54 protein-coding genes and 1 tRNA gene (1 of these 55 only partly in view) are annotated in these 56,227 nt (G+C 63.1%); 28 read left to right on the top strand and 27 right to left on the bottom strand.

Annotated features, from left to right (window positions below; genetic code table 11):
- Positions 1–104 precede the first annotated feature (104 nt).
- Complete coding sequence (locus tag FJ430_RS09625) at positions 105–335, top strand: DUF680 domain-containing protein (RefSeq protein ID WP_140706832.1); 231 nt, start codon at positions 105–107, stop codon at positions 333–335.
- A 103-nt stretch (positions 336–438) separates the two neighbouring features.
- On the opposite strand, the gene FJ430_RS09620 is transcribed toward FJ430_RS09625, so the two are convergent.
- The 5 genes from FJ430_RS09620 to FJ430_RS09600 form a co-directional block, all read right to left on the bottom strand.
- Positions 439–663 (bottom strand): hypothetical protein, encoded by a 225-nt coding sequence (locus FJ430_RS09620; protein WP_140706830.1) that lies wholly within the window; start codon positions 661–663, stop codon positions 439–441.
- A gap of 185 nt (positions 664–848) precedes the next feature.
- A complete protein-coding gene (locus FJ430_RS09615; RefSeq protein WP_140706828.1) occupies positions 849–1,433 on the bottom strand; it encodes a sarcosine oxidase subunit gamma in 585 nt (194 codons plus the stop codon).
- Entirely contained in the window at positions 1,426–4,419 is a 2,994-nt protein-coding gene (locus tag FJ430_RS09610; RefSeq protein ID WP_140706826.1) for a sarcosine oxidase subunit alpha, read from the bottom strand. The genes FJ430_RS09615 and FJ430_RS09610 overlap by 8 nt, the downstream gene beginning before the upstream one ends.
- Positions 4,416–4,712 (bottom strand): sarcosine oxidase subunit delta, encoded by a 297-nt coding sequence (locus tag FJ430_RS09605; protein ID WP_140706824.1) that lies wholly within the window; start codon positions 4,710–4,712, stop codon positions 4,416–4,418. Before FJ430_RS09605 ends, FJ430_RS09610 begins: the two co-directional genes overlap by 4 nt.
- 72 nt (positions 4,713–4,784) lie before the next feature.
- A complete protein-coding gene (locus FJ430_RS09600; protein ID WP_140706822.1) occupies positions 4,785–6,038 on the bottom strand; it encodes a sarcosine oxidase subunit beta in 1,254 nt (417 codons plus the stop codon).
- A gap of 253 nt (positions 6,039–6,291) precedes the next feature.
- Here FJ430_RS09600 and FJ430_RS09595 point away from each other — a divergent pair, with 253 nt between their 5' ends.
- From FJ430_RS09595 to FJ430_RS09570, 6 genes are all read left to right on the top strand, one after another.
- Positions 6,292–7,050 (top strand): SDR family oxidoreductase, encoded by a 759-nt coding sequence (locus tag FJ430_RS09595; RefSeq protein WP_140706820.1) that lies wholly within the window; start codon positions 6,292–6,294, stop codon positions 7,048–7,050.
- 110 nt (positions 7,051–7,160) lie between these two features.
- The gene (locus tag FJ430_RS09590) at positions 7,161–7,547 is read left to right on the top strand and encodes an SET domain-containing protein (RefSeq protein ID WP_140642404.1); all 387 of its coding nucleotides are present in this window, start codon (positions 7,161–7,163) and stop codon (positions 7,545–7,547) included.
- A 179-nt stretch (positions 7,548–7,726) separates the two neighbouring features.
- Positions 7,727–7,993, top strand: coding sequence for a 30S ribosomal protein S21 (gene rpsU / locus FJ430_RS09585; RefSeq protein ID WP_027165252.1), 267 nt, complete (start codon positions 7,727–7,729; stop codon positions 7,991–7,993).
- A gap of 132 nt (positions 7,994–8,125) precedes the next feature.
- Entirely contained in the window at positions 8,126–8,977 is an 852-nt protein-coding gene (locus FJ430_RS09580) for a tetratricopeptide repeat protein (protein ID WP_140651413.1), read from the top strand.
- Between the two features lie 212 nt (positions 8,978–9,189).
- Entirely contained in the window at positions 9,190–9,666 is a 477-nt protein-coding gene (locus tag FJ430_RS09575) for a DUF992 domain-containing protein (protein WP_140706818.1), read from the top strand.
- A 228-nt stretch (positions 9,667–9,894) separates the two neighbouring features.
- Positions 9,895–11,361 carry an MFS transporter gene (locus FJ430_RS09570; protein WP_226892125.1) on the top strand — a complete coding sequence of 489 codons (1,467 nt, stop codon included), beginning with the start codon at positions 9,895–9,897 and terminating at the stop codon, positions 11,359–11,361.
- A 38-nt stretch (positions 11,362–11,399) separates the two neighbouring features.
- Here the strand turns inward: FJ430_RS09570 and coaBC are convergent, their stop codons facing one another.
- From coaBC to ubiE, 5 genes are all read right to left on the bottom strand, one after another.
- Positions 11,400–12,635 carry a bifunctional phosphopantothenoylcysteine decarboxylase/phosphopantothenate--cysteine ligase CoaBC gene (coaBC, locus tag FJ430_RS09565; RefSeq protein ID WP_140706816.1) on the bottom strand — a complete coding sequence of 412 codons (1,236 nt, stop codon included), beginning with the start codon at positions 12,633–12,635 and terminating at the stop codon, positions 11,400–11,402.
- Positions 12,632–13,054 (bottom strand): type II toxin-antitoxin system VapC family toxin, encoded by a 423-nt coding sequence (locus FJ430_RS09560; protein ID WP_140642418.1) that lies wholly within the window; start codon positions 13,052–13,054, stop codon positions 12,632–12,634. Before FJ430_RS09560 ends, coaBC begins: the two co-directional genes overlap by 4 nt.
- A gap of 2 nt (positions 13,055–13,056) precedes the next feature.
- Positions 13,057–13,314 (bottom strand): FitA-like ribbon-helix-helix domain-containing protein, encoded by a 258-nt coding sequence (locus FJ430_RS09555; protein WP_140642420.1) that lies wholly within the window; start codon positions 13,312–13,314, stop codon positions 13,057–13,059.
- An 84-nt stretch (positions 13,315–13,398) separates the two neighbouring features.
- Positions 13,399–14,973, bottom strand: coding sequence for a 2-polyprenylphenol 6-hydroxylase (gene ubiB, locus FJ430_RS09550; protein WP_140642422.1), 1,575 nt, complete (start codon positions 14,971–14,973; stop codon positions 13,399–13,401).
- A gap of 43 nt (positions 14,974–15,016) precedes the next feature.
- Complete coding sequence (gene ubiE / locus FJ430_RS09545) at positions 15,017–15,793, bottom strand: bifunctional demethylmenaquinone methyltransferase/2-methoxy-6-polyprenyl-1,4-benzoquinol methylase UbiE (protein WP_140706814.1); 777 nt, start codon at positions 15,791–15,793, stop codon at positions 15,017–15,019.
- Positions 15,794–15,961: 168 nt separating this feature from the next.
- On the opposite strand from ubiE, the gene FJ430_RS09540 reads away from it, so the two are divergent.
- The 3 genes from FJ430_RS09540 (at position 15,962) to FJ430_RS09530 (ending at position 18,396) form a co-directional block, all read left to right on the top strand.
- The gene (locus FJ430_RS09540; protein WP_140706812.1) at positions 15,962–16,936 is read left to right on the top strand and encodes an adenosine deaminase; all 975 of its coding nucleotides are present in this window, start codon (positions 15,962–15,964) and stop codon (positions 16,934–16,936) included.
- A 157-nt stretch (positions 16,937–17,093) separates the two neighbouring features.
- Positions 17,094–17,723: a uracil phosphoribosyltransferase gene (upp, locus tag FJ430_RS09535; RefSeq protein WP_027165262.1), complete on the top strand. Its 630-nt coding sequence runs from the start codon at positions 17,094–17,096 to the stop codon at positions 17,721–17,723.
- 106 nt (positions 17,724–17,829) lie between these two features.
- Entirely contained in the window at positions 17,830–18,396 is a 567-nt protein-coding gene (locus tag FJ430_RS09530) for a TIGR02281 family clan AA aspartic protease (RefSeq protein ID WP_140651399.1), read from the top strand.
- Positions 18,397–18,402: 6 nt separating this feature from the next.
- On the opposite strand, the gene deoA is transcribed toward FJ430_RS09530, so the two are convergent.
- From deoA to FJ430_RS09500, 6 genes are all read right to left on the bottom strand, one after another.
- Positions 18,403–19,719 (bottom strand): thymidine phosphorylase, encoded by a 1,317-nt coding sequence (gene deoA, locus FJ430_RS09525; RefSeq protein ID WP_140706810.1) that lies wholly within the window; start codon positions 19,717–19,719, stop codon positions 18,403–18,405.
- On the bottom strand, positions 19,719–20,522 hold the full coding sequence (locus FJ430_RS09520; protein ID WP_140651395.1) for a purine-nucleoside phosphorylase: 804 nt from the start codon (positions 20,520–20,522) through the stop codon (positions 19,719–19,721). Before FJ430_RS09520 ends, deoA begins: the two co-directional genes overlap by 1 nt.
- A gap of 13 nt (positions 20,523–20,535) precedes the next feature.
- Positions 20,536–20,928, bottom strand: coding sequence for a cytidine deaminase (gene cdd / locus FJ430_RS09515; protein ID WP_095766692.1), 393 nt, complete (start codon positions 20,926–20,928; stop codon positions 20,536–20,538).
- 61 nt (positions 20,929–20,989) lie between these two features.
- Positions 20,990–21,961, bottom strand: coding sequence for an ABC transporter permease (locus tag FJ430_RS09510; RefSeq protein ID WP_140706808.1), 972 nt, complete (start codon positions 21,959–21,961; stop codon positions 20,990–20,992).
- 1 nt (position 21,962) lies between these two features.
- Positions 21,963–23,102, bottom strand: coding sequence for an ABC transporter permease (locus FJ430_RS09505; RefSeq protein WP_140706806.1), 1,140 nt, complete (start codon positions 23,100–23,102; stop codon positions 21,963–21,965).
- On the bottom strand, positions 23,099–24,631 hold the full coding sequence (locus FJ430_RS09500; protein WP_140706804.1) for an ABC transporter ATP-binding protein: 1,533 nt from the start codon (positions 24,629–24,631) through the stop codon (positions 23,099–23,101). The genes FJ430_RS09505 and FJ430_RS09500 overlap by 4 nt, the downstream gene beginning before the upstream one ends.
- Positions 24,632–24,889: 258 nt before the next feature.
- Here FJ430_RS09500 and FJ430_RS09495 point away from each other — a divergent pair, with 258 nt between their 5' ends.
- Together FJ430_RS09495 and FJ430_RS09490 are read left to right on the top strand one after the other, a co-directional pair.
- A complete protein-coding gene (locus FJ430_RS09495) occupies positions 24,890–25,099 on the top strand; it encodes a SlyX family protein (RefSeq protein WP_140706802.1) in 210 nt (69 codons plus the stop codon).
- Between the two features lie 22 nt (positions 25,100–25,121).
- A complete protein-coding gene (locus tag FJ430_RS09490; RefSeq protein ID WP_140706800.1) occupies positions 25,122–25,529 on the top strand; it encodes a hypothetical protein in 408 nt (135 codons plus the stop codon).
- A gap of 68 nt (positions 25,530–25,597) precedes the next feature.
- Here the strand turns inward: FJ430_RS09490 and FJ430_RS09485 are convergent, their stop codons facing one another.
- The 4 genes from FJ430_RS09485 to FJ430_RS09470 all read right to left on the bottom strand — a co-directional run bounded on the left by FJ430_RS09485 (position 25,598) and on the right by FJ430_RS09470 (position 28,567).
- Positions 25,598–26,056 (bottom strand): GNAT family N-acetyltransferase, encoded by a 459-nt coding sequence (locus FJ430_RS09485; RefSeq protein WP_140706798.1) that lies wholly within the window; start codon positions 26,054–26,056, stop codon positions 25,598–25,600.
- A 156-nt stretch (positions 26,057–26,212) separates the two neighbouring features.
- Complete coding sequence (locus FJ430_RS09480) at positions 26,213–27,202, bottom strand: BMP family lipoprotein (RefSeq protein WP_140651388.1); 990 nt, start codon at positions 27,200–27,202, stop codon at positions 26,213–26,215.
- A gap of 258 nt (positions 27,203–27,460) precedes the next feature.
- Positions 27,461–27,787: a hypothetical protein gene (locus FJ430_RS09475; protein ID WP_140651386.1), complete on the bottom strand. Its 327-nt coding sequence runs from the start codon at positions 27,785–27,787 to the stop codon at positions 27,461–27,463.
- 84 nt (positions 27,788–27,871) lie between these two features.
- Positions 27,872–28,567: a DUF2569 family protein gene (locus FJ430_RS09470; protein ID WP_140706796.1), complete on the bottom strand. Its 696-nt coding sequence runs from the start codon at positions 28,565–28,567 to the stop codon at positions 27,872–27,874.
- A gap of 434 nt (positions 28,568–29,001) precedes the next feature.
- Here FJ430_RS09470 and FJ430_RS09465 point away from each other — a divergent pair.
- Positions 29,002–29,091, top strand: a tRNA-Ser gene (locus FJ430_RS09465).
- Positions 29,092–29,379: 288 nt separating this feature from the next.
- Here FJ430_RS09465 and FJ430_RS09460 read toward each other — a convergent pair.
- On the bottom strand, positions 29,380–30,003 hold the full coding sequence (locus FJ430_RS09460; protein WP_140706794.1) for a TetR/AcrR family transcriptional regulator: 624 nt from the start codon (positions 30,001–30,003) through the stop codon (positions 29,380–29,382).
- Positions 30,004–30,321: 318 nt separating this feature from the next.
- Here FJ430_RS09460 and FJ430_RS09455 point away from each other — a divergent pair, with 318 nt between their 5' ends.
- The 4 genes from FJ430_RS09455 to FJ430_RS09440 are packed head-to-tail and all read left to right on the top strand — an operon-like array spanning position 30,322 to position 36,330.
- A complete protein-coding gene (locus tag FJ430_RS09455; RefSeq protein ID WP_140706792.1) occupies positions 30,322–31,404 on the top strand; it encodes an efflux RND transporter periplasmic adaptor subunit in 1,083 nt (360 codons plus the stop codon).
- Positions 31,404–34,505: an efflux RND transporter permease subunit gene (locus FJ430_RS09450; RefSeq protein ID WP_319023002.1), complete on the top strand. Its 3,102-nt coding sequence runs from the start codon at positions 31,404–31,406 to the stop codon at positions 34,503–34,505. Before FJ430_RS09455 ends, FJ430_RS09450 begins: the two co-directional genes overlap by 1 nt.
- A 14-nt stretch (positions 34,506–34,519) precedes the next feature.
- Complete coding sequence (locus tag FJ430_RS09445) at positions 34,520–35,116, top strand: hypothetical protein (RefSeq protein WP_181175467.1); 597 nt, start codon at positions 34,520–34,522, stop codon at positions 35,114–35,116.
- A 29-nt stretch (positions 35,117–35,145) separates the two neighbouring features.
- On the top strand, positions 35,146–36,330 hold the full coding sequence (locus tag FJ430_RS09440) for a patatin-like phospholipase family protein (protein ID WP_140651340.1): 1,185 nt from the start codon (positions 35,146–35,148) through the stop codon (positions 36,328–36,330).
- Positions 36,331–36,740: 410 nt separating this feature from the next.
- On the opposite strand, the gene FJ430_RS09435 is transcribed toward FJ430_RS09440, so the two are convergent.
- The 4 genes from FJ430_RS09435 to FJ430_RS09420 form a co-directional block, all read right to left on the bottom strand.
- Entirely contained in the window at positions 36,741–38,294 is a 1,554-nt protein-coding gene (locus tag FJ430_RS09435; protein WP_181175466.1) for a response regulator, read from the bottom strand.
- A gap of 1 nt (position 38,295) precedes the next feature.
- Positions 38,296–38,643: an Hpt domain-containing protein gene (locus FJ430_RS09430; RefSeq protein ID WP_140642465.1), complete on the bottom strand. Its 348-nt coding sequence runs from the start codon at positions 38,641–38,643 to the stop codon at positions 38,296–38,298.
- Positions 38,644–38,867: 224 nt separating this feature from the next.
- Positions 38,868–42,764, bottom strand: coding sequence for a GAF domain-containing protein (locus tag FJ430_RS09425; protein WP_140706788.1), 3,897 nt, complete (start codon positions 42,762–42,764; stop codon positions 38,868–38,870).
- A 344-nt stretch (positions 42,765–43,108) separates the two neighbouring features.
- Positions 43,109–43,339, bottom strand: coding sequence for a KTSC domain-containing protein (locus tag FJ430_RS09420; RefSeq protein ID WP_140642469.1), 231 nt, complete (start codon positions 43,337–43,339; stop codon positions 43,109–43,111).
- A gap of 95 nt (positions 43,340–43,434) precedes the next feature.
- On the opposite strand from FJ430_RS09420, the gene FJ430_RS09415 reads away from it, so the two are divergent.
- From FJ430_RS09415 to FJ430_RS09405, 3 genes are all read left to right on the top strand, one after another.
- On the top strand, positions 43,435–44,046 hold the full coding sequence (locus FJ430_RS09415) for an alpha-ketoglutarate-dependent dioxygenase AlkB (RefSeq protein WP_140706786.1): 612 nt from the start codon (positions 43,435–43,437) through the stop codon (positions 44,044–44,046).
- 87 nt (positions 44,047–44,133) lie between these two features.
- Positions 44,134–44,523 (top strand): hypothetical protein, encoded by a 390-nt coding sequence (locus FJ430_RS09410; protein WP_226892123.1) that lies wholly within the window; start codon positions 44,134–44,136, stop codon positions 44,521–44,523.
- 63 nt (positions 44,524–44,586) lie between these two features.
- Positions 44,587–45,777: an NADH-quinone oxidoreductase subunit D gene (locus FJ430_RS09405; protein ID WP_140651331.1), complete on the top strand. Its 1,191-nt coding sequence runs from the start codon at positions 44,587–44,589 to the stop codon at positions 45,775–45,777.
- 191 nt (positions 45,778–45,968) lie between these two features.
- On the opposite strand, the gene FJ430_RS09400 is transcribed toward FJ430_RS09405, so the two are convergent.
- On the bottom strand, positions 45,969–46,403 hold the full coding sequence (locus FJ430_RS09400) for a hypothetical protein (protein WP_140642478.1): 435 nt from the start codon (positions 46,401–46,403) through the stop codon (positions 45,969–45,971).
- Between the two features lie 288 nt (positions 46,404–46,691).
- On the opposite strand from FJ430_RS09400, the gene FJ430_RS09395 reads away from it, so the two are divergent.
- Positions 46,692–46,871, top strand: a complete 180-nt coding sequence (locus FJ430_RS09395; RefSeq protein WP_140642480.1) for a hypothetical protein — start codon at positions 46,692–46,694, stop codon at positions 46,869–46,871.
- A gap of 157 nt (positions 46,872–47,028) precedes the next feature.
- Here FJ430_RS09395 and FJ430_RS09390 read toward each other — a convergent pair whose 3' ends face one another.
- A complete protein-coding gene (locus tag FJ430_RS09390) occupies positions 47,029–48,213 on the bottom strand; it encodes a Gfo/Idh/MocA family protein (RefSeq protein ID WP_140706784.1) in 1,185 nt (394 codons plus the stop codon).
- A 314-nt stretch (positions 48,214–48,527) separates the two neighbouring features.
- Here FJ430_RS09390 and FJ430_RS09385 point away from each other — a divergent pair, with 314 nt between their 5' ends.
- From FJ430_RS09385 to FJ430_RS09355, 7 genes are all read left to right on the top strand, one after another.
- Positions 48,528–49,427, top strand: a complete 900-nt coding sequence (locus FJ430_RS09385) for a MurR/RpiR family transcriptional regulator (protein WP_140706782.1) — start codon at positions 48,528–48,530, stop codon at positions 49,425–49,427.
- Positions 49,428–49,599: 172 nt separating this feature from the next.
- Positions 49,600–50,382, top strand: a complete 783-nt coding sequence (locus FJ430_RS09380; protein WP_140706780.1) for an SDR family oxidoreductase — start codon at positions 49,600–49,602, stop codon at positions 50,380–50,382.
- Complete coding sequence (locus tag FJ430_RS09375) at positions 50,379–51,914, top strand: mannitol dehydrogenase family protein (protein ID WP_413467838.1); 1,536 nt, start codon at positions 50,379–50,381, stop codon at positions 51,912–51,914. Before FJ430_RS09380 ends, FJ430_RS09375 begins: the two co-directional genes overlap by 4 nt.
- 19 nt (positions 51,915–51,933) lie before the next feature.
- Positions 51,934–52,845 carry a sugar phosphate isomerase/epimerase family protein gene (locus tag FJ430_RS09370; protein ID WP_140706776.1) on the top strand — a complete coding sequence of 304 codons (912 nt, stop codon included), beginning with the start codon at positions 51,934–51,936 and terminating at the stop codon, positions 52,843–52,845.
- Between the two features lie 54 nt (positions 52,846–52,899).
- Entirely contained in the window at positions 52,900–53,952 is a 1,053-nt protein-coding gene (locus FJ430_RS09365; protein WP_413467837.1) for an ABC transporter substrate-binding protein, read from the top strand.
- Positions 53,953–54,152: 200 nt separating this feature from the next.
- Positions 54,153–55,697: a sugar ABC transporter ATP-binding protein gene (locus FJ430_RS09360; RefSeq protein ID WP_140706772.1), complete on the top strand. Its 1,545-nt coding sequence runs from the start codon at positions 54,153–54,155 to the stop codon at positions 55,695–55,697.
- Positions 55,694–56,227, top strand: the 5' portion of a protein-coding gene (locus FJ430_RS09355) for an ABC transporter permease (protein WP_140706770.1). The gene runs 453 nt beyond the window's last position; the window shows 534 of its 987 coding nt (coding positions 1–534); its start codon is at positions 55,694–55,696; the stop codon falls past the right edge of the window. Before FJ430_RS09360 ends, FJ430_RS09355 begins: the two co-directional genes overlap by 4 nt.

Below are 56,227 nucleotides of genomic sequence, written 5' to 3'. Positions count from 1 at the left end.
AAAATTTGTCGTACACGTACAGATTCCTCCTTGAATTCCGACTCTATTAACCGTATTTGTACGCCGTATCGTACGTGTACGACGAGATTGACTGGAGACGGAAAATGAAGAAGACCCTCCTTGCGCTCGCCACCGTGCTGGCTTTCTCGGGTGCTGCTTTCGCTGGCGCGAGCCAGCCGGCCAAGCATGTCCCCGCGGCTTGCGCTCAGACCAACGCCAGCGTGAAACTCGACTGCACGTCGACCGGTTCGGTCGAAAAGGCGGACGCCAACAAGACGACGAAGAGCCCGCGGCTCGGCATCGATGTCAGCCCGTGGTTCGTGCCCGGCCTCTAAGTGCCGACCGGCTTTTAAGATCTCAACATCGAAACGGGCGGCATCCGGCCGCCCGTTTCGTATCCACCTGTATGGCGCCAACTGAAACGGTCGGCGACAGCACCTATTTCTTGCGCGGCTTGCTCTCGGGTACCGTCTTGGCCTTGCCGGTTTTGGCGGGAGCGCCGGGAATGGTGGTGCTGGTGATCGACACCGGATCGCTGGCTGGGAATGTGTCCTCGAGGCCTTCCTCGAGTTCCTCGTCCTCGACCTGGCGATGCTTCTCACGCTCGAGCGAGCGGACGGCCGAAGTCTTTTTGGGCGTTTTCGGCGCGGGTTTGGATGGCATCGGCTTCTCCCTCGCTAAGCAGTTCCAGGAAAAGTGCGCAGCGGTTTTCCGTCCGGAACTGCGGCAGAGCAAACATTTAGAGCGGCGGGCGTCATAAAACACCCAGCCGCTCTTGCCGCAAGAACGGACTGGATCGGCGATGGTTCCTGCCACGCCGCATCCCTTCGGATAGCGTGGCGCAAAGATCAGTTCGCCGCGTCGCTCGCCGCTTCCGACAGCAGAGTAAAGACATAGTCCGCGAAGGAACGCCAGCACTCCACACGGAACGCGTCGGCCGCGGTGCGCAACAACACGATCTCGGATTTGCCGAGAATGGTGCGCGAGGCAGCACCCACCGGGAAAGCCTCGAGCGACAGGTCTTGCGGACAGCCCGAATTGACCGTCATCGAGGCCGCTGGCCCGGTGACCGAGATTGCGACATTGCGGTGCGAGATGCCGACCGCCGAATGCAGCGCCGTCACCTTGGCGCAGTCGGCGAGCGGATCGTTGCCCGCCTCGTCGATGATCAGCCATTCGTCCGGCCCGAGCCACAGCGCCGTGCGTCCGTCCTTGGTCGCCGAGGTCTTCGGCTTGGCCGGCAGCGTCACGCCGAGCGCCTTGGAAAGTGCTGCGGCCGAAGCCTGCGGCGCGCGCAGCGAGATGCGTTCGGCCGGCGGCAGCATCTCCACTTTTACGCCCGGCGCCGAGACTGTGCGGCCGGCGAGTGCCGGCCGGCGCTCGGCGGAAGGCGCGGCAGCAGCGGCTTTTGTCTTGGCGGCGGCCTTAGCCATTGAGGCGTTCTCCCTTCTCGTCGACGAACACCATGCCGGTGACCTCCACCTCGATCGTGCCGTTCGGCATCGGCACGTAGAGCGTCTGCCCCATGCGGTCGCGACCGCCGGCGACCAGCGCCAGGGCGATCGAGCGGCCGCAATTCTCCGACCAATAGCTGGAGGTGACGTGGCCGATCATCTTCATCGGGATCGGCTGCTTCGGGTCGGCGACGATCTGCGCGCCCTCTTCCAGCACGACCTTCGGATCCTTGGTCTTCAAGCCCACGAGCTGCTTGCGGCCCTTGGCTACAAGGTCCGGCCGGGTCAGGCCGCGGATGCCGACGAAATCGGTCTTCTTCTTGCCGACCGCCCAGTCGAGCCCGGCATCGTTCGGCGTCACCGTGCCGTCGGTGTCCTGGCCGACGATGATGTAGCCCTTCTCGGCGCGCAGCACGTGCATCGCTTCCGTGCCATAAGCAGTCGCGCCATGCTTCTGGCCTTCAGCCCACAGCGCTTCCCAGACCGCCTCGCCGTAATCGGCAGGCACGTTCACTTCAAAACCGCGCTCGCCGGTGAAGGACATGCGGAACAGCCTCGTGGGCACGCCGCAGATCTTGCCCTCGCGCACCGACATATGCGGCATCGCCTCGTCCGACATGTCGATGCCTTCAACCAGCGGCGCGATGATGTCACGCGACTTCGGCCCTTGGACGGCTATGACCGCCCACTGTTCGGTGATCGAGGTCAGCCAGACATTGAGATGCGGGAACTCGGTCTGGAGGTAATCCTCCATGTGGTTCATCACGCGCGGCGCGCCGCCGGTCGTCGTCGTCACATGGAAGCGGTCCGGCGCCAGCCTGCCGACGACGCCGTCATCATAGATGAAGCCGTCCTCGCGCAGCATGATGCCGTAGCGGCAGCGGCCGGTTTCCAGCTTCTCCCACGGGTTGGTGTAGAGCAGTTCCATGAACTTCGCCGCATCCGGCCCGATCACCTCGATCTTGCCGAGTGTCGAGGCGTCGAACAGGCCGCCCACTTTTCGCACCGTCACGCATTCGCGATCGACGGCGGCGTGCATGTCCTCGCCTGCCTTGGGGAAATACCAGGCGCGCTTCCAGTGACCGACATCCTCGAACACAGCACCTTGCGAGGCAGCCCAGCCATGCGTTGCCGTGCGGCGGGTCGGGTCGAACAGCGCGCCCCGCGCATGACCGACGATCGAGCCGAACGTCACCGGCGTATAGGGCGCGCGGAACGTGGTGAGGCCGACCTGCGGGATCGGCTTGCCGAGTTCCTCGGCGGCGATCGCCAGACCATGCATGTTCGACGTCTTGCCCTGGTCGGTCGCCATGCCGTTGGTGGTGAAGCGCTTGACGTGCTCGATCGAGTGCATGCCTTCATGCACCGCTTGGCGGATGTCCTTGGCGGTGACGTCGTTCTGGAAATCGACGAAGGCCTTGACCGTTGTGCCCGGCCCGGCGCCGGGCCCGGCGCCCAGCATGCCGCGCGACCAGCTCTCGCCGGCATCGACCTTCGGCTTGGCGCTCTTCCTGGCGCTGCCGCCGGCGTCCTTCGCCGCCTTGGCGCCGGCCGCATAGGCCTCGTCGACCGTCGCGTCCAGCCCGTCCGTGCCGTTGCAGGCACCGGCCGAGACGCAGTCCTGCGCGTAGGTGCCGGGCACGAAGCGCTTGGTCTCGTCGTTGAAGGCGACCTTGCCGCGCGACTGCGAGAACAGATGCACCGACGGCGTCCAGCCGGCCGACATCAGGATCGCGTCGACCGGGATGGTCCGCTCGCCGCCGCCATTCTTCGGCTGCACCGTCATCGACGACACGCGCAGCTTGCCGCCGGCGCTGACAACGGCGCGGCCGAAATTGATCTCGATGCCGAGCGCCCTCGCCTCGTCGATCACCGCGCCGGCGGGATTGTCGCGCAGGTCGACGATGGCAGCGACATTGACGCCCGCCTTCTTGAGATCGATCGCGGCGGCATAGGCGGAATCGTTGGCCGTATAGACGCCGACATTCCTGCCGACCGCGACGCCATAGTGGTTGAGGTAGGTGCGCGCGGCCGCCGCCAGCATGACGCCCGGACGGTCGTTGTTGGCGAACACCATGTGGCGCTCGATGGCGCCGGTGGCGATGACGACGCGCTTGGCGCGGACCTGCCACAGGCGCTCGCGCGCCAGCTCGCGGCCCGGGCTCTTGAGATGGTCGCTGACCCGCTCGACCAGGCCGACGAAGTTCTGCGCGTAGTACCCAAAAGCAGTCGTGCGCGACAGCACGCGCACATTGTCCATCGCCTTGAGCTTCGCGATCACGCCTTGAGCCCAGGCAAAGCCGTTCTGGCCGTCGATCCTGGCGCCGCTCTCGAAGCGCAGGCTGCCGCCGAATTCGGCCTGCTCGTCGGCGAGGATCACCCGCACGCCCGTTTCGGCGGCGGCAAGGGCAGCTGCAATGCCGGCGGCGCCGCCTCCCAGCACCAGCACCTCGCAATGCGCGTAGCGGGCGGCATAATGGTCCGGATCCGGCTTCTCCGGCGAAACGCCGAGGCCTGCGGCAGCGCGGATCTTCGGCTCGTAGAGATCCTTCCACGCCCACTTCGGCCACATGAAGGTCTTGTAGTAGAAGCCGGCCGAAAACATCGGCGAGGCGATGTCGTTGACCGCGCCGACGTCGAAAGCGAGCGACGGCCAGCGGTTCTGCGAATTGGCCGTCAGCCCGTCATAGAGCTCCTGCACGGTGGCGCGCACATTGGGCGTCTTGCGCGCATCGTCGCGCACGATCTGCACCAACGCGTTGGGCTCTTCCGCGCCGGCCGACAGGAAGCCGCGCGGCCTGTGGTACTTGAACGAGCGCCCGACCAGATGCACGCCGTTGGCAAGCAGCGCCGAGGCCAGCGTATCGCCCTCGATGCCGGAATAGGCCTGGCCGTCGAAGCTGAACGATGCGGTCTTCGCCTGGCTCAGGCGACCGGCGCCGGAGATACGGAATGCGGCGCTCATTTCGCGGCTCCAGGCAGTTTCGCCGGCTTCGGTTCGCCGGCCTTGTAGGTCATGACGAACTTGTCGGTGACGGTGTCGCGGACGGCGTTGAAGAAGCGCGCGCAGCCATGGATGTGCCGCCAGCGCTCATAGATGATGCCCTTCGGATTGGCGCGGATGAAGAAGAATTTCTCGAAATCGTCGTCGCTCTCGCCGGCAATGTTGGCTGAGCGCACGACATGCGCCTCGCCGGCATTGCGGAACTCGAGTTCCGGGCGCTCTTCCTCGCAATAGGGGCAGCGGATGAGAAGCATCTGGGTGATCCTAAAACTTGCCGTGACCGGCGCGCGCGCCGGCCGAGTGAAAGCAAAGCGGCTGAGCCAACATCAGTGCGCCACCGCGGCCGCGGCGGCCTCGTCTATGAGGCGTCCCGTGCGGAAGCGCTCGAGCGTGAACGGCGCGTTGATCGGGTGCGGCTCGTCCTTGGCGATCGTATGCGCGAACACGTTGCCCGAGCCGGGCGTCGCCTTGAAGCCGCCGGTGCCCCAGCCGCAGTTGACGTAGAGGCCCTGGACCGGCGTCTTGGCCAGGATCGGCGAGCGGTCGGGCGTCACGTCGACGATGCCGCCCCAGGAGCGCAGCATCTTCATGCGGGTGAAGATCGGGAACATCTCGCAGATGGCGTCGAGCGTATGCTGCAATATGTGCAGGCCGCCGGTCTGCGAATAGGAGACATACTGGTCGGTGCCGGCGCCGATCACCAGCTCGCCCTTGTCCGACTGCGAGATATAGGCGTGCACGGTGTTCGACATCACCACGCAGGGCACGACCGGCTTGATCGGCTCCGACACCAGCGCCTGCAGCGGATAGCTTTCGAGCGGCATGCGCACGCCGGCCATGTTCATGATAACGGAGGAATGACCGGCCGCGACCACGCCGACCTTCTTGGCGCCGATGAAGCCGCGCGTCGTCTCCACCCCGCTGACCGCGCCATTGGCCGCGCGCTTGATGCCGGTGACCTCGCAGTTCTGGATGATGTGCACGCCGCGCGCCGAGGCGCCGCGCGCATAGCCCCAGGCGACCGCATCGTGGCGCGCCGTGCCGCCGCGCCGCTGCAGCGCGGCACCCATCACCGGATAGCGCGCGTCCTTGGAGATGTTGAGCGGCGGACAGAATTCCTTCGCCTGCTCCGGCGTCAGCCATTCATTGTCGATGCCGTTGAGGCGGTTGGCATGGATGTGGCGCTTGAACACCTGCACGTCGTGGACGTTGTGCGCCAGCATCATCACGCCACGCGCCGAATACATCACGTTGTAGTTGAGCTCCTGGCTCAGCCCATCCCACAACTTCAGCGCATGGTCGTAGATGCCGGCGCTTTCGTCATAGAGGTAGTTGGAGCGGATGATGGTGGTGTTGCGGCCGGTGTTGCCGCCGCCGAGCCAGCCCTTTTCCAGCACCGCGACGTTGGTGATGCCGTGCTCGCTCGCCAGATAATAGGCCGTCGCCAGGCCATGCCCGCCGGCGCCGACGATGATGACGTCGTATTCCTTCTTCGGCTCGGGCGACGTCCACTGCTCTTCCCAGCCCTTGTGACCGCGCATGGCCTCGCGGGCAATGGCGAATACCGAGTATTTCTTCACGTTTCAGGCCTCGCGCCAGTAGCTTTCGCGGATTTGCGGCCGGGCATCCCCGCCTCGGCGCGCGAGGTGTATCACTAGCGAAACCGCGCTGTCATCCTTGCGCTGTTTGCGACGGCACTTGCCGTTTTGCGTCCGTGCCGCGTAATGCCCGCGCTCCGATGGCAAGGCAGCTTTCGGGTGGCTGCATTCATACCGATTTGCGACCAAGCATCCAACCGCCGGCAAGCCAGGCACAAAGGAAGGATGCAAGGACATGTTCACCCTGACAAACAAGGTCGCCATCGTGACGGGCGCCAGCTCCGGTATCGGCCGCGCCACATCCAGGCTGTTCGCCGACCAGGGCGCGAGCCTCGTCGTCGCGGCGCGCCGCCAGGCCGAACTCGACGCGCTCGTCGGCGAGATCGAGGATGCCGGCGGCACAGCGGTTAAGCTTGCCGGCGATGTAAGGGACGAGGCCTACGCGAAGGCGCTCGTCGACCTCGCGGTCGAAAGGTTCGGCGGCCTCGACATCGCCTTCAACAATGCCGGCGCCGTCGGCGTGATGGGACCGGTGACCGACATGGCGCCGGCGATCTGGCAGGAGACGATCGACACCAACCTGACCAGCGCCTACCTCGCCGCGAAGCATCAGATTCCGGCTATGCTGGAGCGCGGCGGCGGTTCGCTGATCTTCACCTCGAGCTTCGTCGGCTACACCGCCGGCATGCCAGGCATGGCGGCCTACGCCGCCGCCAAGGCCGGACTGATCGGCCTGACGCAGGTGCTGGCCGCCGAATACGGTCCGAGGGGTCTGCGCGTCAACGCGCTGCTGCCCGGCGGCACCGACACGCCCGGTGCAACCACGACCACGCCCGAGGCGCGTGCTTTCGTCGAAGGCATTCACGCGCTCAAGCGCATGGCGCAACCAGAAGAGATTGCCCGCTCGGCGCTTTATCTCGCCTCGGATGCTTCGAGTTTCACCACCGGAACCGCGCTGTTTGCCGATGGCGGCGTGTCAATCAACCGGACGTGATCCGTTTGGCGGACGGCAGACATCCTCATCCGCTAAAATCTTGCGACTGCACCCTTGCATTCCGGTCTGTTTTGGCGATTTTCGTTCCCGTCGAAAAACGGACCGGAACGATGCTGCTGATCAGAACCTATGTCGCCCAGAGCGCCATCGAAGGCGTCGGCGTTTTCGCCGCCGAGCCGATCAGGAGAGGCGCCTCGATCTGGCGGCTCGATCCCGATTTCGACCGGTTGGTCCCGATGGAGAAATACGAGACCGCTCCCGCGCATCTCAAGGAACTGCTCGACCGTTACGCCTATCCGAGCCCGGACAAGCCGGGCTTCATGGTCTACGAGGTCGACAATGGCCGCTTCATGAACCATTCCGAGCGGCCGAACACGGATTTCTCGCAATATGGCGGCGCCACCGCCATTCGCGACATTGCCGCCGGCGAGGAAATCACCTGCGATTACGGCGAGTTTTTCGAGGATTTCGCCCGCCTGCATCTGGCGACCGCATAGTGCTCCGGCCGTCACGCCGGGACACGCGGGATTTTGATCGCGGTTTCCTGCAATCAGCGGTGGACAGTGCGGCATGATTCTGCTATCAGCCGCCCACAATTCGCGGTGCAACCCGCCGCGGAGGCATGGCGGCTATGGCTGTATGCCTATCGATATCAAACCCGAAGACAGGATTGCCCGTGCAGGTACTCGTCCGCGACAACAACGTTGATCAGGCGCTTCGCGCGCTGAAGAAGAAAATGCAGCGCGAAGGTATTTTCCGCGAAATGAAGATGCGCGGTCACTACGAGAAGCCGTCCGAGAAGCGTGCCCGCGAGAAGGCCGAGGCCGTGCGCCGCGCCCGCAAGCTGGCCCGCAAGCGCGCCCAGCGCGAAGGCCTGCTGCCGATGACCCCGCGCCCGGCTCCGGCTGGTGCTGCCGGCGCATCGCGCTCGCCGCGCTCATAACGCCTATTTTTCGTCCTTTTCGAAGGATACCGAGGGTGGCGCGATGCGGAATCGCCGCCACCTTTTTGTTTATGCATAGGAGCCGGTTCGGAGAGGGAACGGACTGACGGCGCTGCGGCAGTGAGGACAAAGATGAACGCAATTTCCGTGGAGCGCAAAACCGCTTTTCGCGGCTTCGCCCTGACGGCGGCCCTGCTTTCGGGTCTGACGCTTGCAGCATGCCAGACGACCCCGACGGGTGAGTTCAACTCGATCGACAAGGCGCAAGGGTCGAGCGAGAACATCTCCTCGCTTTCGGCGGTCATCCAGCGCAATCCGCAGGATCCCGAGGGCTATAACGTGCGTGGCTCGGCCTATGGCCGCGGCGGCCAGTACCAGGCTGCGCTCAAGGACTTCAACCAGGCGATCCAGCTCAACCCGAACTTCTACCAGGCCTATTCGAACCGCGCGCTGATCCAGCGCTTCCTCGGCAATCAGGAAGCCGCTTTAGCCGACTACAACCGCTCGATCCAGATCAACGCCAACTACGACGCCGCCTATATCGGCCGCGGCAATCTCTACCGCAAGGCAGGCCGCACCCAGGATGCCTTCAACGACTTCCAGAAGGCGATCCAGCTCGACACCACCGATGCCCGCGCCTACCACAATCGCGGCCTGATCTATCAGAGCCAGGGCCAGCACAAATTCGCCATCGAGGATTTCTCGACCGCCATCTCGCTGGCGCCCGACGCCGCCGAGCCGTACAACGGCCGCGGCCTCTCCTATCTGGCGACAGGCGACGAGGACAACGCCTTCTCCGACTTCAACATGGCCATCAAGCTCGACGGCAAGAACGCCGAGGCCTGGGCCAACCAGGCGCTGATCTACGAAAAGCGCGGCGACAAGGGAAGGGCAGCCAAGTCCTACCGCGAGGCCATCCACCTCGACCCGAACTATCAGCCGGCCAAGGACGGCCTGTCGCGCACCGGTGGCAACGCCAGCTGATCGGAAGCTGGCGCCGAAAATAAGTGTCTTGCACGACTTACGGGTCCGCCTGCGAGCGCAGTGTTGCGCCGCGGAGACGCCGATAGCGATCCGTTAACCGCCCAGTCCAACGCGTTAATCTTTGCCATGTTCGCGCCAAGTTTTCGGCGGAACGCTCCGTGCACCTCGATCGTTTAAGCCGGGGCCAAGATTTTCGCGAAAGGACCTTTCCAATGATCAAAACACTTGCCTGTGCCGCTGCCGCGCTTGCCGCCACGGTCCTCGCTTCTCCGGTCAGCGCCGGCACGCTCCGGCTCGGTACGCTCGATTGCACGATCGACGGCGGCGTCGGCTACGTCATCACGTCGAACAAGGGCGTCTCCTGCACCTTCCGCCCCTCCCATCATGGCCCGGCCGAGATTTATACCGGGATGATCTCCAAACTCGGCGTCGACGTCGGCAAGACGCATCAGGGCCAGCTCGTCTGGGCAGTGCTTGCCGCCACGCGTCATCACGACGCGGGCGACCTCGCCGGCAGCTATTACGGCGTCAACGCCGAGGCGAGCGTCGTGACCGGCGGCGGCGCCAACCTCCTGGTCGGCGGCCTCGACAGCGCCTTCATGCTGGAACCGCTCAGCGTCCAGGCCCAGACGGGCCTCAACCTGGCCGTCGCGGTGGCCTCGCTGGACCTCGTCCACTCCTATAAGTGAGCCCTCGGCTTTTCAAATTCATTGCGCCGCACTCGGCCCGGAACATCTGTTCCGGGCCGAGTGCTTTGGAAAGCCGGATCCCTTCGGCGCAAATGGTGGCTTGCCTCGAAATCCGCGAAAAAGCCTCTTGAGCTCAACTGCGCTTGAGGTTCTACAAGCCCTGCCGAACTGGATCTTGCCCCTCGTTCGCAACGCGGATGAGGTGCGCAAAACAAGCAGGAGATCGGCGTGACGGCAGCGAGCGGCAACAAGGTGGCCAGCAACAGGGTGGCCAGCAAGAGGGTGGATTGGCGGGCGCTGTGGGCGAGCGGCGATCTGGCGCGGTTCTGCTTCATCAATCTCGGCATCCTGCTTTACGCCACCAACGAGACGATGGTGGCGACGGTGATGCCGGCGATGGTCGGCGAACTCGACGGCGTGCAGCTCGTCGGCTGGTCGCTGGCGATCTACGAGCTTGGCGCCATCACCGCCGGCGCCGCGGCCGGACGGCTCGTCAGCTATGTCAGCCTGCGCAGCAACATGGCGGTCGCCGCCACCCTCTACGCGGCCGGCGCGCTGTTGAGCGCCGTCGCGCCCTCGATGACCCAGTTCCTCGCCGGGCGGCTGATCGAAGGCTTCGGCGGCGGCGCGCTGGTGTCGCTTGCCTTCGTCTCCGTCGAGCGGCTCTTTCCGCGCAGCATCTGGCCCCAGCTTTTCGGCGTGATGTCGGCGATCTGGGGCATCGCCGCCTTCAGCGGCCCGATGATCGGGGCGATCATGGTCGAGCTTCTGTCCTGGCGCTGGGCGGTCGGCATCTTCACGCTGGGCGGCATCGCGGTTGCGCTTGCCAGCCTCACCGTTCTCAACACCGCCGGCGCGTCGCGTCCGCAGGTTTCGGCCGATGCCGCGCCGCCCTTCCCCTATGGCGCGCTCGCCTGCCTTGCCGTCAGCGTGGTGCTGATCGCGACCGCCGGCGTCGACATAGCCCTGCTCCGCTCGTCGCTGCTGCTTTGTCTTGGCCTGATCGGCCTGGCGCTGTTCGTCAGGGTCGATGGGCTGAGACCCCGGTCGCGCCTGTTCCCGTCAGATCTGTTTTCATGGCGCGCGCCGCTCGGCACCGGCATGACCATGGTCGCCGCCTTTTCGGTGGCGACCTGTTCCTTTGGCATATACGGGCCGCTGCTTCTGACCACGCTGCACGACATACCTCTGCTCACCAGCGGCTACATCATCGCCGCCGAGTCGATCTCATGGTCGATACTGTCGATCCTCGTCGCCAATGCCCCGCCGGAACGCGAACGCTCGATCATCCTCGTCGGCGCGCTGATGATTGCATGCGGAATTGCCGGCTTCGCCTATACGATCCCTGCCGGCTCGATCCCGCTGATCCTGCTCTGCGCCCTTTTGCAGGGCGGCGGCTTCGGTATCGCCTGGCCGTTCCTGACCCGCATCATCGTGGCGTCGGCGGCGCCGGACGAGCAAACCATCGCCTCGGCCGCGGTGCCGACCATGCAGCGCATCGGCTATGCCGTCGGCGCCGCGCTTGCCGGCATCATCGCCAATGCCAGCGGCTTCTCCGAAGGGCTGAACCGGGAAGCGGCCGCTTCCGTCGCCAGTTGGCTGTACCTGGCCTTCGTGCCGCTCGGCGTGTTCGGCTGCCTGGCGGCGCTGAGGATCTTCTCCACAGCGAACCGGCCGCGACTTGCGGCGGGTTGACTGCGGCGACGGCAACGACCGAAACGCGGGCTTGCCGCTCAGACCACGACAGTTTGCTGCAGCCGCTCGGCAATCAGCGCGGCGAGCCGCGCCGCCATCTCGTCCTTGACCATTTCCGGCCATTCCTCGACACCGGTCCTGGAGACGATGCGCACCTTGTTGCGGTCGCCGCCCATCACGCCGGACGGCCCGATGCCGCTTTCATGCGAGACGTCATTGGCGACGATGAAGTCCGCGCCCTTTTTCTTGAGCTTGGCCTCGGCATTGGCGATCAGATCCTGCGTCTCGGCGGCGAAGCCGACGATGAGGCCCGGCCGCTGCGCGTGATGGCCGATGCCGGCCAGGATGTCCGGGTTCTCGACCATCTCCAGCGAAGGCGGCCCCTCGCCAGCCACCTTCTTGATCTTCTCGCCGGCGGCGTTGGCGGTGCGCCAGTCGGCGACCGCCGCGACGAACACGGCGGCATCCGCCGGCAGCAGGCGCTCGACCGCGTCCTTCATCTGGGCAGCTGTTTCGACATGGGTGGTCGCGACGCCGGCCGGATCGGCGATGGTGACCGGACCGGAAACCAGCCGCACATCGGCGCCGAGCTTCGCCAGCGCGGCCGCTATCGCGTGGCCCTGCTTGCCCGAGGAGCGATTGGCGATGTAGCGCACCGGGTCGATCGGCTCATGCGTCGGCCCGGAGGTGACGATGATCCTGCGGCCGGCAAGCGGCTTCGGCTTCTCGTCGAGCATGGCTTCGATCGCGGCGGCGATCTCCAGCGGTTCGGCCATGCGGCCCTCACCCGCTTCGTGGCTTTCCGCCATCTCGCCCTTGGCGGGACCGACAAAGGCGATGCCGTCCTTCAGCAAAGTCGCCCGGTTGCGGCGCGTGGCAGCATGCGCCCACATTTTCGGGTTCATCGCCGGCGCCATCAGCACCTTCTTGTCGGTGGCAAGAAGCACCGTCGAGGCAAGGTCGTTGGCATGGCCATTGGCGAGCTTCGCCATCAAATCGGCGGTGGCCGGCGCCACCACCAGCAAGTCGGCTTCGCGCGACAGCCTTATATGGCCGACATCGTGCTCGTCCTTGCGGTCGAACAGCTCGGTGAAGACATGATCGGCCGAAAGCGCGCCGACCGAAAGCGTGGTGACGAATTCCTGCGCGGCCGACGTCATCACCACCCGCACCGACGCGCCACGCTCGCGCAGCCGCCGGATGAGGTCGAGCGCCTTGTAGGCGGCGATGCCGCCGCCGATGATGAGCAGGATGCGCTTGCCGGAAAGAGTCATGCTCCCTCCCAAGGATTGACTATGTTAATGCCACAATCAACAAAGTCGGCCACATTCCTTGTCACCACAGCAAAACTCCGACAGAGAGCAACCGAGGCGATCTGCGCGTCAAATTCACGAATAGGATGCCCCAGAACCCGTCTCTTCGAAACAATCTCTGCGTACGCCTCAGCCTCACGATCTCCGAACGCAAGCACAGGGGTCTTGAGCTTCATCGTGAAAAACGCCCCGATCACGCTACCCAGAGCAGCCTTACGCTTCCCATCCGGCATATTTGCCAGGACTACGAGCAGTTCCGCTTTGGTCATCGCCGTGACGTAAGAGCGCCTCCCAAACGAACTTTCCATCCAAGCGGCTACTCCCGCATCTGGCTGCGGCTTGAAAGTTTCCGAAATAACGTTCGTATCCAGCACGAACATGGTCAATCGAATTTTGGCGGCTCGCGCGCGGGGCCACGCTCCGGCAGCTCAATATCGAAGCCGCCATGAGGCTCAACTAGCCGACGAATCGCTGCGTAAAGTGACTCGCCGTGCACATCATAACCCGACCCGTCCGACAAAACGCTCTTGGCGAGAACACTACGCGCTTCCTCCTCCATCGAGACTCCTCTTACTGCAGCTCGCTCACGAAGTTTTTGCTTCACGCTGTCATCGAGATTGCGGATCGTAAGTGTGCCCATATCTCTGCTCCTTACCCTGCAAGGTAGGACATAAAAGAGCTGCTTTCAATGACAGCAATGCTTGCATTGCTGTCATTGAAACGATCACAGCAATTTCCAGGCGATGTAGATCAGCGTCAGCGCGATCACCCATAGCGCCACGCGGCCGGAGCGGGTGTGGCGCGCTTCGGCCTTGCCGATGGCGCGGGCCGTCGCTTCGTCGAAGCGCAGGCCGTTCTCGGCCATCAGGTCGATCTCGCGCGACAGCCGGTCGGTACGGGCGGCAAGGTCCGGCGCCTGCCGTGCCAGCGTCAATAGCGCCTTGGCGCCGTCGCGCGCGTCGGTGAGCATGCCGCGCGGGCCGAGATTGCCCGCGATCCAGTCGCTGACCACAGGCTCGGAAGTCTTCCACATGTTGAAAGCCGGATCGAGCGTGCGGGCGACGCCTTCGACCACCACCATGGTCTTTTGCAAAAGCACCAATTCGGTCCGCGTCGCCATATCGAACAGCTCGGTGACTTCGAACAGCAGCGTCAGCAACTTCGCCATCGAAATGGTCTCGGCCGACTGGCCGTGGATCGGCTCACCGATGGCGCGGATCGCCTGCGCGAAGGCCGAGACATTGTGCTGACGCGGCACATAGCCCGCCTCGAAATGCACCTCCGCGACGCGCTGATAGTCGCGCACGATGAAGCCGTAGAGGATTTCGGCGAGGAAGCGCCGCTCCTTCTTGCCGAGCCGGCCTGCAATGCCGAGATCGACGGCGACGATGGTGCCATTGGCTTCGACGAACAGGTTGCCCGGATGCATATCGGCATGGAAGAAGCCGTCGCGCAACGTGTGCCTGAGGAACGACTGGACCAGATTGGCGGCGATCGCCTTGAGGTTATGACCGGCATTGGCAAGGCCGGCGATGTCGTTCATCTTGGTGCCGTCGATCCACTCCATGGTGAGCACGTCGCGGCCGGTGCGCTCCCAGTCAACCGCGGGCACGCGAAAGCCCGGATCGTCCTTGGTGTTCTCGCCGAGTTCCGAAAGCGCGGCCGCCTCGAGCCTCAGATCCATCTCGACCTTGGTGGTCTGCGCCAGCGTCTGGGTCACCTCGACCGGACGCAGCCGGCGCGACGAGGGGATGTATCTCTCCTGCAGATGGGCCGCGAGGAAATAGCTTTCGAGATCCTGGAAGAAGCGGCGGCGCACACCGGGCCGGATCACCTTCACCGCCACGCGCGACGTCGTTCCGTCACGAGCCACGTCGGCGCCATGCACCTGCGCGATCGAGGCGGCGGCAACGGGATCCCCGAAGCTGGCATAGAGATCGTCGATCCTGCGCCCGAGCGAGGCTTCGATCGCATGGACCGCTTCCGCTTTCGGGAAGGTGTGCATCTTGTCCTGCAAAAGCGCCAGGTCGAGCGCCATGTCGTTGCCGACGACATCGGGCCGCGTCGCCAGGAACTGGCCGAGCTTGACGTAGGAGGGTCCAAGCCGCACCACCGCTCGCGCCAGCCGGTCGCCGCGCTGATAACTCAGCGCCCGGCGGCGGGTAAAAAGCCGCGCCACGCGCCAGCCGAATTTCGGCATGCCGGACAGTTCTTCGCCAGGCAACGCCGCGACGACGCCCTCGCGGACCAGCACCCAGCCGGCCCTGGCGAGCCGAAAGGCGGCGGCGACGCTGCTCATAGCCCTGCCTGTGTCAAAGGGGCCTGCTGCAAGGGGCCGCGCCTCAAAGCTTCCAGCCGGAATGAAGGGCGGCGATGCCGCCCGAATAGTTGCGGAACGTGACGCGGTCGAAGCCGGCGCGGCTAATCATCGCCGCGAAATTCTGCTGGTTGGGGAATTTGCGGATGGATTCGACAAGGTAGGAATAGGGCTCGCCATCGCCGGTGACCGCCTTGCCGATCTTGGGGATCGCGTTGAACGACCAGGCCTCATAGGCCTTGTCGAGCAGCGGCATGTCGACCTCGGAGAACTCCAGGCAGAGCAACCGCCCGCCCCGCTTCAGCACGCGATAGGCTTCACCAAGGGCGGCTTCGATGCGCGGCACGTTGCGAATGCCGAACGCGATCGTATAGGCGTCGAAGGACTCATCGTTGAAAGGCAATTCCTCGGCATTGGCCTCGACAAAGTCGGTGTTTGCCGCAAGGCCCTGCTTCTTGGCGCGGTCGCGGCCGACGGCCAGCATCGAGCCATTGATGTCGAGCACCGTGGCATGGGCCTGTCGCTGACTGGCCTCGACGATGCGGAAGGCGATATCGCCGGTGCCCCCGGCGACGTCGAGCACCTTCCAGCCCACCTTTTTGGGAGGGTTCAGCCAGGCGACCATCGCGTCCTTCCACAACCGATGCAACCCAGCCGACATCAGATCGTTCATCAGATCGTATCGATTGGCCACCTTGTGGAAGACGTCGTTGACGAGGGGCTGCTTCTCGCCTTCCCCGACCCTCCTGAAACCATAGGAGGTTTCCATGCCGCCCGCGGCCGTGGTTCTCTCAACTGACATTATTTTGATCCGTCATAAAACCGGCGGGACCATAGCCGATCGATGGTGCCGACGCTATTGTCCAAGGCGCGGTTTTCGGCCGCGCCTTCAAAACCCGGCAGGGAAAGGTCACGCATGATTTTCCGGCCAGAATCTGCGCGAGAGCAGCATATCGGACGAGATGACCGCATGATCTTGAAGGCCGAACTGCATTGCCACATCGAAGGGGCGGCGCCGCCCGAGCTCGTCGTCAGCCAGGCCCGCAAATATGGCAAGGACCCTTCCCCCTATATCCAGGAAGGCTCCTTCATCTGGCACGATTTCACCTCGTTTCTGGCCGCCTACGATTTCGCTTCCGACCTGTTTCGCACCGAAGAGGATTATGCGCGCCTCGCCGACTATTACCTGACCAGCCTCGCCCGCGACGGCGCCATCTATTCCGAGGTTTTCACCTCGCCGGACCATGCCAAAAAGGCCGGGCTGTCGCCAAAAGCCTATACGGACGCGCTGGGCGAAGGCATGACCCGCGCCAAGGCCAAGACCGGCATCGAGGGCCGCATGATCGTCACCGGCGTGCGCCATGTCGGGGTCGAGGCGATCGAGCAGGCGGCGCGCTTCGCGGCGCGCTGCGGCCATCCGCTGGTGACCGGCTTCGGCGTCGCCGGCGACGAGCGCATCGGCGATGTCGAGGACTATGTGCGCGCCTTCGAGATCGCGCGCGAAGCGGGCCTCGGCATCACCATCCATGCGGGCGAACTGATGGGCTGGGAAAGTGTCAAGGCGGCCCTCGACCACATCCGCCCGTCACGCATCGGCCATGGCGTTCGCGCCATCGAAAACCCGGATCTCGTCCGCCGCATCGCCGCCGAGGGCGTGGTGCTGGAATGCTGCCCTGGCTCCAACATCGCGCTGAAGGTATTCGACAGCTTCGCCGACCATCCCTTTCCGGCGCTGCGCGCCGCCGGCTGCAAGGTGACGCTCAACTCCGACGACCCGCCCTATTTCTGGACCTCGCTGAAGCGCGAATACGATATCGCGGCCGAGCATTTCGCCATGAACGACAAGGCGCTCGCAGAGATCACCAGGACGGCCATCGAAGCGGCCTTCGTGGACAAGAAGACCAAGGTGATGCTGCTAGGCCGGTTGGACGTGAAGGTGCGGTGAGTGAGTAGGGAGTAGTCGGTAGTCAGTAGTTATGGATTTGGCCGAGCGCGCATAGATCGGTTGAAGGCCAGAGCTTTCCCCGAGGCGAGGACTCGCAAATCGGCTCACTATTCACTACTCACTACTGACTACTACCCCGAACCAGTCGGAGCACATCATGCAGGGCGTCACCGTCGTCGACCACCCCCTCGTCCAGCACAAGCTGACCATCATGCGCAAGAAGGAGACCTCGACGGCAGGTTTCCGGCGGCTGCTGCGCGAGATTTCACTTCTGCTCGGCTATGAGGTGACCCGCAATCTCGAACTGACCACGACCATGATCGAGACGCCGATCGAGGAGATGGAGGCGCCGACGCTGGAAGGCAAGAAGCTGGTCTTCGCCTCGGTGCTGCGCGCCGGCAACGGCCTGCTCGAGGGCCTGCTCGACCTGGTGCCGGCGGCACGCGTCGCGCATATCGGCCTCTACCGCGACCATGAGACACTGGAAGCGGTCGAGTATTTCTTCAAGGCGCCGAGCGATCTCGCCGACCGCCTGGTGATCGTCGTCGATCCGATGCTGGCGACCGCCAATTCCGCGATCGCCGCGATCGACAAGCTGAAGGGCCGCGGCGCCACCAACATCCGCTTCCTCTGCCTGCTTGCCGCCCCCGAAGGCATCGAGCGCTTCACCAAGGCGCATCCGGACGTGCCGATCTTCACCGCCTCGATAGACCGGCAGTTGAACGACAAGGGCTACATCATGCCCGGCCTCGGCGACGCCGGCGACCGCATGTACGGCACAAAATGAGCGCATCCGTTTACCACGCGTTTACACAACCGCGCGGTTCCGGCGCACGTTAAAGCGGAAAACACCATGTCGGCGCAAGGATGCGACCTCGATTTAAGGGGCATCCATGCTGCGCAAGCTTCTCATCCTTGGCATCTTTGCCGGAACCTCGGCTTCGATTCCGATCGTCTATCAGGCGAATCCGCATCTGGTGGACGGCTTGTTGAAATCGACCGTCGCCTCGCAGCCGGCTGCGCCGAAGGCAGAGCCGCAGGTCAATCTCGCTTCGGTCCCGGACAAGCCGGCGACGCCAATGCCGCTCGGCCGCCAGGTGCTGGTCAATGCCGACGGGCGCGGTCACTTCACGTCGCAGTTCAAACTCAACGGCCGCCAGATCGACGGCATGATCGACACCGGCGCGACGCTGGTCGCCATCAACACCTCGACCGCCCGCAGGATCGGCATCTCGCTCAACCCGTCCGACTTCAATCGACAGGTGAACACCGCCAACGGGGCGATCAAGGCCGCCGTGGTGACGGTCGAGCGCCTGCAGATCGGCAAGATCTCTGTCGACAACGTCCAGGCGATGGTGCTCGACGACAGGGCGCTGCAGACCAACCTGATCGGCATGAGCTTCCTGCAGCGCCTGCAGAAATACCAGGTCCAGGACGGCTCGCTGCTGCTCGTTCAGTAAGGCCGATCAGCGAGGCAATATCCGCCTGAGCACGGTCTTGTCGGCAGGCGGCTTGGAAGCCCCGATCGCATAGGCGGCACGCACGGCGGCCGCTGCTGCCCCGGCCTGGGCGTCGGTGCGGGCATGCACCAGCGCCAGTGCCTCACCCGCGCGCGCCTCGGCGCCGACCGGCAACAGCCTGGTCAGACCGACGGCACGATCGATCTTGTCGTCGGGACGGGAACGCCCGCCACCGAGCGTGACGACGGCAAGCCCGATATCGCGCGTGGCGATGCCGGTCACGAACCCATCCTGTTCCGCTTTCACGGCCAATTCGACCGGCGCTGTCGGCAGATACTTTTCCGGTTTCTCGATGAAATCGCCGGGACCGCCAAGCACCGCCACCATTCGCGCGAAGACGGCTGCCGCACGGCCTCCGGCAAGCGCCTCGGTGCCGCGCCTGATACCGTCCTGGTGAGACGAGACGAGCCCCGCCGACTGCAGCATCTCGGCCGCCAGCGCCAGCGTAACGTCCTCCAGCCGGCGGTCGCGATATCGGCCGGTGAGGAAATCGACGGCATTTCGCACCTCGACCGCGTTGCCGGCCGCCGAAGCCAGCGGCTCGTTCATGCCCGTCACCAGCGCGGATGCATTCATGCCGGCGCCATTGGCGACCTCGACCAAGCTGTTCGCCAGCGCGACCGCGTCGCGCGACTTTTCCATGAACGCGCCGTTGCCGACCTTGACGTCGAGCACCAGCGACCCCAAGCCCGCGGCAAGCTTCTTCGACAGGATCGAGGCGGTGATCAGCGGGACCGATTCGACGGTTCCCGTCACGTCGCGGATCGTGTAGAGCCTGCGGTCGGCGGGTGCCAAATCGGCGGTCTGGCCGATGATGGCGCAACCAGTCTCGAGCACCGTCTTGCGGAAAAGCGCCACGTCCGGCTGGCTGGCATAGCCAGGGATGGCATCCATCTTGTCCAGCGTACCGCCGGTGTGGCCGAGGCCACGGCCCGAGATCATCGGCACATAGGCGCCGCAGGCGGCGACGATCGGCGCCAGCATCAGCGAGACATTGTCCCCGACGCCGCCGGTCGAATGCTTGTCGGTGACCGGCCCCGGCAGGTCGGACCAGTCGAGCACGTCGCCGGAATCGCGCATGGCGAGCGTCAGCGCCACCGCCTCCTCGCGGTTCATGCCGTTGAGGAACACGGCCATGGCGAAAGCGCCGACCTGGCCCTCGGCGATGGTGCCGGCCGTCAGCCCTGCGACGAAGGCCGCGATCTCGTCGGCCGAGAGTCTGTGGCCGTCGCGCTTGCGGCGGATGATCTCCTGCGGCAGCATCAGTCGGGCAAGCCGTCCTGGAAGACGCGCCGCAGGATCGTCGCCAGCCGCGCGCCGCCGACCGGCGCCATGTCCTTGGTTTCCTGGTGCGAGAGCTCCGCCCCGGTCATGCCGGCCGCCAGGTTGGTGATCACCGAGCATGCAGCGACCTTGAGTCCGAGGAAGCGGGCGAGGATGACCTCCGGCACGGTCGACATGCCGACCGCCGTCGCGCCCATGACGCGCGCCATGCGGATCTCGGCCGGCGTCTCGAAGCAGGGTCCGGAAAACCACATATAGACGCCCTGGTGCAATGCCGTGCCGGTCGCCTTCGCCGCCTTCTCGATCGCGCCGCGCAAGCCGGCATCGTAGGCCTCGGTGAGACCGACGAAGCGGCGGTCGCTCGGCTCGCCGATCAACGGGTTGGAGCCGGAGAAATTGATGTGGTCGGTGATCAGCATCACCGAGCCCGGCCCCATTTCAGGATCGACGGAGCCGGCGGCATTGGTGAGGATCAAATGCGAGATGCCGATGCCGGCAAGCACCTCCAGCGCCGGCCGCATCGCCGCGGCATTGCCATGCTCGTAATAATGCGCGCGCCCGGACAGCATCAGCACCGGCGTGCCGGCGAAATGCCCGGCAACAACCTCGCCGGCATGGCCGGAAACACCGCTGCGCGGGAAGCCCGGCAGTTCGGCATAGGAGATGCGCCTGGCATCCTTGACCTGGTCGACCAGACCGCCAAGGCCCGAGCCCAGCACAAGCGCGGCCGCGGGCGCCAGCCCGTCCAGCTTCTCGACCAGATGATCCAGCGCTTCCTTCATTTCAACCCGCTCTTCATTTCAAGATGTCGCCCCTGAAGCCGTAAGGCAGCATGTCGCCCATGGTCACGGTCTCGGCCACGCCGGCGTTGTCGCACAGATAGAGCTTCGTGTCCGGCCGGCAGAATTCCGCCAGCCGTTGCCGGCAGCCGCCGCAGGGCGAGCATTTGGCCATGCGTTCGGCGATCACCGCGATCTCGACGATCCTGCCGCCGCCGCCCATTATGTAGTGGCCGAGCGCCGTCGTCTCGGCGCACCAGCCTTCCGGATAGGACGCCACCTCGATGTTGGCGCCGGTGAAGACGCGCCCGTCCTCGGTGCGCAACGCCGCACCCACCGGGAATTTCGAATAGGGCGCATAGGCCTTGGCCATCGCCGTCTTCGCCGCCTCGAACAGATCATGCGACATCCGGTTCTTCTCTCCCACGATCTTGTTCAAATGCCGGTCGCCGCTGGACGAAAATCCAGCCTCAGCGTTCCTTGACATAAGGCACGCCGCCGGCGCGCGGCGGGATCGCCTTGCCGATGAAGCCGGCGAGCAGGATGACGGTCAGCACATAGGGCAGCGCCTGCATGAGCTGCGCCGGAACCTTGCCGACAATAGGCAGCGGCGAGCCCTGCAGGCGGATCGATGCCGCGTCGAGAAAGCCGAACAGAAGGCAGGCGAACATGGCGTTGACCGGCTTCCATTTGGCGAAGATCAGCGCGGCAAGCGCGATATAGCCCTTGCCCGCGGTCATGTCTTTCACGAAACCGCCATTCTGCACCATGGAAAGATAGGCGCCCGCGACGCCGGTAAGCACGCCGGTGCAGATCAGCGCCCGATAGCGCAGCCACGCGACCGAGATGCCGGCGGTGTCGACGGCGGCCGGATTTTCGCCGACGGCGCGCATCCTCAGCCCGAAGCGGGTGCGAAACAGCACCCACCAGGTGAACGGCACCATGGCGAAGGCGAAGTAGACCAGGATCGAGTGGCCGGAGATCAGCTCGGCATAGATCGGGCCGATGATCGGCACGTCCTTGATCGCGTCGGCGCCGGGCCAGGTGATCGCTGCGAAGCGTTCGCCCGGCTGCAGTGCCGGCGTGCGCCCGCCCTGCTGGAACCAGGCCTGGCCGAGGATGATGGTCGATCCGGCGGCGATGAAGTTGATGGCCACGCCGGACACGATCTGGTTGCCGCGATGCGTGATCGAGGCGAAGCCGTGCACCAGGGCGAATGCAACCGAGATCAGCACCGCCATGCCGAGGCCGATCAGCGCCGAATGGAAGACGGCGGCAGCCGAAGCGCCGGCAAAGGCGCCGACCAGCATCTTGCCTTCGAGCCCGATGTCGAAGATGCCGGCCCGTTCCGAATAGAGGCCCGCCAGGCAGGCGAGCAGCAGCGGCACCGAAAGGCGGATGGTCGAATCCAGCACCTGGACGATGGCGTTGAAAATGTCCATCTCAGGCCCCCTTCCCGTTCACTGCCTGCATGCCGACCGATTTCGGACTGACCGAGGCGAACAGCGCCTGGATGTAGGGCCTGAACATGTGTTCCAGCGCGCCGGCGAAGAGAATCACCAAACCCTGGATGATGACGATCATGTCGCGGCTGATCGCCGGCATCTCGAAGGCAAGCTCGGCGCCGCCCTGGTAGAGCATGCCGAACAGGATCGCCGCCAAGACGATGCCGACCGGATGCAGCCTGCCCATCAGCGCGACCGCGATGCCGACATAGCCGGCGCCGGACACGAAATCGATTGCGACATTGTGCTGGTCGCCCATCACAGGGTTGAGCGCCATCATGCCGGCCAGCGCGCCCGAGATCATCATCGCGGTGATGATGATGCGGGTTTCCGAAATGCCGGCGTAGCGCGCCGCCTTCGGGCTGTGGCCATAGGTGCGCATCTCGTAGCCAAGCCTCGTGCGCCAGATCAAAAGCCAGACCAGGAAAGCCATGACCAGCGCCAGCAGGAAGCAGATGTTGAGAGGCGCGGAACGGATCTTGGCGCCGAACAATTCGATGATCCAGTTGAGCTTCGGCAGTTCGGCGCCGGCGAGGAAATTGCGCGTCTGCGGCGCCTGCGAGCCGGCCGGCTTCAGCGCGCCGACCAGCAGGTAGACCATCACCGAGGCGGCGATGAAGTTGAACATGATGGTGGTGATGACGATGTGCGAGCCGCGCTTGGCTTGCAGATAGGCCGGGATCAGCCCCCACAGCGCGCCGAACGCCGCCGCGGCCACGATCGCGATCGGGAAGATCACCCACCAGGGCAGTACGCTGTCGAGGCTCAGGCAAACAAGCGCGATGCCGAGGCCGCCTATATAGGCCTGCCCCTCGGTGCCGATGTTGAACAGGCTGCAATGCGCCGCCACCGCCACGGAAAGGCCGGTGAAGATGAAGGTCGTGGCGTAAAACAAAGTGAAGGCGATGCCCGTGCCCTTGCCGAAGGCGCCCTCGACCAGGATGGCCGCGGCGCGGAACGGGTTTTCGCCGACCAGCATGACGACGAAGCCGGCGACGATGAAGGCGACCGACAGGTTGATCAACGGAATCAATCCATAATCGGCCCAGGCCGGCAATTTGGCGTAAGGCGTGCTCATTCGGCGGCCTCCTGGTGCTCGACGCCGGCCATCAACAGGCCAAGCTCGCCTTCGGTCGCGTCCGGGCCGCGCTCGCCGACGACACGGCCAGCAAACATCACCACGATGCGGTCGGACAGCGAGCGGATCTCGTCGAGCTCGACCGAGACCACCAGCACCGCCTTGCCCTGGTCGCGCATGGCGATCAGCCGCTTGTGGATGAATTCGATGGCGCCGACATCGACGCCGCGCGTCGGCTGGCCGACGATCAGCACGCCGGGATCCTGCTCCATCTCCCGGGCCAGCACGATCTTCTGCTGGTTGCCGCCGGAGAAGTTCGCCGTCTTCAGCCGCGGATTGCCTGGACGGATGTCGTACTTTTCGATCTTGTCCTTGGCATCGGCCATGATGGCATCGATGTCGAGGAACGGCCCCTTCAAATAGCGCTCGTCGTCGTGATAGCCGAGGATCGAGTTCTCGTTTTCCTCGAAGGCGAGCACCAGTCCGACATGGTGACGGTCTTCCGGCACATGGGCGAGACCGCGGTCGCGTAGTTCGCCGGGATCGGCCTTGCCGGTGAGGTCGATCGGCTTGCCGTCGAGCATCACCTCGCCGGAGACCGCATGCCGGATGCCGGAGATCGCCTCGAGCAGCTCGGACTGGCCGTTGCCGGCAACGCCGGCGATGCCGACGATCTCGCCGCCGCGCACGTCGAAGGAGACATTGTCGACCATGGTGACGCCGCGCGAATCCTTGACCGTCAGGTTCTTGACCGAGAGTTTTACCGCGCCGGCTTCCGACTGGCCCTTCTCGACCCTGAGCAACACCCGCCGGCCGACCATCAGTTCGGCCAATTCGCCGACCGTGGTTTCCTTCGTCACCCGGGTCGCCACCATCGTGCCTTGGCGCATCACCGACACCGTGTCGGTGATCGCCATGATCTCGCGCAGCTTGTGCGTGATGAGCACGATGGTTTTGCCCTGCTCCTTCAATTGCTTGAGGATGCGGAAAAGGTGATCGGCCTCGGCCGGCGTCAACACGCCCGTCGGCTCGTCGAGGATCAGGATCTCGGCGCCGCGATAGAGCGCCTTGAGGATTTCGACGCGCTGCTGCAGGCCGACCGGCAGCTCTTCGATGACGGCGTCGGGATCGACCTCGAGGCCGTATTCGCGCTCCAGCCGGTCAAGCTCCGAGCGCGCCTTGGCGATGCTGCTCTTCAACAGCGCATCGTTTTCGGCGCCGAGGATGATGTTCTCCAGCACCGTGAAATTGTCGACCAGCATGAAATGCTGGTGCACCATGCCGATGCCGAGCGCGATTGCGTCGTTGGAGGTGCTGATCGACACCGGCTTGCCGCCGACGCGGATCTCGCCGCTATCGGCCTGGTAGAAGCCGTAAAGGATCGACATCAGCGTCGACTTGCCGGCGCCGTTCTCGCCGACAATGCCGTGGATCGTGCCGCGCGCGACTTCCAGGTTGATGTCGCGGTTGGCGCGCACCGCGCCAAAGCTCTTGTTGATGCCTATGAGCTCGATTGCGGCTTGCGCCATGCAGCCTGTTCCCACTGTTATTTTTTTATCGCTTGGTCAAAATGCCTAGCATGATGCCCCGCTTATGCCAATCGGCCGTTCACTCTCGACAAATCCCCGCGTCCTTGTCAATTTCGAACCTGAGCAGGTTCCGCAAAAGTGTCCCACGGTTTTGCGATCTGAACCTGCGAAAACCAACAGAGCTAAGCAGATATTCGTGGGGCATCCCACGAATATCTGCTTAGCCGGAGACTTCACATTCGCAAGGATCGGTTTTGCATGGCCGTGCCTGACGATCGGCTGACGACGTTGGAAATCCGCGCCGCCGAGCAGGAGAAGACCATCGAGGAGCTGTCCGGCCAGATCGCCGAACAGTGGAAGGTGATCGAGCGTATGGAGCGCAAGCTCGCAGCCCTGACCGACCGCTTCCTGGAATTGGAGGAGCAGTCCGCCTCCGATGTGCCGGTGACCAAGCCGCCGCATTGGTGAGGAGCCATGGGGAAAGACGGCCATGTCCAGTGAAAGCGACCGCGTCGCTCGAGCCGGCGATTATGTCTTTGGCTTGATGAACGACAGGGAACGCGCCCGCGCCGAACGCGACCTCGAGATCGATCCCGCCTTTCGCGACATGGTGCTGCGGCTGGCCGAACGCCTGCGCGCCTTCGATCCCACGGGACCTGAAGCGCGCGGCGATCGCTGGGAACTGGTCACGCAACGCCTTGCCGAACTGCCGCAAATGCAGACGCGGCTGGCTGGCGTTGGCGTCCCGGAGACGGAACCGCCGCCGCCGATGATCCACCGGCTCGAGCGCAAGCCCTACGGTGTCGGCCTGCATTCGCTTGGCGGCAGGCTGGGCTTCGTCATCGCGCTTGCCCTGGTGGCGGCCTTTGCGCTCGGCTATCTCGCCGGCACGCTATAAAGCAATTCCAGGAAAGTGCGGGCGGTTGCGCTCGGCGCCTTCGTCGTAGCCTTCCGTCCGGAATTGCGTCAAAGCAGAGACTTCGACATCAGAAGCATCGGCGCGCCGTCCTGCTCGAAGGTCTCGACCGCCGTCCATCCAAGCGCCTCGTAGAAGCCGCGCGCCTGCCAGGTATAAAGGTAGAGCGTGCCGATACCGGCAGACGCCGCATGAGCCTCGACGGTTCTGACCAGCGCCGTGCCGACGCCGCCGCCTCGATAGGCTTCCTCGACGATCAGTCCGGCCAGCCATGGCGTCAGATCGTGCGGCGAACTGATCTCGTCGCGGACGAGCAGGCAGCTCCCGATCGGCCGGCCGCGGTCGCGGGCGACAAAGGCCGCCTCGAGGCCGTCGCCGGCGATCAGCCCGCGCAGCCCGGCCATGTCCTCGTCGAGTGTCCGATCCGTACCCTCAAAGAAAGCCTCGAGCCGAAGCCGCGCCATTGGCTCGACGTCGCCTTCGGCCATGGCTTCGATTGCCAATCGCATCGTGCCGTCTCCAAAACAAAACCGCCGGGCATTGGCCCGGCGGTTCGAACCCCAGAGCAATTCCACGAAAAGTGCGTAGCGGTTTTCCGTCCGGAATTGCGTGAAAACAAAAGCTAGAGCGGTTCAATCACTGAACCGCTCCGGCTCAGCTGCCGATCAATAGGGGCAGGCGTTGTCGGCGGTGTAGTCGTGCACCTGGACCTTGCCAGCGATGATGTCGGCCTTGGCCTTTTCGACGGCCGCTTTCATCTCATCGGTCACCAGCGCCTTGTTGTTGTCGTCCATGGCGTAGTCGACGCCACCTTCCTTGAGGCCGAGATTCTCCAGACCACCCTTGAAGGTGCCGTTCTTGCCGTCCATGAAGGTGTTGTAGACGGCAACGTCGACGCGCTTCATCATCGAGGTCAGCACCTTGCCGGGCTGCAGGCCATTCTGGTTGGAATCGACGCCGATGCCGAGCTTGCCGGCATCCGCGGCCGCCTGCAGCACGCCGACGCCGGTGCCGCCGGCAGCGGCATAAACCACGTCGGCGCCCTGGTCGATCTGCGTCTTGGCGATCTCGCCGCCCTTGGCCGGGTCGTTCCAGGCGGCCGGCGTATCGCCGGTCATGTTCTGGATGACATCGGTCGCGCCGGCCGACTTGGCGCCGCCGACATAGCCGCATTCGAACTTGCGGATCAGCGGGATGTCCATGCCGCCGATGAAGCCCACCTTCTTCGACTTCGACGCCATCGCCGCCAGGATGCCGACGAGGTAGGAGCCTTCGTTCTCCTTGAACACCAGCGAGCGGACATTGGGAAGGTCGACGGCATCGTCGATGATGGCGAAATTCAGGTCGGGATAATCTTTCGCGACCGCTTTCAGCGCGTCCTCCCAGGCAAAGCCCGCCATGACGATCGGATTGCGGCCGTCCTCGGCGAAGCGGCGCAGCGCCTGTTCGCGCTGCGAGGCGTTGGAGACTTCGAATTCGACATAGGCGACGCCGGTTTCCTTCTTGAACTTCTCGGCGCCGTTATAGGCAGCCTCGTTGAAGGATTTGTCGAACTTGCCGCCCAGATCATAGAGGATGGCCGGCTGCACGTCCGCGGCGAAAGCCGGAAGAACCATTGCGGTTGCGGCCAGAAGGCCGAGAACGATACGTTTCATGTGATCCACACCCTGTCGGTTATTTTTCCGTTTTTGCACCGCCTGCTCGCCCGGTTCTCCGGCGGGCTGGCGAGGCCAGGCAGGAAGTGTTTGACCCTCCCGCTCGCGGTCAATCTGGCACGGCGCGAAACAAAATTCACGTGGAATTTTGACCTGTTGGAAAAAGCGGTTACCGGCGATCCGGCACGTCTTTTAAAAGCAATTCCACGAAAAAGTGTGTTGCGGCTTGGATGCGGAATCGCGTCAGAACAAAAATCTTCAAGGGCTTGGAGCGAATTCCGCGCCGCGGCGCTTGCGCCGGTAGCCGATGGCGTAGAGCAGGAAGGCAAGTACCGCGAACACCGCGAAACCGGGTTGCGCGAGCACCCAGGCGACCGCGCCGTCCCAGACCAGAGGGTTTGCCTTGGCGCGCACGAAAGTCTCGAAAGCCGCGCGGGTATCGGGCGAGACCGCGAGCCAGCTTGCGTTGAGCGGCGTCATCACCAGCGACGACGCTGCGACCGAGCGTGTCGTGTCGATCACCACCATGATGACGGAAATCGACAGCGCAACCATGGCTGCCAGCCGAAAGATGAAACGCAACATCGATGCTCTCCCCGGGAAAGCTCCCGTCTACCCCGCAATCGACATAGAGCGTGCGTGGTTCCCGCGCAATCGCGGCCCGTGAAATTAGCGAGCCCGCGCCGGCACGCGCCGGTTCACCCGCCAGACGGCGAAAATACCGCCGGCGATCGCGCCGACGATCAGGCCTCCCAGGCCGACAAAAGCCGCGAAAAATCCGCAGGCGCCCTCGAAGCAGCTCATATGCGTCAGGTCCGCGATCAGCGAGCCGGCGAAGAACCCGGCGCAGGCGCCGATCGCGCCGCCAAGGATGATGCCGAGCAGCGCGGCAAGGATCGAGACGAAGACCGGCGGCCGCTCGGTCTCCGGATTGGCGTAGATCGTGTCCGCGCCGGCCCCGTTGCGCAGGAGATAGATGCACAGCAGGCCGATGGCGATCTCAGCCACTGTGAAGCCCAACGCTTCGGCCGAGAAGGCGAAGCTGTAAAACACATAGGCCTGGCGCACGAGGAGCCAGATGATGATGGCGATTTGCCAGATCGTGTAATGGCGCGGGAAGCGGGCCGACCGGTTGAAGGCAAGGCCAAGCAGGTACAATCCCCACAGGATGGTGACGACGCCGCCGGTCAAGCCGCCATAGACCAGGAAGAACACGCTGTCGGGCAGGCTAAAGTCGCCGATCAGCCGCCAGGAGGAGACCAGCCCGTAGGCCGACAGCCCCATGACGATGGCGAGCCACGCCACCGGAATGAAGGACAGGCCGCCGTCCGGCCGCCCTGCGGGTTGCTGGTCGATCGATGCCATGTCGGAACGACGCCCCTCGCCCAAGCAATTCCAGGAAGGCCGCCCGCCGGCTTCGTCGGGATTGCAAAACCGAACCGGCAATTCCAGGAAAGCCCCCAACCGTTCACCGGGATTGCATGATTAACGGCAGTCGACAGCCGGGCGCAGGCGAAGTCAAGCGTTGCCGGAGGGGGCGATCGGCCTGTACACATCATTCGAACGCATCGCCCTTCCCCGCCTTTGCGCCATACACGGCAAAAGCCGCGGCAACGCCAATATGGCTTGGCATTCGCTTTCGGATCGACTAGATGAGCCCCGCGCCTGTTTGCCTAGACGGCTAGCGGTGCCGGGAAGGTTGCCCGCCGGTTGAAGGCACCAGATGTCCGTTGAGGACTTCCCACGGGAGCATCTCCCCAACCCGCGCGGCGAAACCGGCCGACGCGAGATGCTAAGACGGAGAGGTGGCCGAGTGGTTGAAGGCGCACGCCTGGAAAGTGTGTTTACGGGAAACCGTAACGCGGGTTCGAATCCCGCTCTCTCCGCCATAATTTTCCTAATAAACTTAACGATTTCAATAACTTAGATAATTTCTGAGAACACTCACACCGGAGCGTGTGCTTCCTTCAGGGAAAATCGAGCAAGGTCTGCAGGATTCGACGCTCAGCGTCGACGTGATCAGCGTCCTGTCTGGGGCCGCGGAACGGAACCTACGCTTTTCGGGAGATTGGATTAGAGAGCAGACATTGCACCCAGCGTGGTGACGATCGTTTGATCCAAACAGACGCGCCATAAAGCAAAGTCTTCGCGCGTGGCAAACATCGCGGACGGCAGTATCATGACCACTTTTTCCAGGCGTTCTGCTGGTCCGACCGCGATGCGCCGAGGGCCCGAAGTACCGACTCGACAGTCTGTTGTGTCAATTCGGGCCTGGTGCCACGATCAAGGATGCCCCGCGTCACCTGCAGCCATATGCCCATCACGATATCTACCGCCAGCTCTGCGTCCCGTATGCTCACACGATCCTGGACTATCGCCTGGGCGATATCAGCCTTGAGGTTCGTCCGAATGCCCCGCGCATACTCGGCGCGCGATTGAGAACTCTGAACGACCAGACGTGCCCAGTTCGGGTCCGAGATCGCCTTTTCCAAGAACTTCGTGAAAGCGAAGCATAAACGTTTGACTGGATCGTCCAGTGCGAGGCGCGCGTCCCTCAGCACCGCGTCGAAGCTCTCCCCGAGTTTCTCCCCAACGGCCGCAGCCAGTTCGTCGATGCTTTGGAAGTGGTAGTAGAACGTACCCTTCGCGACGCCGGCTGCCTCCACGACGGCATCGATTGTAATCGACTCGCGGGGCCGTTCGGCCATGAGCATCGTCCCGACGTCCAAGATCAGGGTACGCGTTCTTTCTCGCTTCTCCCGTCCGATTTCCGCCCTGCGCGCCAAATCAATCTTTGCCATCCATTCTGCCTTTTCTTTTTCGTTCGGTCCCAGCATATCAAAGGAGCGGACCGGCAGTTGCCGTTCGAATGCATTTCCCGTGACGTACCGGGAACTCGGCCTGTGGCGCTTTGCACAATAGGCCGCATCCTCGCTCCGATCCTGCGGCTAACTCGCCTCTCCACTCGCCATGCCTTTTTTGCATGGCACGATTGCGCGCCTCTCATATTGACTATATAGTCGATTTGACTTAATCGTTCAAGTCGAAATGCCACTCGGTTCGACCTGTGGCTTGGCCTTTAGTTCCCTGCAACCCCGATCTTTCGAGCGGAGGCTTCCATGCGCCTGTCGTCGCGTTACTTCCTTTTGACTGGTATCGCCGGCCTTTGTCTTGCCGGCTGTTCACAAAAGGAGGCCGAGGCGCCGGCAGCGCCACGAACGGCCCGGGTGGTGGTGGTAACGCCCCACAAGTTCATGCTGGTAACGCAAGGCGCCGGCCGTATCCAATCGCGCTATGTCAGCCAGGTTGGCTTCGAGGTCGGTGGCCGGCTCATCTCACGCGACGTCGACGCCGGCGCAACAGTCAAGAAGGGCCAGAAGCTCGCGGCACTGAGCGCGGTGGATTACCAGAACAAGGTGACCGCCACTGCGGCAGACCTCGACGCGGCCAAGGCCGCTCTCGCTCAGGCTGCCGCGCAGGAAGAGAGATTTCGGCTCCTGCTCGGCAAGGGCTTCGCTACGCATTCGCAGTATGATGAAGCGCTGAAGTCACTGCGGAGCGCGCAAGCGCAGGTTCAGGCGACTGAGGCCAATCTGCGTATCGCGCAGAACCAGCTCGCCTATACGGAGCTCCAAGCGCCCGACGATGGCATCGTGACCGCGACCGGGGCGGATCCCGGCCAAGTGGTGGCCGCCGGACAGATGGTGATTGAAATCTCGCGCAATGACGAGCGCGAAGCCGTCTTTGCCGTCGCGAGCGAGGACATCGTCAGGGCCAGCCTTGGCATGCCGGTGAACGTTGCGCTTCAGGCCCACCCCGAAATCGCGGTGACCGGCACGGTCCGCGAGATTTCGCCCGAGGCTGACAGCGCCACCGGCACCTATCAGGTGAAGGTTGCTATACCTGCTCCGCTGCCGCAAATGCGGCTGGGAGCAATCGTCGTCGGTCGGGTCGAAAGCGACCAGGGTCACATGGTTGCGACACTTCCCCCGAGCGCGCTGCTGCAGTCGGGAAGCCAGCCGCAGGTTTGGGTGGTTGGCAAAGACGACAAGGTGGAGCGGCGCAAGGTCCAACTGCTGGAGTTCGATGCAAATTCCGTCACCGTGAGCCAAGGACTGGCCGCGGGCGACAAGGTGGTGGTCGCTGGCGTGAACTCGCTCGCCGACGGCGAATTGGTCAAGCCCAGCGCGGAGGTCGAGTGATGGCCAGCTTCAACCTTTCCGAATGGGCCGTCCACAACCGTTCGATCGTCGTCTTCCTGATGCTCGTCTGCGTTGCGGCCGGCATTACCTCTTATGAGCGCCTCGGTCGTCAGGAAGACCCGGACTTCACCGTGCAGACCATGGTGGTCCAGGCAAACTGGCCGGGAGCAACCGCCCCCGACACGCTGCAGCAGGTGACGGACCGCATCGAAAAGAAGCTCGAGGAAACCCCGAACCTCGATTACCTCAAGAGCTACACCAAGCCAGGCCAGGCGACGATTTTCGTCTACCTTAAGGAGTCGACCAAGAAACGCGACCTCGACGGCATCTGGTATCAGGTCCGCAAGAAAGTGAACGACATAAGGCAGACGCTGCCGCAAGGCGTGGTCGGCCCCTTCTTCAACGACGAGTTTGGCGATGTCTTCGGCACAATCTACGGCATAACCTATGACGGTTTCAGCCCGCGCCAGGCACGCGACTTCGCCGAGACCGCACGGGCCGAATTCCTGCGTGCTCCCGATGTGGGCAAGGTCGACATCTACGGCGACCAGGATGAGAAGGTCTATCTGAATTTCTCGCCGCAGAAGCTTGCCAATCTGAAGCTCAGTCTCGACGACGTGCTGACGGCTATCGCCCGCCAGAATGCCGTGGTGCCTTCCGGCATCATCAACACGCCCAGCGAGAACGTGCTGGTCGACATGACCGGCTCGCTGTTGGCACCTGGCGACATAGCCAAGCTCAATTTCTCGGTGGAAGGGCGTTTCTACAAGCTTTCCGACATCGCCGAGGTGCAGCGCGGCTATAGCGATCCGCCCAGCAAGATGTTTCGCGTCAACGGCAAGCCGGCCATCGGGATTGGCATCAACATGCGCGACGGCGGCAACAACCTCGACTTCGGCAAGGGACTTCATGCGGTGGCGGAGCGGCTGAAACAGCGCTTCCCGGTCGGCATCGAACTCAATCTGGTATCGGACCAGCCTGAGGTCGTGCGTGAGGCGATCGGCGAATTCACCAAGGCGCTTCTCGAAGCGGTCGCAATCGTGCTCGTCGTGAGCTTCCTCAGCCTCGGTCTGCGCGCCGGCCTGGTGGTCGCGCTGTCCATCCCGCTTGTCCTTGCCATCGTCTTCGCATTCATGGAAGCGTCGGGCATCAGCCTGCAGCGCATTTCGCTTGGTGCGCTCATCATCGCGCTCGGCCTTCTGGTCGATGACGCTATGATCACGATCGAGATGATGATCTCCAAGATCGAAGAAGGCATGCCGAAGATCAAGGCAGCGACCTTTGCCTACACGTCCACCGCCTTCCCGATGCTGACCGGAACACTGATCACGCTGCTCGGCTTCCTGCCGATCGGGTTCGCGGACAACAATACCGGGCAATACACCTTCTCGCTGTTTGCCGTCATAGGCGTGGCGCTCATCGCTTCATGGTTTGTGGCGGTCATCTTCGCGCCAGTGCTCGGGCTGACCCTCTTGCCCGCACACATGAAAGCGCACGGGACGGCGGAGCCAGGGCCACTCATGCGGCTATTCCGGCGTCTGCTGGCGTTCACCATGCGGCACCGTTTTCTCACCATCGCCGCGTCCCTCATTGCTTTTGGCGCCTCACTTTACGGCATGGGCTTCGTCCAGCAACAGTTCTTCCCGGCCTCCAACCGGCCTGAGCTGCTGGTGACGATGACGCTGCCCAAGAATGCCTCGATCACCGTTACGGAGACGCAAACGGAACGGTTGGAGAAGGCACTTGCTGGCGACGCCGATATCGAGCGCTTCTCCTCTTATGTCGGTGGCGGCGCCATCCGGTTCTACCTGCCTCTGGATGTGCAGCTCGACAACGACTTCATGGCCGAGACAGTGGTCGTCGCCAAGGATCTTCGGGCGCGCGATCGTGTGCAGGCCAAACTGCAGGCGCTGTTCGCCGATAATTTTCCGGACGTGACCGTGCGCATTTCGCGCCTGGAACTGGGCCCGCCGGTCGGCTGGCCAGTGCAGTACCGGGTGAGCGCGCCTACTCCCGAGGATGCCAGGAAGTATGGCGAGCAGGTTGCCGATATCCTGCGGGCTTCCGCGCTCGTCCAGACCATCAACTTCGACTGGGGCGAGAAGAACAAGACGCTGCGCATCGTCGTCGACCAGGACCGCGTCCGGCAGGCGGGGCTCAGCTCCGAACAGCTCTCCCAGGCGCTCAACCGGGTGCTCAACGGCTCGACGGTCACGCAACTGCGCGATTCCATCTACCTGGTCGACGTGGTCGCACGCGCCCAGAACGACGAGCGTTCCACTATCGAGGCGCTGCGCCACCTTCAGATCACCACGCCGACCGGCGCATCCGTTCCGTTGCGCGAGCTCGCCGATTTCAAATACGAACTCGATGAAGGGTATGTCTGGAGGCGCCAACGCCTGCCCACGATCACAGTGCAGGCACAGCCGCGGCCGGGGCTGCAGCCGGCCTTCGTTCACCAGCACGTTGCCGCTGCGCTGGACACGCTTTCCAAGTCGATGCCGGCGGAAACATCGATCGAGACCGGCGGCACGGTGGAAAAGACCGCGCTCAGCAACGCCGCCCTGCTGGCCCAGTTCCCGCTGATGATCAACCTGATGCTTACAGTTTTGATGGTCCAGCTCGGGAGCTTCCGACAGGTGGCCATGGTCATCAGCGTGGCGCCTCTCGGGCTCATCGGAGTTGCCATCGCGCTGCTGACGACCAGCACGCCGATGGGCTTCATCGCCACGCTCGGCATCATTGCGCTCGCCGGCATGATCATCCGCAACTCAGTAATCCTGGTGCACCAGATCGAGCATGAGCGGGCCCAGGGGGTCGAACCATGGAAGGCGGTGATCGACGCGACCGTCCACCGGTTCCGGCCGATCATGCTCACCGCGGCCGCAGCAATCCTCGGCATGATCCCGATCATGCATGACGTCTTCTGGGGGCCGATGGCCTACGCCATCGTCGGCGGACTCGCCGTCGCAACCATGCTGACGCTGGTTTTCCTGCCGGCTCTTTATGTGGCGGTGAACCGGATCCGGGAAAGCGACGAGCCATCGGCAGCACCTGAGCCAAGCGTCGGTGCAATCCCGATCCTGGCCCTGTCGGACTGAGAAAGGAGACAGCCATGCTGGAAACACGCCCCACTCTCCTTGACCGCTTTCTGGCGACCGACGCCGCCATGTGCGCAGAACCCGACGGGACCACGCGCCAATATGTCGAGAAGATGTTGTCCGCGGCGCTGCAGGAGGCGCAGTCGGTCGCGCGTTCCTACGACACCAAGGCTCAGATCGTGGGCGTGGGCTACATCCTCGCCCTCAACCTGATCCTGCGATTTGGTGATCTGCTGCCGTCGCACGCTCCACTCGGACCGCTGTTCTACGTGGCGGTCTGGGGGATCGTCATCATGCCCATCGTGCAGTTCGGACAAGTGCTCTATCCGAGCCGAAAGCGAGCGGACAAGGAACTCAACCGCAAAATAGCCGGTGCCTGCGCTATCCCGCCCGTCTACCATGTGGACCCCAAATTTTTCGCCGATGTGCGCGAACTGGTTCACTTGGCCCTGCAATCCGATTGGACCTCGGTGGTATCGGCTGAATTGCTGAAAACCTCACGCGTGAGAGAGATCAAACAGGCGCGCTTCCATCGTGCCCTGCTGATGACCGTCGTCTCCTTCGCCGTCCTTGGAGGCGAACAGCTTTTCCGTAGCTTCGCCTTAGCTTGAAAAGAAACCGAGTCAGGAGCTTGAAAGCTATGCTGAGGATCACCCTGCTTGGCCTGTGCGCAATTCAGCTTACAGGCTGCATCGCTGCCTATCCACGCGATGGCGTGCCGACGGAACGCATGGCTGCGGCCCAAGTGAGTGGCTATCCCAGCGACATACGCGTCTGGGGCGATTCCGACGAAAGTTTTCCGCCCGATCGTCTCATCGCATTCCGCGACGAGAGAATTCAGGCGGCAAAGGCCGATCCGTCGATCAAGCTGCGGGAACTCGACGCGCTTACGATTTCAGGCGGTGGCAGCAGCGGCGCCTTCGGCGCCGGAATTCTCGCCGGCTGGACCAAGGCTGGGACCAGGCCAAGGTTCGACATCGTCACCGGAATCAGCACCGGATCGTTGATCGCGCCCTTCGCATTCCTTGGCCCGACCTATGACGATCGCTTGAAGCATGCCTTCACTACAATCAAGGACGCCAACATCTATACCGAGCACAGCTTCCTCGGCGTGCTGTCGAGTGCATCGTTCACCAGCAACGCCCCCCTTGCCAAAATGCTGGACGAAGAAGTCACCGAGGAAATGCTCGATCAGATCGCCCGAGAAACCGGCAAGGGACGGCGCCTCTTCATCGGAACGACCAACCTTGATGCGGATCGGCCGGTGATTTGGGATATGGGCGCGATCGCGGCGAGCCATCGGCCGGACCGGCTGAAGCTCTTCAAGCAGGTTATCCTGGCCTCCACCGCCATTCCCGGCATTTTCCCTCCGGTCGAGCTGAAAGTGACCGCTGGGGGCAAGTCTTACCACGAAATGCACGTTGATGGCGGCACCACCAATCAGGTGTTTCTCATGCCTGCTGGCTTGAGCCTGCGCGAGCTCGATCACGCGTTCCATGCACGGGTCAAGGCTCGCATCTATATCATCCGCAACGGCAGGACGACGCCGGAACCTTCTGTGGTGAAGGCCACGCTGCCAGATATCGCGGAAAAGGCAGTCTCCTCCCTTATCAAGACGCAAGGGATCGGCGATCTCTACCGGCTCTACGCCATCTCCAAGCGCGACGGCATCGCCTACAACTTCATAGACGTTCCGGTAGACTTCACCGACGAGCCAAAAACTCCGTTCGAGAACAAATACATGCGGGCGCTGTTCGAGAAAGGCTACAAAATGGGCCGCAAAGGCGTGCCTTGGAAAAACATGCCGCCCGGATTTTCGAGATGAGCTGGTCGAGCCGTTGACCCGTCGGTCGGTCCGGAAAGTCGGCCTGAATCTCTACCACGAGCTATTTCTTCGTCCTCTATCTGTCCAAGTGGCGGACGCTCCACAAGCATAATGCATCCGGAGGATCCCCAACCGACAGTGGAAGTCGTGCGAGGGCCGACGGCAGCTTGTGGGGACCGGCATGCGGGGCGTTGAATGGTGGACACGAGGCGCAAAGCTGACCTTCCCTACGCAGATGCCTCCCAGAACCATCGCCCCGTCCGTGCAACAAACTACGTAACAAAGCAAACAAAAAGCTCAATATTTTCAACGGTATAGGTCTTAAATCGAAAGACGCTCTCTCCGCCACGGAGGCAATCTGGCCATTGTTGGCAGGACAAATCCGACGCGCCCGAATATTCCAAGTCTGTTCATTCCGTCGGTAACGGCATCAGGTCGGGCCGCAGGACAAATTCCTCCAACCCGTCGTCGAGTAATGGCGGTTCCTCCTCAGCCTCCTGCTTCGGCTCGACCATCAGAAGACCAACGACGATCAGCGCCAGGGAGACCCAGGTGAGCGCCGGTATGGCTTCACCCAACAACAGCATGCTCCAGCCTATGCCGGCTGTGGTGACCGCGTAGGCGTTCTGGCTTGCGAATACGGCGCCTGTGCTGGAGATCAGCGCGATGAAAAGCAGCATTGCCAGATTGCCGGCAACCGCCATTAGAACGACGATCACGCCAAGCTTTCCGGTCAATAGATCAAACGGGATAAAGTCCCGATAGAAGGCCGCCAGCGGCATCAGCATCAAAACCGAAGCAACAAGGGTGATGCCGAACAGAGCGACGTTATCGATAGCAGCAGGCTTGCGCTCCGAGAGGTAGATATCCTCGGTCGCGTAAGTGATCGGGATGACGAGTGCAATGGCAAGCCACAACCAGCTGGTAGCCATTTCCGCCGGCTCTCCATAGAGGAGTATGATGAAGATGCCGACGAGACCCAATCCAAGTCCCAAAAACCGCTTCAGGTTAGGCGCTTCCGTCCGCATCAAGGCAGCGAACAGGAATACGGCGAATCCCTCCAGGACGATGACAATGGAGACGATGAAGGCGGGAAGCTTGCTTGCCAACCAATAGACCAGCACCTGATTGATCACCGAGCTGATGAACGCAAGGATGAGGATGAACTTCCAATCCGAGCGCGTAAGATCAGCCAGGCGCGGCATTGTCCCGCGCTTGATGCTTATCCCGACGCAGAATACTGCCCCAATGACGTCAATAAGGATCGCCAGCCCTATCGGATGAGCTTCAACGAGTGAAGCCATCTTCGAGAGTGGCACGACAAGGCCCCACAGTCCTCCGCAGGCCAACAGCAGCAATGCGCCACGGAATGTGCGGATATTCTGCCGCATCTTGCGTTCGCGCTCATAGACCTTCTGGGCCATCGTAGCGAAAACCGTGGCGAGCTTGCCTAGGCCATCCGGGCGGCCTGCCACATCGCGGATGCCGAGCTTTGAAGGGTTGAACCTCCCGCTTTCCAAGGTCGCGGCCGCCTTCGTCAGCTTGGCCACCTGCCGCAAGTATTCTTTCTCGATGTCGCGCAGTCTCTTCTTCTCGATGCAGGTGGAAACCCGTGCCTTGAGAAGCGCGAGTTCAAAATCCTTGGGCAGGAAATCCTCGGCGCCCAATTCGATCGCCTTGACGACGCTGCTCATCTCATCGTCGAGCGCGGAAATCACGATGATCGGCACATCCCGCGTTCTGGACGACGCCTTGAGACTCTTCAGCACCTCGAAGCCGTCCATCACCGGCATCATGATATCGAGAAGGATGAGGTCGAAATTATCGGTGGCGAGCAAATCGAGCGCCGCCCGGCCGCCCTCCACCGCCTCGGCTTCGTGTCCGAGAGCCTCGACCGATTTCTTGAGCTTGATCCTTGTGGTCCGGGAGTCGTCAACAATGAGGATCCTACCAGGGCTGCTCACGCTATTCTCCCAGCTTGAAGATTTTTCGGAGCTCCGTGACGGCGGCGTCGAAGGCGCGCTGCGCGTTGTCGATTTCCGCCAAATCCGCCGGCTCCCCACTTGCGCACCGCGCCTCCACCTGGGCGCAGATTTGGCTGAGTTCGGCCGCCCCCATATCCCGCGCGTTGGATTTCAGGGAATGGGCAGCCCGCCGAGTGACTGCCAGGTCGGAAGCCCGAGCCGACGACCACATGTCCAGCATGATGGATGGCCCCTCTTCGAGAAAGGACTCCACGAGCTCTACAAGGTCAGCCTCTTCGCCACCGACAAGCTCGCGCAGCTTGTCCAGTGCCCCTTTGTCGATCGCCACGACATCCCCGATGTGCGTTTCTTCCGACTATAACCAGTGACCGCGAGTTTCTTCCGGTACTGGTGAAGTAAGACCGAAATCGAACCCCCTGATTGGATTTGTGAGAGTTCCATCGCGCTCAAAGGCAGACTATCGCAGACATGCTAAATTAGCGATAGCACATAGTTCTCGATCAATACCGCCACGGCGTCGGTGGCGATTGCGCCAAGGTGCACCCTTCTTATTTAGACCCTTGGTACGCCAGGTTCCTCGAAATCTCGCGCTGCGACGGCAGGCCTGTGCCCGCCTGCCAGCACCGCCTTGTTCAGCGAAGCGATAAGGTCTTCGACGCGCAGCGGCTTGCTGAGATAGTCATCCATCCCTGCATCCAGATACCTCTCGCGATCTCCGGCCATCGCGTTGGCGGTCAGGGCAATGATGAACGGCTGACGCGCATATTGGGGGCCGGGCGCGCGGATCAATCTTGTCGCTTCGAGACCGTCCATATCAGGCATTTCGATATCCATCAGGATAACGTCATGGCTGCCCTGGGTATAAGCGGCGACCGCCGACTGCCCGTCGACCGCCAGTTGCGGCTTGTAACCCAGACGCTCGAGCACCTTGGAGCCAAGCTTCCGGTTGGTGGCATTGTCATCGACCAGGAGGATGTGAAGCGGAAACTTCTGCGCCATCGTACTATCGAGAGCCGTCCCCTTCGGCTGATCTGATCGGATGGAGCGTGTCGGAGTTCCGACGAAGATCGACAGCAACGTATTGAGCAATGGCGATGGCTTGATCGGCTTGGAGAGCGTGGCCGCGAACTTAATGCCTTCCATCTCCTTCTTCTTGTCTTCAGGCATGGGCACCATTGAACTGAGCAGCACCAACGGAACGCTGCCGTTGCCTTCGAGCGCGCGTATTTGCCTGGCCAGTTCGATCCCATCCATGCCGGGCATGTTCATGTCGAGAACGATGACATCGAAGACCTCGCCTCCCGCAAGCCTTCGAAGCGCGTCGGCGGGATGTTCGATTGCTGATGCAGCCATGTTCCAGGACTGCGCCTGCAGCGACGTGATGCGCCGGTTTGTTGCGTTGTCGTCGACGAACAGCAGCCGTTTACCGGCCAACTCGTCCTTTGACGGCGCTGCCTGAGCCGTTTTTCGACTCGAGGCAACCGGAGCGCGGATGGTAAAGGAGAATGTCGTGCCTTTTCCTACGGCGCTCTCCACCCAAACCTCACCGCCCATCAATTCCACCAGGCGCCTGCTGATCGCCAGACCGAGGCCGGTTCCGCCATAGCGTCTGGTCGTGGAGGCATCGACCTGGCTAAATGACCTGAACAGGCGATCCATCCGGTCCTTGGCTATGCCAATGCCGGTGTCGCGCACCGCGAACTGGAGCGTACAAATTTTCCGCTCGCCTTCGCCCTGTGGACTTGTGTCCGCGGCTGCGGACGGCACCTCCATCACGGAAAGCACGACCTCTCCTCGCTCGGTGAATTTGACGGCGTTGTTGAGCAGATTGATCAGAACCTGGCGTAGACGGTTGCCGTCGGCGACAATCGTTTCCGGCGTGCCGGGCTCGACCACGTAGCCGAGATCCAGTCCCTTCTCTGCCGTCCTCGGCGCGATCAGGTCTATCGCGCTTTCGAGACATTCGCGCAGTTCGAACTGCCGAGGATCAAGGTCGAGCTTACCCGCCTCGACCTTTGAGAAGTCGAGTATGTCGTTGATGATGGTCAGCAGCGCTTCCGCACTATTGTTTATCGTCTCGCCGATTTCCCGCTGCTCATCGTCAAGTTTGGTGGCCAGCATCAGGTTGGCCATGCCGATAACGCCGTTCATCGGCGTGCGGATTTCATGGCTCATGGTGGCGAGGAACGTGCTTTTGGCTTCGTTGGCAGCCTCCGCCGCTTCCTTGGCCTCCGTCAAGGCCAGCGAAAGCTCCTTGAGCTCGGTGAACAGTTGTGCGTTGTGAAGCGCCGCACCCGCATTGGCGGCGATGGTTGAAAGCAGCCGCAGCGAATTTTCGCTGAACATGCCCTCCCGTGTCGTGCTCTGCACGCTGATCACGCCGACATTGCCCTGCGCCGTCTTGATTGGAACGCCAAGGTAAGACAGCGCATCCTTGCCAACTGGAGTTGCTCCGATTTCCGCGCCGCGTTCCGCGACATCCTGATTGATGAGCAACGGCTCGCCGGTTTCTATGATCTTGCTTGTAAGGCCTTCCCCGAGCCGGAGCGTAGTGAAGGCCTCGCCGAACTGATACGGGAAATGGATGAGCTTGGTCTTTGGATCGAGCAGCGCGACATAGACGATGTCGGCGCTGAAAATCTCCTGCATCTGATCGCCTATCAGTTGGATCGTATTGCCGAGTTCAGCTTCACCTATGAGGGCTTGGCTAACCTTGCTGATCGCGCCCAGTTCAGCGGCGCGATGCTCGGTTTCCTTGAGAAGCCTCTGTGTCTCGTCGAACAAGCGGGCATTGGCGATCGCGACTCCCATACTGGAGGCTATCGTCTGCAACAGGCGCACGTGGTTTTCGTCGAAGGCATCTGACTCGTAGCTTTGCACACTGACCACTCCGAGCGTTCTCTCGCCTGAATTGATAGGCACGCCAATGTATGAAGAGGTCCTGTCGTCTTCGTCTGGAAAATAGGCACCGCGCCTTTTTCCTTCCTCCATGGAGTTGAAAACCAACGGCTTTCCAGTGGAGATAATTTCCGATGTAAGTCCTATCCCCAAAGGGAACGGCTCGATGGTCTTGTAGCCCCTGTAGTAAGCGTAAGGAACTCGAACTAAACCGGATTGACTATCATGCAACAGAATCTCGCTGACCTCTGTGCCGAACGCCTCCCTCACTTTATCGCCCACCAGTCGGATGACGGTGTCAACATTCAGCGACTTCGTCATCGCTTCGCCGACGCTGTTGAGAATGGCCAATTCCTTTGCGCGGTCTTGCGCCATTTTCAGGAGCCGCTGCGTCTCGTCAAAGAGATACGCGTTGGCAATGGCAATGCCCATGCTGGACGACAGCCCTTGCAGCAGGCGCACGTGATCTTCGTTAAAGACATTCTTTTGGTAGCTCTGCACGCTGACCACACCGAGCGTTCTGTCTCCGGCAATGATCGGCACGCCCAGGTATGATTCGGTTCTATCCTCCTCCTTCGGCATCAGGGCACCCAGAGCAATGTGCTCGTCAATATTTCCCAGCAGCAGCGGCTTGCCTGACAATATGACCTTCGAAGTCAGGCCTTCACCTATAACAAACGGTTCAGGATCCTGGTAATCGCCATAGAAGGCGTAGGGGATCCTGATTAGATCCGACATCTCATCGCGCAACAGGATTTCGGTTACTTCAGTGCCGAATATCTCGCGAACCTTGTCGCCGACAATACGGGTCACTGTCTTCACATTCAGCGTTTTCGCCATCGCTTCGCCGACGCTATTGAGAATGGCGAGTTCCTTTGCGCGGTCCTCTGATATTTTCAGCAGCCGCTGGGTTTCGTCGAAAAGGCGTGCGTTAGCAATCGCCACGCCCATGCTGGAGGATAATCCCTGTAACAGGCGCATATGATCTTCGTTGAAGGCGTTTTTTCTGTAGCTCTGCACGCTAACCACGCCCAGCGTCCTATTCCCGGCAATAATAGGCACACCGAGATAGGTTTCAGTCTCGTCCTCTTCCTTGGGCATCAGGGCGCCCAACCCGATGGCTTCGTCGGCGGTCCCCAGCAATAGTGGCTTACCCGACAATATAACTCTCGAGGTAAGTCCTTCGCCCATCGCAAAAGGTTCAGGATACTGGTAATTGCCGTCGAATGCATAGGAGACGTTGATCAAATTGGACGTCTCGTCGTGCAGCAGGATTTCCGTCAAATCCGCGCCGAACATCTCGCGAACCTTGTCGCCAACAATACGGGTCACTGTTTCGACATTCAGCGTCTTGGCGGTCGCTTCGCCGACGCTGTTGAGGATGGCCAATTCCTTGGTGCGTTCCTCGGTGAATTGAATCAATCGCTTGTTTTCAACGGAAAGACGGTCAAGCTCGATCGTCGCGACTGCGTTGATATGTTCCAGTTCGGCAATACGCCGGTCGGCGGATGCCAGGCGACCGGCAAGGTCGCTTTCGACTGAGCCCTGCATATTGGCTTCTCCCAAAGGGACCTTCCGCCAGGTTCAGCGGAATGCTTTCCCACCCGCATATTAGCAAGTAGTGTTACATGCCAGACGACTGATTGACAGTACCGTCGAGGGGTGGCTTTGGGACAAGCTAGACTCTGCGGCCCGGACCCTGACTGCTTCCGGCCAGTGGCAAGATTGCTCCAGCGGCCGAGATGCGGCGCAGAGCTGCCGTTCCGAGGCTAGCCCTCCAACCCAATCCCGGAAGCACTTAAATCTCGGAGCCACTTAGGAGTGCTGGCAGGCGGGTGGATTCGGTCGGCCCCTAATCGAGAGACGCTCTCTCCGCCATTTAACTTGATTGATTTCTATATTTTTTCGGAGCAAGCCGAGCCTTCATGCTCGACCAGGTGATATCTGAAACGATCGCGCACGAATTCGTTGAAGAACTGTCCTTTTGAGAAAGCCGCCTTGAAAGCCGTGTAGACCTCGGGTCCTACGTCCTCATAGTCATAGCGCTTGCCGGTCGGGACGAACCATACCGAAAGGACCCGCTTCGACGGATCGTAGTGGATATTCCGGATCGCGGTGGAAGGCACGTGCAGGCTCCTGCTTCCAACTCTTAATTCGTCGTGCGCCGCGCGGTTCCGCCGCGCCGGCTTGCACAGGGGCTCCGACTGCCTATCTGAGCCGCATGACTTCATTGAAAAGCCGAGCCGACGACGACGATTTCCAGGGCGATCTCTTCGGTGCGCCCGCAAGCCTGTCGCCCGCGCCCGAAGGCTTCTCCTACCAGCCAGGCCTGATTACCCGCGACGAAGAACACGAGCTGGTCCGTCGTATCCAGGGCCTGCCTTTCAAGCCGTTCGATTTTCACGGCCATCTTGCCAACAGGCAGGTCGTCGGCTTCGGCCTGCGCTACGACTATGAGCGCCGCCAGGTGCTCGAAGCGCCGCCGATTCCGGACTTCCTGCTGCCGCTTCGCGCCAAGGTTGCCGCCTTCGCGGCGGTCCCGGCCACCGAATTCGCGCAGGTGCTGATCAACGAGTATCGCCCGGGTGCCGGCATAGGCTGGCACCGGGACAAGCCGCATTTCGAACTGGTCGCCGGCGTTTCGCTGCTCGCGCCCTGCAGCTTCCGGCTGCGCCGCAAGAACGGCGCGGCATGGGATCGTGAAACGATCGAGGTTGAGCCCAGGTCTGTCTATCTCATTGCCGGCCCGTCGCGAAACGAATGGGAGCACAGCATCCCGCCTGTTGAGCAACACCGCTATTCCGTCACCTTCCGGACAATGCGCGCTTCGTAAGTTGCCGCGCCGGCGAATGTCCGGAACCATCGTCCGGCCCCGGGGTTGTGTCGTCAGGTTTCCCGATGGAAAGGAAAGACGATGCGCATGTTGACGATAGTCCTGACCCTGTCGGCAATGGCATTGGCGCTGCCCGCTTCCGCTCAACGCGCCGATCCGCAGCCGCCGCAAGTCCTGCCTCCGGCCCAGCAGCCCGCCCCCGACCAGGCCCAGCCTGGCGAGGACAATGCCGGCCAGAACGTCACCAACATTGTCGTGGTCGCATTCGAGGATTTGCCTTCGGAAGTGAAAGCTCAGGCCGAGGCCATCGTCGCTAGGACGACGGCCAAGGAACTGGCCAAGCTGCAGAGCTCGGTCGACGCCTCGCCCGAGGCGACGTCGGTTCTGCATGCCAACGGACTGAATTCCTCGCAAGTCGTCGCCGCCAACATCGACGGTGACGGCACGCTGACCCTGATCATCCAGACGACGGCATGACCCGGCTGGACGGCGGCTGACGGGCCGCGATCCGCCTTCGATACTCACTCTTGCGAGGTCGTCATGACCGAAGCCGCGGTCCGTAACTTCACGCTCAATTTCGGGCCGCAGCACCCGTCGGCGCATGGCGTGCTCAGGCTGGTGTTGGAACTGGACGGCGAAATCGTCGACCGTGCCGATCCGCATATCGGTCTGCTCCACCGCGGCACCGAAAAGCTGATCGAATACAAGAACTATCTGCAGGCTCTGCCTTATTTCGATCGGCTCGACTATGTCGCGCCGATGAACCAGGAGCATGCCTTCTGCCTTGCCGCCGAAAAGCTGCTCGAACTGTCCGTCCCCCGGCGCGGCCAACTGATCCGCGTGCTGTTTTGCGAGATCGGGCGGCTCTTGTCGCATCTTCTCAACGTCACCACGCAGGCCATGGATATCGGCGCGCTGACGCCGCCGCTATGGGGTTTCGCCGAACGCGAGAAGCTGATGGTGTTCTATGAACGCGCCTCCGGCGCCCGTATGCACGCGAACTATTTCCGCGTCGGCGGCGTCCACCAGGATCTGCCGGGGCAGCTCTTGGATGACATCTGGGATTTCTGCGATCCGTTCCTGCAGGCCTGCGACAATCTCGAGGGCCTGCTCACCGACAACCGCATCTTCAAGCAGCGCAATGTCGATGTCGGCGCGATCTCGCTCGACGACGCCTGGGGCCTGGGCTTCTCCGGCGTCATGGTGCGCGGCTCGGGCGCCGCCTGGGACCTGCGCAAGGCGCAGCCCTATGAATGCTATTCCGAAATGGATTTCGACATCCCCATCGGTAAGCACGGCGACTGCTACGATCGCTATCTGGTACGCATGGAAGAGATGCGCCAGTCGGTGCGGATCATGCGGCAGTGCCTGGAAAAGCTGCGTTCATCGGATGGCCAAGGTCCTGTCGCCGTGCCGAACCAGAAGATCACGCCGCCGCCGCGCGCCACCATGAAGCGCTCGATGGAAGCGACCATCCATCATTTCAAGCTTTATACCGAAGGCCACCGCGTGCCGCCCGGAGAGGTCTATGCCGCGGTCGAGGCGCCGAAAGGCGAGTTCGGCGTCTATCTGGTTTCGGACGGCAGCAACGTTCCCTATCGCTGTAAGATACGCGCACCGTCCTTCGCCCATCTCCAGGCCATGGATTTCCTGTCGCGCGGGCACATGGTGGCCGATGTCGCGGCGATCATCGGCTCGCTCGACATCGTGTTCGGCGAGATCGATCGCTGAACAAACAAAAGGGAGCGCGGAGAGCCCGCCACGTCTCCGTCGTTCCCATGGAGGTCTTGAACGGTCGCGATCGTGGGCATCGCGGCCAGCGCTAGAGCAATTCCAGAGACAGTGCCCGCGTTTTTCCGTCCGGAATAGCGTCGGACAAAGCGGTGGAGCGGAAAGCCGTTTCCATGAAACGGTGAACCGCTCTAACGCATGAACACCGCTCTCAGCCAGGCGAGAATGCCCGCACCCGGCGAGATCGCCGCCCGCACGCGCGATGCCGCCCAGCGGGCCGGCATGTTGGCGCCGACATGGCAATGGCAGACGACCTCATGCAGCTGCCAGTCGCTCATCTCGAAAAAGCGCTTGGCTTCGCCGTAAGTGTCGTCGCGCAAGCCTTGCGCGCGAAAGATCGGGTCCTCGAAAGCGATGGTGATCGCCGATCCGTCTGTGCGCATTCTTTCACGCACGTCGGGTGCGGCGTATTCGGTGCCTGCCAGCGCCGTGAGGCGGCGGCTCGGACTATCCTCCAGAAGTTGCGCCCAACGTTCAAGGCGCTGGCCGCGATTGGCGATGAGAGCCGGTGCTTCGGCATGAACGTCGGCAACGGCATTGATCTGGTCAAGGGTTTGGTGCTTCACGGCCGTCTCCTGTGTCGGCAGATGGCCCCCGTCCACAACGGGATTTAAGGCGCCGACCGACGCCGGCAAGAGCCGAAACAGCCACGTAGAATCATTTGATCGTCATCTGCCGCCATCGCGCGGCCCGATCGTGTTGGAACCATCCGCAGGCGCGACCGTTCTGCCAGCCTGTGCCGCCGATTACTCCCGACGAAGCGTCCGAGTGCGGCGATCACATCCATCATTTCAGGTCGGGCAGGACATCCCGCTTGTTGGGATCGCAGAAGAGCACCGGCGGAAGGAAACGCGATGGCCATTCTCCCCAATCCGGACCCGGCTCCCACGCCGGTGCCCACGCCGCCCATCCCTGAACCGAAGCCGGTGCGCGAGCCGGATCCGGATCGGCTGCCTGACGAGGAGCCGATCCCCAATCCCGACGAGAACGACACGCCGCCGAAGCATTCCACGCCGAGGCGGCGCCGGCCTTGAATGGCTCATGGGCGGTGCTTCCAGCGCCGCCCATGGCGATCACTCATTCCCCACGCATGGTCGGCAGGTGCTTCTTCTGCGTTCGATCATGCGTTCGCGGTAGACGCCGTAGATGACGTCGGTGTCGTGCAGCGTCACGGGCTCGGCGAAGGGGTAATCACCCGAACCGCGCCGCCGTCCACGCCCCTTCCGCCGCGTTCGACGCCACCGCCGCGGCGACGAACTTCACGCCGCGCGCGCCGTCGACGACATCGGGCACCTGCGCCGCCCGTTCAGTATCGACCGTTCCACCCGAGCGGTGCGCGCGAATAATGTCGGCGGCGTCGCGGTAGAAATTGGCGAAGGCCTCGATATAGCCTTCCGGATGCGCCGCCGGCATGCGCGAGACGCGCCGGGCTTCCGCCGTCGAGCCATGGCCGCCACGCACCAGCGTGCGCGTTTCCTCGCCATAGGGGGAGAAGCGCAACTCCTCCGGCCGCGATCCAGACCATTCGAGCCCGGCCTTCTCGCCATAGATGCGCGCCGACAGGTCGTTGTAGTGGCCGGGCGAGGTCTGGCTGGCGAGGATCGTGCCGCGCGCCCCGCCCGTCCAGCGCAGCAGCACATGCGCGTTGTCGTCGAGCCGCCGTCCCGGCACGGCGGTGAACAGGTCTGCGGAAACCGCCTCGGCCTCGAAACCGGAAATGAAGCTCGCCAGGCTGAAGGCATGCACGCCGATATCGGCGAGCACCGCCGACTGGCCGGCGCGCGCCGGATCGGTGCGCCATTCCGCCTGCTTCTGGCCCTCGGCATCGATCGGCTTGGTCAGCCAGTCCTGGATATAGGCGCCGTGCACCGACACGATGCGGCCGAGCTCGCCCGCCGCCACCATCTCGCGCGCCTGGCGCACCATGGCGTAACCGGTGTTGTTGAGCGTGACGACGAAGCGGCGCTTCCTGGCTTTGGTCAGCGCAACCAGCGCTTCGGCCTCGGCAAGCGTCGTCGACAGCGGCTTGTCGCAGATCACGTCGATGCCGGCTTCGAGGAAGGCGGTGGCGACCGGCGCGTGCAGATGGTTGGGCGTGACGATGACCACCGCCTCGATGCCGTCCGGTCGCGCCGCTTCGGCCTTCGCCATGGCGCGGTAATCGGCATAGCTGCGCTCAGGCGCGATGCCGATCTCCGCCGCGGAGGCCGCGGCATTCTCCGGATCGGAGGACAAAGCGCCCGCGACCAGTGCGATCTGGTCGTCGAGGCGCATGGCCAGCCGGTGCACGGCGCCGATGAAGGCGTTGCGGCCGCCTCCGACCATGCCGACCCGGAGACGTTGACGCGACGTACCGTCGGCGGTTGCATAGACCATGATTGCGATTATTCTCCCAAGTTCGATGTGCCGGTCGTCGCCGATGTTCGTCGTAACCGACCGCCGTTGTTTTCGAATGATATTTCTATTTTTTGTTTTGTAAAACGATTGTGCCGCGTTAGCTTTTGATCCAGGTCCAGCTAGAACATGATCCCGAAAAGTGGGAACCGGTTTTCGGAAAAGATCATGCTTCAACAACGAGCTGGATCAGGACGACGGTTCAACGAAACGTCGTTCTGATCCAGCGGACCGCATCCGGAGGGCAGGGATCGGATGACGCATCCGATGGTTGGGGTCACGATGAGGCATATCCTATGAGCGGCCGCGGCAAGGCGGCCGACGAACAGTCTGCACACAGTCTGGAGACGGCGGCGAGAAAGCGGAGCCGGTCGCTGGCGGCACTTGGCTACACCAAGCCGCAAACCTATGAAGAGCTGCGGGCGGTGCTTTCGTCGGGCACCGTGCATTTTCCGAAGCGGCTTCGCCAGGTCGCGATCTTCCTATGGCAGCATCCGAGCGACGTGGCTCTGGGCACGATCGCGCAAGTGGCGGACCAGGCCGGCGTGCAGCCCTCGACCCTGGTGCGCTTCGCGCAGATCTTCGGCTATTCCGGCTTTTCCGATTTCCAGGTCCTGTTCAAGGACCGCATGAAAGGCTCCTGGCCGGACACGCAAGGCAGCCCGGACAAGGCCGAGGAGCCGAATGCAAACCTGCATTTCCTCAATGGCATGGTCGGTGCCTGCCAGGCCTCGCTCGGCCGCATCGGCAATAATTTCGATATCGCCGCTTTCGAGACGATGGTCGATCATCTGGCGGCGGCGGAGCTGATCTATGTGATCGGCAGCAAGCGCGCCTTCCCGGTCACCACCTATCTGTCGCTGACGCTCTCGCAGCAGGGCGTGCGCAACGTGCTGGTCGACAATGTCGGCTCGACGGCGCTCGACCAGGTCGGCTGCATCACGCCGCGCGACGCGGTGCTGGCCGTCTCCTTCAGCCCTTACAATTCGATCACGCCCGACCTCGTCGCCGTCGCGCATGAGCGCAAGGCGCGCATCGTCGCCATCACCGACAGCACCTTTTCGCCGCTGGTAAAACTCTCCGACACCTGGCTGGAAGTGGTCGAGCAGGATTTCGGCGGCTTCCGTTCGCTCGCCGCCTCGCTCGCGGTCGGCATGGCCTTGGTCCACGGCGTCGTCGCGCAACGGACAGGTTGACAAGGGCAATTCCAGGAAAAGCGTGAGCGGTTTTCCGTCCGGAATTGCGAAAGACAAGGAGATAGAGCGGTTCACCGGTTCCATGAAAACGGCGAACCGCTCTAGCACGATTGACTAAAGAGAACCATCGTTCCATATTTGAAAAAATGGAAACTTTGTTCCGGGAGGAGGAATGGAGGTTCGTCTCGACGGCAAGGTGGTGCTGGTCACCGGCGCGACGCAAGGCATCGGCCGGGCGATCGCCGAGATCGCCGCGCGCTCCGGCGCCGCCGGACTGCTGATCACTGGTCGTGACCAGGAACGTGGCGACGCTGCCGCGGCAGAGCTCTCGGCCATGGGCACCGCTACCGCCTTCGCTTCCGCCGACCTCGGTGATCCGCAAACCCCGGCGCGGCTGGCGCAGGCCTGCATCGAACGCTTCGGCCGCATCGACGGCCTGGTCAATGCCGCCGGGCTGACCGATCGCGCCTCTTTCGTCGACGCCACGCTCGACGATTGGTCATCGCTGTTTGCCGTCAACGCCCGCGCGCCCTTCTTTCTGATGCAGGCGGCGATCGCCGACATGAAGAAACGCGGACAGGGCGGCTCGATCGTCAACATCCTGTCGATCAACGCGCATTGCGGCTCGCCGGAGCTTGCCGTCTATTCCGCCACCAAGGGCGCGCTGGCGACGCTGACCAAGAACGCCGCCAACGCCCACCGCTTCGACCGCATCCGCGTCAACGGCATCAATGTCGGCTGGACCGACACGCCGGCCGAGCGCGTCATGCAAGCCGAGACGCTCGGCCAGGGGCCGGGCTGGCTAGACGTGGCCAATGCGACGCAGCCCTTCGGCCGGCTGTTCGCCGTGACCGACATAGCCAACCTTGCCGTCTTCCTGCTTTCCGATGCTGCCGGCCCGATGACCGGCGCGCTGATCGACCAGGAACAATGGGTGATCGGAGCCAACCGGTGAGCGTGTCGTCGCCCGATAACCTCGGCCCTGCCCTACTCGGCCGCTTGCCGTCGGAGGTCCGCAAGCCGGCTTACAATCGCGCCGCTCTGAAGCCTGGAATCGCCCATATCGGTGTCGGCGCCTTCCACCGCTGCCATCAGGCCGAATACACCGATGACCTGCTGGCGAAGGATTTCGACCGCTGGGGACTGGTCGGCATCAATATCCGATCTCCCCTGCTGGCCGACACGCTGGGGCGCCAGGACGGCCTCTACACGCGGCTGATCCGTCAGAACGACGAGGTCGAAGCGCGCATCATCGGCAGCATAGTTAGCGTCGTCGACAGCCAGGAAAGTGCGGTGCCGGCGCTGGACGTGCTCGCCTCGCCCGACATCGAGATGGTCACCATGACCGTGACCGAGAAAGGCTATTGCCACATTCCGTCGAGTGGCGCGCTCGACGCCGACCATCCCGATATCGTCCACGATCTCGCCAATCCCGAGACGCCGGGCAGCGTGCCAGGCATCCTGGCAAGGGCGCTGGAGCTGCGCATGGCCACGCATGGCCGGCCGGTGACGCTGCTGTCCTGCGACAACATCCCCACCAACGGCATTATCCTCGGCAATGTCGTGCGCGCATTCGCCGAGCGGCGCGGCAGGAGGCTGGCGGACTGGATCGAGGCCAATGTCGCCTTCCCCTCGGCCATGGTCGATCGCATCGCGCCGGCGACGACCGAAGCCGATATCGACACCGTCGAGAAGCGCTTCGGCTACCGCGACGGCGCCGTGGTGGTGGGCGAGCGCTTCCGCCAGTGGGTGATCGAGAACCGCTTCGCCGGCCGCGTCCCGCGTTGGGACCGCGTCGGCGCGACCTTCGTCGACGATGTCACACCGTTCGAGCATCTTAAGATGCGCGTCCTGAACGGCGCCCAGACGACGCTCAGCTATCTCGGCGTTTTGGGCGGCTTCGAGCACACGTTCGAGACCATCGCCGACCCGCTTCTGGCAGGCTTTGTCCGCCGCATGCTGACCGAGGAAACGCTGCCGACGCTGATGCCCGTGCCCGGCATAGCGCCCACTGCCTATGTTGAGCAGAGCCTTTCGCGCCTCGCCAACACCGCGATCCGCCATCGCAACCACCAGATCGCCACCGACGGCTCGCAGAAGATCGTGCAGCGCCTGCTCAACCCGATCCGCGACCGCCTGGCGAAGGGCGAGAGCATTGCGCTCCTCTCGGTGCCGGTCGCCGGCTGGATGGCCTATCTGATCAAGGCGTCCGCGCGTTTCGGCCGCGCCTGGCAGGTTTCCGACCCCTTTGCCGAGAAAATTGCGGCGATCGCTGACACCATCGGTGCGGACAGCAGCGCGCTTGTCGATTCGATCCTTGCCATCGACGCTATCTTCGACCCGTCCTTGGCCGCCAACGCCACATTCCGGGCGCATGTCGTCGCCGGGCTCGACGGCTTGCTTTCAGGCGATCCGATGGGCTTTGTCGGACAAGTCTGCGCTGGGCCAACCGATGCGCGGTTGAAGCAGCCGGCGCGATCTGCATAGTTAGCAACTGGGAGGGAACATGAAGCTTGGACTGCTGACAGCACCGTTTCCGGATACGCCACTCGGCGAAGTTGCCGACTGGGCGCGCTCTGTCGGCTTCGAGGCGCTGGAAATCGCCTGCTGGCCGAAGACGTCCGGCGCCAGCCGCCGCTACGCTGGCACCAGCCATATCGACGTGGACGTCTCGGCCGCGCAGGCCAAGGACATAGCCGCCGAGCTTGCCGGCAAGGGCCTGGCCATCTCGGGCCTCGGCTTCTACCCCAATCCGCTCCATCCCGACCGGGCGCATCGCGAAGCGGTGATCAATCATCTGAAGAAAGTGATCGTGCTGGCGAGCCGCATGGGGGTCCCGCTCGTCAACACCTTCTGCGGCGGCGACGCTTCGAAGACTATCGATGCCAACTGGGAGGATGCGCAGAAGGTCTGGCCGGCGATCATCGCCCATGCCCGCGAGCATGGCGTGAAGCTCGCCTTCGAGAACTGCCCGATGATCTTCAGCTACGACGAATGGCCGGGCGGGCACAACATCGCCTACTCGCCCTATGTCTGGCGCCGCATCCTCGAAGCCTGGGGCGGCGACGTCGGCATGAACTTCGACCCCTCGCATCTCGTCTGGCAGATGATCGACAAGGAGCGCTTCATCCGCGAGTTCGGCAAGAGCATGCTGCATGTGCACGCCAAGGATCTGATGATTGATCATGATGGTTTGTACGAGCGCGGAATCCTTTCGGCTGGCATAGGCTGGCAGGTGCCGCGCATGCCGGGGCTTGGGGACATCGACTGGAACAGGATTTTTTCGGGCCTCTACCGGGCCGGTTATGACGGGCCGGTCATCATCGAGCATGAGGACCGGCGCTTCGAGGGGACGGATGAAAAGGTCAAGCGCGGCTTCCTGCTTGCCCGCGATGTGCTGCGCCCCTTCATCAAATGACGAAAAGCTCGGCTCCGACCGCGTCGGAGCCTTGGAACTGAACTGAAAAGATCAATGTGGAGGAGTACTGAAATGAAAAGACATCTGACCGTGGCCTCGCTCCTTGCCGGCGCCGCCTTGCTTGCCTCGGTGGGCGTTTCGGCCGCCCAAGGCAAGTATACGATCGGCATTTCCAACACCGTGCAGGGCAATGGCTGGCGCGAGGAAATGATCTGCGCGATGAAGGCGCAGGCGCTCGCATCCGGCGAAGTGACGAAGCTCAACATCGCCCACCGCAACACCGACGCCGCCGGCCAACTCGAGGACATCCGCAACCTGATCAGCGCCAAGGTCGACGCCATCGTCGTCAACCCGGCCGATCCGGCTGGCATCAAAGCCGGCCTCGAGGAAGCCACCAAGGCCGGCATCGTCGTCGTCGCCGTCGACCAGGCGGTGACCGAGCCGTCCGCCTACATCATCTCCAACAACCAGGAACAATATGCCTATCTCGGCGCCAAGTGGCTGTTCCAGCAGATGGGCGGCAAGGGCGAGGTGTTCTACATGCGCGGCGCCGCCGGCGCTTCGGCCGACTCAGATCGCGACAAAGGCTTCAAGAAGGCGCTCGCCGAATTCCCCGACGTGAAAGTCGCGCAGGAAGTCTTCACCGGCTGGCAGCAGGACCAGGCCAAGCAGCAGATCCTGTCCTTCCTCGCCACCGGCACCCCGATCAACGGCATCTGGACCTCTGGCATCGACAACGTGATTGTCGACGCGCTGGTCGAACAACAGGCGCCGATGGTGCCTGTGGTCGGTGCCGACAATGCGGGCTTCGTCGGCCAGCTCAGCTCGGTCAAGGGCCTGGTCGGTGCTGCGGTCACCAATCCCGGCTCGATCGGCGGCGCCGGCGTGACGCTCGCCTTGCAGATCCTCGACGGCAAGAAGCCGGCACAGCAGACCGTGCTGGTCGAGCCGCAGCTCTGGGAAAACGCCACCGACGAAGGCAAGGCCAAGCTGAAGAGCGTCGTCGATCCCTCGCTCAGCCCCGAATGGCCGGTCTCGATCTCGATCCCGGACTGGACGACCTACACCAAGGAGCAGATCGTAGCCTGCAAGGGCCCGGGCGAATAAGCGCCTGATCCGGACGCAAGCGCGAGGACGCTGGACCAAGGTCTGGCGTCCTTGCCATTTGATTTGGCACGCATAATTTGAGCCTTCGAGCAATTCCAGGAAAAGTGTGAGCGGTTTTCCGTCCGGAATTGCGTAAAACAAAAGGATAGAGCGGTTCGCCGTTTCCATGAAACGGTGAAACGCTCTGGATCGAGAAAGCTTTGACCACCAACCCCCTCCTCGACGCCACAGGCGTAGCGAAGAACTACGGTGCGGTTGCCGCGCTGCGCAACGCCTCGCTTTCCGTATTGCCGGGCGAGGTGCATGCGTTGATGGGCGCCAACGGCGCCGGCAAGTCGACCCTGGTGAAGATCCTGACCGGCGCGATCAAGGCGGACGCCGGGCGCATCCTGATCCGCGGCCAGCAGCTCGATGTCCGCTCGCCCGCCGACGCCCGCCGCGCCGGACTGCTGCCGGTCTACCAGGAACCGGCGCTGATCCCCGATCTCGATGTCTTGTCCAATCTGCGGCTGACCGGCACGCCGGTCGAGCCGTTCCGCGCCTGGGTGCGCGAGCTCGGCATTCCCGACCTCGATATCCGCGAGACGGCGCGTCATATCCCCTTGGCCATCCTGCGCGTGCTCGACCTGGCGCGCGCGCTTGCCGTCGAACCCGACGTGCTTCTGCTCGACGAGATGACCGCGGCTCTGCCCGCGAACCTTGCCGAGAAGGTGCTGGAAGTCGTGCGGCGCCAGGGCGACGCCGGCCGCTCCGTCATCTTCATCTCGCACCGTTTCGTCGAGATCTCCGCGCTCTGCGACCGCGCCACCGTGCTGCGCGACGGCTCCACGGTCGGTGTCGTCGACATCGAGCCGGGCGTCGAGGAAAGAATAGTCGAGATGATGCTCGGCACCCGCATCGAGAAGACACGCGTCACCGCGCGCGCGCCAAATGATGTGGCGGTTGCCGGCGGCCGCCGCCCGCGATTGTCGGTCCGCAACCTGCAGCTCGGCACCAAGCTCAACGACGTCTCCTTCGATCTCGCCAATGGCGAGGTCGCCGGCGTGTTTGCGCTCGAGGGCCAGGGCCAGGACGAGCTCTTCGCAGCGCTTGCCGGCTCGATCCGTCCGACCGGCGGCACCATCGACGTCGACGGCGCGCCGGTGAAATTCTCGCATCCGAGCGACGCCATCCAGGCCGGCATCGCCTATGTGCCGGGCGACCGCGCCGAGGCCTTGGCCATGCAGCGCTCGGTGCGCGAGAACATCGCGCTGCCCTTCAGCGCGGCGTTGCGCAAATGGGGCCCGATCCGCATGCGCCGCGAGCAGGTGGTGGTTTCCAGCGCCATCGCCAGATTGCAGATCGACACCCGCGCCCAGGGCGAGGTGCAGCGCCTTTCCGGCGGCAACCAGCAGAAGGTGACCATCGCCCGCTGGATCGCAGCCAACGCCCGCACCATCCTTTGCTTCGACCCTACCCGCGGCATCGATGTCGGCACCAAGCAGGAAATCTACAAGCTGCTGCGCGAGCTCGCCGGCCAGGGCAAGTCGGTGCTGTTCTACACATCCGAAATGGAAGAGGTGCAGCGTGTCTGCGACCGCGTCATCGTCATCTTCGGCGGCCGCGTCGTCGACACTTTCCCGGTCGAGCAAGCCGATGAAGCGGCATTGATGCGCGCAGCCTACGGCCTGCCGCGCGGCGCCAAGGCGGATGTCGGCATCCTTGCCGAGGTCAAACCCGGTTCCAGTGCGGAGGCCGCGTCATGAGCCGCTTTCTCCGCAACCAGGGTTGGGTCGCGGGGCTGTTCGCCCTGCTGATCTTTCTCTTCGTCGTCACCAAACTGATCCAGCCGGGCTATGGCAGCGGCGACTTCGGTTCGCTGGCGCGCGCGGTTCTGCCTTACGCCTTTGCCGTCGCGGCCCAGACCGTCGTCGTCATCGCCGGCGGCATCGACCTGTCGGTCGCCGCCATGATGGCGCTGACCAGCGTCACCGCCGCCTCGATGATGAACGGCGCCAGCGAGGAATATGCCTTGTTCGTCGTGCCCTTCGTGCTGGCCATGGGGCTGGTGCTCGGCGCGCTGAACGGCCTCCTCATCGTCGTCACCCGGGTGCCCGACATCGTCGTCACCCTGGCCATGCTGTTCGTGCTCCAGGGCGCGGCGCTGCTTGTGCTGGGCGCCCCCGGCGGCGCCGCCGCCGAATGGCTGAAGGCAAGCGTCATCGGCACCGTGCCGGTCCCCGGCCTGCCGGATTGGGCGGACGCCTGGGTGCCGAAGGCGCTGGTGCTGCTCGTC

The sequence above is a fragment of the Mesorhizobium sp. B2-8-5 genome, from assembly GCF_006440675.2.
In the GTDB taxonomy this organism is placed as follows: domain Bacteria; phylum Pseudomonadota; class Alphaproteobacteria; order Rhizobiales; family Rhizobiaceae; genus Mesorhizobium.
The sequence above is the reverse complement of the archived record's forward strand: the minus strand, read 5'-3'. Positions and strand labels throughout refer to the sequence as shown.

Bases quoted from the DNA above. Each gene is read 5' to 3' on its own strand.
- FJ430_RS09610 (WP_140706826.1), bottom strand. From the start codon at position 4,419: ATGAGCGCCGCATTCCGTATCTCCGGCGCCGGTCGCCTGAGCCAGGCG.
- FJ430_RS09620 (WP_140706830.1), bottom strand. From the start codon at position 663: ATGCCATCCAAACCCGCGCCGAAAACGCCCAAAAAGACTTCGGCCGTC.
- FJ430_RS09500 (WP_140706804.1), bottom strand. From the start codon at position 24,631: ATGGCGCAAGCCGCAATCGAGCTCATAGGCATCAACAAGAGCTTTGGC.
- FJ430_RS09615 (WP_140706828.1), bottom strand. From the start codon at position 1,433: ATGGCTAAGGCCGCCGCCAAGACAAAAGCCGCTGCTGCCGCGCCTTCC.
- FJ430_RS09555 (WP_140642420.1), bottom strand. From the start codon at position 13,314: ATGGGCACACTTACGATCCGCAATCTCGATGACAGCGTGAAGCAAAAA.
- coaBC (WP_140706816.1), bottom strand. From the start codon at position 12,635: ATGACTCTTTCCGGCAAGCGCATCCTGCTCATCATCGGCGGCGGCATC.
- FJ430_RS09385 (WP_140706782.1), top strand. From the start codon at position 48,528: ATGAGCGGCCGCGGCAAGGCGGCCGACGAACAGTCTGCACACAGTCTG.
- FJ430_RS09405 (WP_140651331.1), top strand. From the start codon at position 44,587: ATGACCGAAGCCGCGGTCCGTAACTTCACGCTCAATTTCGGGCCGCAG.
- FJ430_RS09460 (WP_140706794.1), bottom strand. From the start codon at position 30,003: ATGGCAAAGATTGATTTGGCGCGCAGGGCGGAAATCGGACGGGAGAAG.
- FJ430_RS09380 (WP_140706780.1), top strand. From the start codon at position 49,600: ATGGAGGTTCGTCTCGACGGCAAGGTGGTGCTGGTCACCGGCGCGACG.
- ubiE (WP_140706814.1), bottom strand. From the start codon at position 15,793: ATGTCAGTTGAGAGAACCACGGCCGCGGGCGGCATGGAAACCTCCTAT.
- FJ430_RS09475 (WP_140651386.1), bottom strand. From the start codon at position 27,787: ATGTTGCGTTTCATCTTTCGGCTGGCAGCCATGGTTGCGCTGTCGATT.
- FJ430_RS09595 (WP_140706820.1), top strand. From the start codon at position 6,292: ATGTTCACCCTGACAAACAAGGTCGCCATCGTGACGGGCGCCAGCTCC.
- deoA (WP_140706810.1), bottom strand. From the start codon at position 19,719: ATGCTGCCGCAGGAGATCATCCGCCGCAAGCGCGACGGCCACAGACTC.
- FJ430_RS09470 (WP_140706796.1), bottom strand. From the start codon at position 28,567: ATGGCATCGATCGACCAGCAACCCGCAGGGCGGCCGGACGGCGGCCTG.
- FJ430_RS09530 (WP_140651399.1), top strand. From the start codon at position 17,830: ATGCTGCGCAAGCTTCTCATCCTTGGCATCTTTGCCGGAACCTCGGCT.
- FJ430_RS09625 (WP_140706832.1), top strand. From the start codon at position 105: ATGAAGAAGACCCTCCTTGCGCTCGCCACCGTGCTGGCTTTCTCGGGT.
- FJ430_RS09495 (WP_140706802.1), top strand. From the start codon at position 24,890: ATGGCCGTGCCTGACGATCGGCTGACGACGTTGGAAATCCGCGCCGCC.
- FJ430_RS09575 (WP_140706818.1), top strand. From the start codon at position 9,190: ATGATCAAAACACTTGCCTGTGCCGCTGCCGCGCTTGCCGCCACGGTC.
- ubiB (WP_140642422.1), bottom strand. From the start codon at position 14,973: ATGAGCAGCGTCGCCGCCGCCTTTCGGCTCGCCAGGGCCGGCTGGGTG.
- FJ430_RS09510 (WP_140706808.1), bottom strand. From the start codon at position 21,961: ATGGACATTTTCAACGCCATCGTCCAGGTGCTGGATTCGACCATCCGC.
- FJ430_RS09520 (WP_140651395.1), bottom strand. From the start codon at position 20,522: ATGAAGGAAGCGCTGGATCATCTGGTCGAGAAGCTGGACGGGCTGGCG.
- FJ430_RS09485 (WP_140706798.1), bottom strand. From the start codon at position 26,056: ATGCGATTGGCAATCGAAGCCATGGCCGAAGGCGACGTCGAGCCAATG.
- FJ430_RS09365 (WP_413467837.1), top strand. From the start codon at position 52,900: ATGTGGAGGAGTACTGAAATGAAAAGACATCTGACCGTGGCCTCGCTC.
- FJ430_RS09440 (WP_140651340.1), top strand. From the start codon at position 35,146: ATGCTGAGGATCACCCTGCTTGGCCTGTGCGCAATTCAGCTTACAGGC.
- cdd (WP_095766692.1), bottom strand. From the start codon at position 20,928: ATGTCGCATGATCTGTTCGAGGCGGCGAAGACGGCGATGGCCAAGGCC.
- FJ430_RS09505 (WP_140706806.1), bottom strand. From the start codon at position 23,102: ATGAGCACGCCTTACGCCAAATTGCCGGCCTGGGCCGATTATGGATTG.
- FJ430_RS09390 (WP_140706784.1), bottom strand. From the start codon at position 48,213: ATGGTCTATGCAACCGCCGACGGTACGTCGCGTCAACGTCTCCGGGTC.
- FJ430_RS09370 (WP_140706776.1), top strand. From the start codon at position 51,934: ATGAAGCTTGGACTGCTGACAGCACCGTTTCCGGATACGCCACTCGGC.
- FJ430_RS09455 (WP_140706792.1), top strand. From the start codon at position 30,322: ATGCGCCTGTCGTCGCGTTACTTCCTTTTGACTGGTATCGCCGGCCTT.
- FJ430_RS09395 (WP_140642480.1), top strand. From the start codon at position 46,692: ATGGCCATTCTCCCCAATCCGGACCCGGCTCCCACGCCGGTGCCCACG.
- FJ430_RS09415 (WP_140706786.1), top strand. From the start codon at position 43,435: ATGACTTCATTGAAAAGCCGAGCCGACGACGACGATTTCCAGGGCGAT.
- FJ430_RS09445 (WP_181175467.1), top strand. From the start codon at position 34,520: ATGCTGGAAACACGCCCCACTCTCCTTGACCGCTTTCTGGCGACCGAC.
- FJ430_RS09425 (WP_140706788.1), bottom strand. From the start codon at position 42,764: ATGCAGGGCTCAGTCGAAAGCGACCTTGCCGGTCGCCTGGCATCCGCC.
- upp (WP_027165262.1), top strand. From the start codon at position 17,094: ATGCAGGGCGTCACCGTCGTCGACCACCCCCTCGTCCAGCACAAGCTG.
- FJ430_RS09540 (WP_140706812.1), top strand. From the start codon at position 15,962: ATGATCTTGAAGGCCGAACTGCATTGCCACATCGAAGGGGCGGCGCCG.
- FJ430_RS09580 (WP_140651413.1), top strand. From the start codon at position 8,126: ATGAACGCAATTTCCGTGGAGCGCAAAACCGCTTTTCGCGGCTTCGCC.
- FJ430_RS09590 (WP_140642404.1), top strand. From the start codon at position 7,161: ATGCTGCTGATCAGAACCTATGTCGCCCAGAGCGCCATCGAAGGCGTC.
- FJ430_RS09480 (WP_140651388.1), bottom strand. From the start codon at position 27,202: ATGAAACGTATCGTTCTCGGCCTTCTGGCCGCAACCGCAATGGTTCTT.
- FJ430_RS09450 (WP_319023002.1), top strand. From the start codon at position 31,404: ATGGCCAGCTTCAACCTTTCCGAATGGGCCGTCCACAACCGTTCGATC.
- FJ430_RS09605 (WP_140706824.1), bottom strand. From the start codon at position 4,712: ATGCTTCTCATCCGCTGCCCCTATTGCGAGGAAGAGCGCCCGGAACTC.
- FJ430_RS09560 (WP_140642418.1), bottom strand. From the start codon at position 13,054: ATGTTCGTGCTGGATACGAACGTTATTTCGGAAACTTTCAAGCCGCAG.
- FJ430_RS09490 (WP_140706800.1), top strand. From the start codon at position 25,122: ATGTCCAGTGAAAGCGACCGCGTCGCTCGAGCCGGCGATTATGTCTTT.
- FJ430_RS09410 (WP_226892123.1), top strand. From the start codon at position 44,134: ATGTTGACGATAGTCCTGACCCTGTCGGCAATGGCATTGGCGCTGCCC.